This is a genomic window from Dactylosporangium sp. NPDC050688, from assembly GCF_040654515.1.
Lineage (GTDB): Bacteria > Actinomycetota > Actinomycetes > Mycobacteriales > Micromonosporaceae > Dactylosporangium.
In genome coordinates this window covers 94,556-151,360 of sequence record NZ_JBFAIC010000013.1, presented here as the reverse complement: position 1 = coordinate 151,360, position 56,805 = coordinate 94,556, and the positions used below count along the sequence as shown (strand labels likewise).

The 56,805-nt window shown below is 73.4% G+C and carries 51 protein-coding genes (1 of these 51 running past the window's edge); 21 read left to right on the top strand and 30 right to left on the bottom strand.

Features of this window, described 5'->3' with window-relative positions; translation table 11 throughout:
* Window positions 1-799, top strand: partial view of a benzoate/H(+) symporter BenE family transporter gene (locus AB0H83_RS15645; protein ID WP_360093287.1) — the 3' portion only. 662 nt of this gene lie to the left of the window's left edge; the window shows 799 of its 1,461 coding nt (coding positions 663-1,461); its start codon lies beyond the left edge, outside the window; its stop codon occupies window positions 797-799.
* A 196-nt stretch (window positions 800-995) separates the two neighbouring features.
* Here the strand turns inward: AB0H83_RS15645 and AB0H83_RS15640 are convergent, their stop codons facing one another.
* The 3 genes from AB0H83_RS15640 to AB0H83_RS15630 all read right to left on the bottom strand — a co-directional run bounded on the left by AB0H83_RS15640 (window position 996) and on the right by AB0H83_RS15630 (window position 2,623).
* Complete coding sequence (locus AB0H83_RS15640) at window positions 996-1,232, bottom strand: hypothetical protein (protein WP_360093130.1); 237 nt, start codon at window positions 1,230-1,232, stop codon at window positions 996-998.
* A gap of 285 nt (window positions 1,233-1,517) precedes the next feature.
* Window positions 1,518-2,312, bottom strand: coding sequence for a hypothetical protein (locus AB0H83_RS15635; RefSeq protein ID WP_360093127.1), 795 nt, complete (start codon window positions 2,310-2,312; stop codon window positions 1,518-1,520).
* Window positions 2,306-2,623: a PadR family transcriptional regulator gene (locus AB0H83_RS15630; RefSeq protein WP_360093124.1), complete on the bottom strand. Its 318-nt coding sequence runs from the start codon at window positions 2,621-2,623 to the stop codon at window positions 2,306-2,308. The genes AB0H83_RS15635 and AB0H83_RS15630 overlap by 7 nt, the downstream gene beginning before the upstream one ends.
* A gap of 106 nt (window positions 2,624-2,729) precedes the next feature.
* On the opposite strand from AB0H83_RS15630, the gene AB0H83_RS15625 reads away from it, so the two are divergent.
* The gene (locus AB0H83_RS15625; protein ID WP_360093121.1) at window positions 2,730-3,557 is read left to right on the top strand and encodes an alpha/beta hydrolase; all 828 of its coding nucleotides are present in this window, start codon (window positions 2,730-2,732) and stop codon (window positions 3,555-3,557) included.
* Between the two features lie 63 nt (window positions 3,558-3,620).
* Here AB0H83_RS15625 and AB0H83_RS15620 read toward each other — a convergent pair whose 3' ends face one another.
* Complete coding sequence (locus tag AB0H83_RS15620) at window positions 3,621-5,183, bottom strand: DHA2 family efflux MFS transporter permease subunit (protein WP_360093118.1); 1,563 nt, start codon at window positions 5,181-5,183, stop codon at window positions 3,621-3,623.
* 109 nt (window positions 5,184-5,292) lie between these two features.
* Window positions 5,293-6,357, bottom strand: a complete 1,065-nt coding sequence (locus AB0H83_RS15615) for a hypothetical protein (RefSeq protein WP_360093115.1) — start codon at window positions 6,355-6,357, stop codon at window positions 5,293-5,295.
* A 110-nt stretch (window positions 6,358-6,467) separates the two neighbouring features.
* Here AB0H83_RS15615 and AB0H83_RS15610 point away from each other — a divergent pair, with 110 nt between their 5' ends.
* Window positions 6,468-9,221, top strand: a complete 2,754-nt coding sequence (locus AB0H83_RS15610; protein WP_360093112.1) for a cellulose binding domain-containing protein — start codon at window positions 6,468-6,470, stop codon at window positions 9,219-9,221.
* A 1,244-nt stretch (window positions 9,222-10,465) separates the two neighbouring features.
* Here AB0H83_RS15610 and AB0H83_RS15605 read toward each other — a convergent pair.
* From AB0H83_RS15605 to AB0H83_RS15590, 4 genes are read right to left on the bottom strand one after another with little or no spacing between them, the layout of a single operon-like run.
* Window positions 10,466-11,026, bottom strand: coding sequence for a DUF4240 domain-containing protein (locus AB0H83_RS15605; RefSeq protein ID WP_360093284.1), 561 nt, complete (start codon window positions 11,024-11,026; stop codon window positions 10,466-10,468).
* Window positions 11,027-11,071: 45 nt separating this feature from the next.
* Window positions 11,072-13,402 carry an FtsX-like permease family protein gene (locus AB0H83_RS15600; RefSeq protein WP_360093281.1) on the bottom strand — a complete coding sequence of 777 codons (2,331 nt, stop codon included), beginning with the start codon at window positions 13,400-13,402 and terminating at the stop codon, window positions 11,072-11,074.
* A gap of 14 nt (window positions 13,403-13,416) precedes the next feature.
* Complete coding sequence (locus AB0H83_RS15595; protein WP_360093109.1) at window positions 13,417-14,097, bottom strand: ABC transporter ATP-binding protein; 681 nt, start codon at window positions 14,095-14,097, stop codon at window positions 13,417-13,419.
* Window positions 14,094-14,618, bottom strand: a complete 525-nt coding sequence (locus tag AB0H83_RS15590; RefSeq protein WP_360093106.1) for a PadR family transcriptional regulator — start codon at window positions 14,616-14,618, stop codon at window positions 14,094-14,096. The genes AB0H83_RS15595 and AB0H83_RS15590 overlap by 4 nt, the downstream gene beginning before the upstream one ends.
* Before the next feature lie 270 nt (window positions 14,619-14,888).
* Between AB0H83_RS15590 and AB0H83_RS15585 the strand changes: the two genes are divergently transcribed.
* Window positions 14,889-16,736: a glycoside hydrolase family 9 protein gene (locus tag AB0H83_RS15585; protein ID WP_360093103.1), complete on the top strand. Its 1,848-nt coding sequence runs from the start codon at window positions 14,889-14,891 to the stop codon at window positions 16,734-16,736.
* Between the two features lie 51 nt (window positions 16,737-16,787).
* On the opposite strand, the gene AB0H83_RS15580 is transcribed toward AB0H83_RS15585, so the two are convergent.
* Complete coding sequence (locus AB0H83_RS15580; RefSeq protein WP_360093100.1) at window positions 16,788-17,750, bottom strand: small ribosomal subunit Rsm22 family protein; 963 nt, start codon at window positions 17,748-17,750, stop codon at window positions 16,788-16,790.
* Window positions 17,751-17,790: 40 nt separating this feature from the next.
* Entirely contained in the window at window positions 17,791-18,717 is a 927-nt protein-coding gene (locus AB0H83_RS15575; RefSeq protein WP_360093097.1) for a DUF389 domain-containing protein, read from the bottom strand.
* Window positions 18,718-18,793: 76 nt separating this feature from the next.
* On the opposite strand from AB0H83_RS15575, the gene AB0H83_RS15570 reads away from it, so the two are divergent.
* The 6 genes from AB0H83_RS15570 (at window position 18,794) to AB0H83_RS15545 (ending at window position 27,522) form a co-directional block, all read left to right on the top strand.
* Window positions 18,794-20,212: a WGR domain-containing protein gene (locus AB0H83_RS15570; RefSeq protein WP_360093094.1), complete on the top strand. Its 1,419-nt coding sequence runs from the start codon at window positions 18,794-18,796 to the stop codon at window positions 20,210-20,212.
* 576 nt (window positions 20,213-20,788) lie between these two features.
* On the top strand, window positions 20,789-21,220 hold the full coding sequence (locus AB0H83_RS15565) for a hypothetical protein (RefSeq protein WP_360093091.1): 432 nt from the start codon (window positions 20,789-20,791) through the stop codon (window positions 21,218-21,220).
* Window positions 21,221-21,246: 26 nt separating this feature from the next.
* A complete protein-coding gene (locus AB0H83_RS15560) occupies window positions 21,247-21,705 on the top strand; it encodes a pyridoxamine 5'-phosphate oxidase family protein (protein ID WP_360093088.1) in 459 nt (152 codons plus the stop codon).
* 79 nt (window positions 21,706-21,784) lie between these two features.
* Window positions 21,785-22,225, top strand: coding sequence for a nitroreductase family deazaflavin-dependent oxidoreductase (locus AB0H83_RS15555; RefSeq protein ID WP_360093085.1), 441 nt, complete (start codon window positions 21,785-21,787; stop codon window positions 22,223-22,225).
* A gap of 161 nt (window positions 22,226-22,386) precedes the next feature.
* Window positions 22,387-26,412, top strand: a complete 4,026-nt coding sequence (locus AB0H83_RS15550) for a bifunctional nitrate reductase/sulfite reductase flavoprotein subunit alpha (RefSeq protein ID WP_360093082.1) — start codon at window positions 22,387-22,389, stop codon at window positions 26,410-26,412.
* A 57-nt stretch (window positions 26,413-26,469) separates the two neighbouring features.
* Window positions 26,470-27,522 carry a hypothetical protein gene (locus AB0H83_RS15545; RefSeq protein WP_360093079.1) on the top strand — a complete coding sequence of 351 codons (1,053 nt, stop codon included), beginning with the start codon at window positions 26,470-26,472 and terminating at the stop codon, window positions 27,520-27,522.
* Between the two features lie 6 nt (window positions 27,523-27,528).
* Here the strand turns inward: AB0H83_RS15545 and AB0H83_RS15540 are convergent, their stop codons facing one another.
* The 3 genes from AB0H83_RS15540 to AB0H83_RS15530 all read right to left on the bottom strand — a co-directional run bounded on the left by AB0H83_RS15540 (window position 27,529) and on the right by AB0H83_RS15530 (window position 29,833).
* Window positions 27,529-27,891: an EAL domain-containing protein gene (locus tag AB0H83_RS15540; protein ID WP_360093278.1), complete on the bottom strand. Its 363-nt coding sequence runs from the start codon at window positions 27,889-27,891 to the stop codon at window positions 27,529-27,531.
* A gap of 134 nt (window positions 27,892-28,025) precedes the next feature.
* The gene (locus AB0H83_RS15535; protein WP_360093076.1) at window positions 28,026-28,733 is read right to left on the bottom strand and encodes a phenylalanine--tRNA ligase beta subunit-related protein; all 708 of its coding nucleotides are present in this window, start codon (window positions 28,731-28,733) and stop codon (window positions 28,026-28,028) included.
* Window positions 28,734-28,825: 92 nt separating this feature from the next.
* Window positions 28,826-29,833 (bottom strand): hypothetical protein, encoded by a 1,008-nt coding sequence (locus tag AB0H83_RS15530; RefSeq protein WP_360093073.1) that lies wholly within the window; start codon window positions 29,831-29,833, stop codon window positions 28,826-28,828.
* Window positions 29,834-30,006: 173 nt separating this feature from the next.
* On the opposite strand from AB0H83_RS15530, the gene AB0H83_RS15525 reads away from it, so the two are divergent.
* Both AB0H83_RS15525 and AB0H83_RS15520 read left to right on the top strand, forming a co-directional pair.
* Entirely contained in the window at window positions 30,007-31,776 is a 1,770-nt protein-coding gene (locus AB0H83_RS15525) for a carbamoyltransferase C-terminal domain-containing protein (RefSeq protein ID WP_360093070.1), read from the top strand.
* Complete coding sequence (locus AB0H83_RS15520) at window positions 31,773-32,429, top strand: hypothetical protein (protein WP_360093067.1); 657 nt, start codon at window positions 31,773-31,775, stop codon at window positions 32,427-32,429. The genes AB0H83_RS15525 and AB0H83_RS15520 overlap by 4 nt, the downstream gene beginning before the upstream one ends.
* Here the strand turns inward: AB0H83_RS15520 and AB0H83_RS15515 are convergent.
* The 3 genes from AB0H83_RS15515 to AB0H83_RS15505 form a co-directional block, all read right to left on the bottom strand.
* Window positions 32,338-32,850 carry a hypothetical protein gene (locus tag AB0H83_RS15515; RefSeq protein ID WP_360093064.1) on the bottom strand — a complete coding sequence of 171 codons (513 nt, stop codon included), beginning with the start codon at window positions 32,848-32,850 and terminating at the stop codon, window positions 32,338-32,340. The two genes, AB0H83_RS15520 and AB0H83_RS15515, sit on opposite strands and share 92 nt — an antisense overlap.
* Window positions 32,851-32,859: 9 nt before the next feature.
* On the bottom strand, window positions 32,860-33,309 hold the full coding sequence (locus tag AB0H83_RS15510; protein ID WP_360093061.1) for a hypothetical protein: 450 nt from the start codon (window positions 33,307-33,309) through the stop codon (window positions 32,860-32,862).
* Between the two features lie 270 nt (window positions 33,310-33,579).
* Window positions 33,580-34,083, bottom strand: a complete 504-nt coding sequence (locus tag AB0H83_RS15505; RefSeq protein WP_360093058.1) for a GNAT family N-acetyltransferase — start codon at window positions 34,081-34,083, stop codon at window positions 33,580-33,582.
* Between the two features lie 67 nt (window positions 34,084-34,150).
* Between AB0H83_RS15505 and AB0H83_RS15500 the strand changes: the two genes are divergently transcribed.
* Window positions 34,151-34,525, top strand: coding sequence for a hypothetical protein (locus tag AB0H83_RS15500; RefSeq protein WP_360093055.1), 375 nt, complete (start codon window positions 34,151-34,153; stop codon window positions 34,523-34,525).
* 5 nt (window positions 34,526-34,530) lie between these two features.
* Complete coding sequence (locus tag AB0H83_RS15495; protein WP_360093052.1) at window positions 34,531-35,340, top strand: ROK family protein; 810 nt, start codon at window positions 34,531-34,533, stop codon at window positions 35,338-35,340.
* A gap of 36 nt (window positions 35,341-35,376) precedes the next feature.
* On the opposite strand, the gene AB0H83_RS15490 is transcribed toward AB0H83_RS15495, so the two are convergent.
* A complete protein-coding gene (locus AB0H83_RS15490) occupies window positions 35,377-36,099 on the bottom strand; it encodes a laminin G domain-containing protein (RefSeq protein WP_360093049.1) in 723 nt (240 codons plus the stop codon).
* 200 nt (window positions 36,100-36,299) lie between these two features.
* On the opposite strand from AB0H83_RS15490, the gene AB0H83_RS15485 reads away from it, so the two are divergent.
* The gene (locus tag AB0H83_RS15485) at window positions 36,300-36,980 is read left to right on the top strand and encodes a hypothetical protein (protein ID WP_360093046.1); all 681 of its coding nucleotides are present in this window, start codon (window positions 36,300-36,302) and stop codon (window positions 36,978-36,980) included.
* A gap of 42 nt (window positions 36,981-37,022) precedes the next feature.
* On the opposite strand, the gene AB0H83_RS15480 is transcribed toward AB0H83_RS15485, so the two are convergent.
* Together AB0H83_RS15480 and AB0H83_RS15475 are read right to left on the bottom strand one after the other, a co-directional pair.
* A complete protein-coding gene (locus AB0H83_RS15480) occupies window positions 37,023-38,351 on the bottom strand; it encodes a condensation domain-containing protein (RefSeq protein ID WP_360093043.1) in 1,329 nt (442 codons plus the stop codon).
* Window positions 38,352-38,598: 247 nt separating this feature from the next.
* Window positions 38,599-39,174 carry an SRPBCC family protein gene (locus AB0H83_RS15475; RefSeq protein WP_360093040.1) on the bottom strand — a complete coding sequence of 192 codons (576 nt, stop codon included), beginning with the start codon at window positions 39,172-39,174 and terminating at the stop codon, window positions 38,599-38,601.
* A gap of 51 nt (window positions 39,175-39,225) precedes the next feature.
* Between AB0H83_RS15475 and AB0H83_RS15470 the strand changes: the two genes are divergently transcribed.
* The gene (locus tag AB0H83_RS15470; protein ID WP_360093037.1) at window positions 39,226-39,798 is read left to right on the top strand and encodes a TetR/AcrR family transcriptional regulator; all 573 of its coding nucleotides are present in this window, start codon (window positions 39,226-39,228) and stop codon (window positions 39,796-39,798) included.
* Window positions 39,799-39,967: 169 nt separating this feature from the next.
* On the opposite strand, the gene AB0H83_RS15465 is transcribed toward AB0H83_RS15470, so the two are convergent.
* The 6 genes from AB0H83_RS15465 to AB0H83_RS15440 form a co-directional block, all read right to left on the bottom strand.
* Complete coding sequence (locus AB0H83_RS15465; protein WP_360093034.1) at window positions 39,968-40,558, bottom strand: dihydrofolate reductase family protein; 591 nt, start codon at window positions 40,556-40,558, stop codon at window positions 39,968-39,970.
* Window positions 40,559-40,673: 115 nt separating this feature from the next.
* Window positions 40,674-41,675 carry an LLM class flavin-dependent oxidoreductase gene (locus tag AB0H83_RS15460; protein WP_360093031.1) on the bottom strand — a complete coding sequence of 334 codons (1,002 nt, stop codon included), beginning with the start codon at window positions 41,673-41,675 and terminating at the stop codon, window positions 40,674-40,676.
* A gap of 171 nt (window positions 41,676-41,846) precedes the next feature.
* The gene (locus AB0H83_RS15455; protein ID WP_360093028.1) at window positions 41,847-42,716 is read right to left on the bottom strand and encodes a diacylglycerol kinase family protein; all 870 of its coding nucleotides are present in this window, start codon (window positions 42,714-42,716) and stop codon (window positions 41,847-41,849) included.
* A 317-nt stretch (window positions 42,717-43,033) separates the two neighbouring features.
* Window positions 43,034-43,774: an ABC transporter permease gene (locus tag AB0H83_RS15450; protein WP_360093025.1), complete on the bottom strand. Its 741-nt coding sequence runs from the start codon at window positions 43,772-43,774 to the stop codon at window positions 43,034-43,036.
* 1 nt (window position 43,775) lies between these two features.
* A complete protein-coding gene (locus tag AB0H83_RS15445) occupies window positions 43,776-45,353 on the bottom strand; it encodes an ABC transporter permease subunit (RefSeq protein ID WP_360093022.1) in 1,578 nt (525 codons plus the stop codon).
* Entirely contained in the window at window positions 45,350-46,279 is a 930-nt protein-coding gene (locus AB0H83_RS15440; protein WP_360093019.1) for an ATP-binding cassette domain-containing protein, read from the bottom strand. Before AB0H83_RS15440 ends, AB0H83_RS15445 begins: the two co-directional genes overlap by 4 nt.
* Before the next feature lie 86 nt (window positions 46,280-46,365).
* Between AB0H83_RS15440 and AB0H83_RS15435 the strand changes: the two genes are divergently transcribed.
* Window positions 46,366-47,028 (top strand): response regulator transcription factor, encoded by a 663-nt coding sequence (locus tag AB0H83_RS15435; protein WP_360093016.1) that lies wholly within the window; start codon window positions 46,366-46,368, stop codon window positions 47,026-47,028.
* On the top strand, window positions 47,025-48,122 hold the full coding sequence (locus AB0H83_RS15430; RefSeq protein WP_360093013.1) for a HAMP domain-containing sensor histidine kinase: 1,098 nt from the start codon (window positions 47,025-47,027) through the stop codon (window positions 48,120-48,122). Before AB0H83_RS15435 ends, AB0H83_RS15430 begins: the two co-directional genes overlap by 4 nt.
* A 449-nt stretch (window positions 48,123-48,571) precedes the next feature.
* Here the strand turns inward: AB0H83_RS15430 and AB0H83_RS15425 are convergent, their stop codons facing one another.
* Entirely contained in the window at window positions 48,572-49,360 is a 789-nt protein-coding gene (locus AB0H83_RS15425) for an endo alpha-1,4 polygalactosaminidase (RefSeq protein ID WP_360093010.1), read from the bottom strand.
* On the opposite strand from AB0H83_RS15425, the gene AB0H83_RS15420 reads away from it, so the two are divergent.
* Genes AB0H83_RS15420 through AB0H83_RS15410 form a run of 3 tightly spaced genes read left to right on the top strand, consistent with a single transcriptional unit; the run spans window position 49,359 to window position 51,605 of the window.
* Window positions 49,359-50,171, top strand: a complete 813-nt coding sequence (locus tag AB0H83_RS15420; protein ID WP_360093007.1) for a serine hydrolase — start codon at window positions 49,359-49,361, stop codon at window positions 50,169-50,171. The genes AB0H83_RS15425 and AB0H83_RS15420 overlap by 2 nt on opposite strands.
* Before the next feature lie 3 nt (window positions 50,172-50,174).
* Window positions 50,175-50,558: a MerR family transcriptional regulator gene (locus AB0H83_RS15415; protein WP_360093004.1), complete on the top strand. Its 384-nt coding sequence runs from the start codon at window positions 50,175-50,177 to the stop codon at window positions 50,556-50,558.
* A 48-nt stretch (window positions 50,559-50,606) separates the two neighbouring features.
* Window positions 50,607-51,605, top strand: coding sequence for an aldo/keto reductase (locus AB0H83_RS15410; protein ID WP_360093001.1), 999 nt, complete (start codon window positions 50,607-50,609; stop codon window positions 51,603-51,605).
* 10 nt (window positions 51,606-51,615) lie between these two features.
* Here AB0H83_RS15410 and AB0H83_RS15405 read toward each other — a convergent pair whose 3' ends face one another.
* From AB0H83_RS15405 to AB0H83_RS15395, 3 genes are all read right to left on the bottom strand, one after another.
* Window positions 51,616-52,104, bottom strand: coding sequence for a hypothetical protein (locus tag AB0H83_RS15405; RefSeq protein WP_360092998.1), 489 nt, complete (start codon window positions 52,102-52,104; stop codon window positions 51,616-51,618).
* A 533-nt stretch (window positions 52,105-52,637) separates the two neighbouring features.
* Window positions 52,638-54,023: an FAD-binding oxidoreductase gene (locus AB0H83_RS15400; RefSeq protein ID WP_360092995.1), complete on the bottom strand. Its 1,386-nt coding sequence runs from the start codon at window positions 54,021-54,023 to the stop codon at window positions 52,638-52,640.
* Between the two features lie 80 nt (window positions 54,024-54,103).
* The coding region (locus AB0H83_RS15395; RefSeq protein WP_360092992.1) for an AAA family ATPase at window positions 54,104-56,805 on the bottom strand (2,702 nt) is incomplete at its 5' end.

Sequence of the window (56,805 nt, the reverse complement as noted above, 5' to 3'; positions counted from 1 at the left end):
CATCGCCGTGCCGCTGTTCCTGGTGACCATGGCCGCGCAGAACGTCCCCGGCATGGCCGTCATGGCCACCTACGGCTACACCCCGCCTTTGCGCGGCGTCCTGGTCACCACCGGCGTGGCGAGCGCGCTGGCCGCCCCGTTCGGCGGTCACGCCCTGAACCTGGCGGCGATCACCGCGGCCCTCACCGCGGGCCCCGACGCCCACCCCGACCCGCGGCGGCGCTGGGTGGGCGCGACCGCCCTCGCCGCCGGACAGCTCGCGCTCGGCCTCGGCGCCGGGCTGGCCATGGCCCTCGTCCTGCTCTCCCCGCCGGTCCTCGTCATCGCCGTCGCGGGCCTGGCGCTGCTGTCCGCCCTGGGCACCTCCCTGGTGAGCGCCGTCACCGAGCCGGCGGGCCGGGAGGCCGCGGTGGTGACGTTCGTGGTGACGGCCTCGGGGACGACGATCCTGAACGTCGGCCCCGCGTTCTGGGGCCTGGTGGCCGGCGGCCTGACCGCGCTGCTGCTGCACCGCCGCCGCGGCGGTACGGCCTCGGCGGACAGTCCCACGCCGGCCACGGTGGCCACCGCCGGCGCTGCTGATGGCGGCGCTGCTGATGGCGGCGCTGCTGGCGCGGCGGTTTCTGGTCCGTCGCCTTCTGCGGCGGTTCCCGGCGCTTCGGGCGGCGCTTCCGCCGGCGCTTCGGGCGGCGCTTCCGGCTCGGTTTCTGTTGCGGCGCCGGGCGCGGCAGTCGCTGATAATGCCGCGGTGACCTCCGCCCCGATGTCCGCTGCGAATTCCGGCTCGGCGTCCGGTTGAGCTTCCGGTTGGGCGCGTCCGGCTGGGCGTTCGGCTGGGCGTTCGGCTGGCCTTTCGGCTCGGCGTCCGGCTGGGCGCGTCCGCCATGCTCTCCACTGCGGCTTCTCATGCGCCTTCGACCGGGGTGACCACCGCGCCGCCGGTGCGGTGGGTGCTGGCGCGGCGCTGGTTGCGTCGCCGCAGCCGGGCGGGCCGGTCAGTGGTGCTGCGGCAGCGCAGCGTGCCGGCAGCGTGTCGCCTCGGCGATCGCCTCGGCAAGCGCCTCGATGAACCCGTCGAGCCACGCAGCGCCGAGCTCGTCGCCGGCCTGGCGGACCGTCATCAGCAGCGGCGCAGCCCGGTCCAGGACCACGCCGTCGCTGAAGAGCATGAAGTGCAGGGCCAGCGCCGCCGACCTCGCGTTGCCGTCGGCGTACCGCTGGTGGAACGCCACGTCGGGATACACTCGCGCGGCCCGCGCCGGCCGCGCACCGCTGGGGCGTCGGCCGCGGCGAGCAGCCCCCGCGAGCAGCCCCGCAATGACGGTGACCAGGAGTAGCGCTCTGCCCGCCCTTCGCCCACGCCGGTCCGCTGCGCACCGTGGCCTCGTGACTGACACGGACCCGTGAGAGTTGCAGCTGGCTCCGATTCGGCACCTGTGGCCTCTCCGCTGGCAGCACGGCAGCACGGCGGCACCGTTGGCTGCGCGCGGCGGCAGGGGATCGCGCCGGGCGGGGAATCAGTCCAGGTACCACGCATGCATGGCGGCGCCGAGGGTGGTGTGGTGGGCGACCAGCACGGCGGCGGCAGCCAGGCCGACCACGACCAGCCACCCGCGTTGCCAGCGGCCGAGGGAGCGGCCCCACAGTCCGAGGCCGACGGCGACCGTGCCGAGCAGAGCGGCGCCGTAGCCGGGGTCGTACATCGGCAGGCCGACGACCGTGATGGCGAGCAGGGCGAGTGTGGCGAGGGCCAGCCCTGCCACGGCGAGCCAGATCCGGCGGCAGGCGGCGCCGACGGCGGCGCCCGCCAGGCCGACCGTGGCGGCGAGCAGCCAGCCGCCGGCGAGGGCGACATACGCGCCGAACGTCAGCGCCAGCATCAGCGGCAGCAGCACCCAGAAGAGCACGCCGCCGGGCCAGAGGCTCTTCGGGTCGACGACGCCGGTCCTGGCGATGCGGTCAGGGATGTCGAAGACGAAATAGGGCAGCGGCACGACCAGCAGCCAGGACAGCACCGGCCAGCCGAGACCCGCGAGCAGGATGCGGGCCGGCGCCGCCAGGGCGAGCGACGCCCGGACGGCGGCGGCCGGGCCGCGGGACAGGCCGGCCCGGCGGGCGGCGGCGCGCAGGGCCGGCAGGGTGCGGGCGGCGCCGAACAGATACCGCCACCGGCCGGTGGGCAGGGTCATGAGATCGGCGGTCCACTCGGCGCGCTGCCGGTCGCGGAACCCGCTGGGCAGCAGCACGGCGAGCACCGCGACGGCGAGCCGCAGACCGCGGGCGAGCGCGGTCGGGGCGGCGCCGGTCACCATGCCAGCCGCCCGGCATTCGGGCCTGGCTGGGGAGCGCGGCGCCGGGCGAGCGCGGACTGCGCGGCGGTGACGCCCTCGGCGGTCAGCAGGTAGTAGCGGCGGCGGGGGCGGCCGGCGGCGTGCACGTCGATCTCCTCCTCGCGGCTGGACAGCCAGCCGGCGCCCTCGAACGCGACGAGGATCGGATAGATCGTGCCGGGCTCCAGCCCGGCCTCCGTGGCGAGGTCAAGACCGTAGCGCTCGCGCCCCGGGTCGTCGAGCAACGCCCTGAGCACGAGCAGCCGCGGCGTCGTCATGCGCAGCGTACCCATGGCCGTACTCTACACAGCTACTCCTAGTTCTGCATAGGGTCGTTGTGTAGGGCCATTGTTGGCCGGTAAACTGCAAACAGCGTTCGCATTTACGAGGGAGGGTCTGATGCGGGTCGACAAGGTCACGTCCGGCGACGGCGCGGTCGTCACGGTGTATTCGACCGGTGCCGGGCCCGGCATCGTGATCCTGCACGGCGGGGGCGTCGGCGAGCGGGAGTACCGGCGGCTGGCGGACGCGCTGGCCGAGCGCTTCACGGTGCACCTGTACAACCGTCGCGGCCGGCCGGACTCGGCGCCGCTGACCGGCACGGAGACGGTGGAGACCGACCTCGCCGACCTCGGCGCGGTCCTGGCGCACACGGGTGCCCGCAGCGTGTTCGGGCACAGCGGCGGCGGGTTCGTCGCCCTGCGCGCCGGCCTCACCCTGCCGTTGGAGCGCGTCGCGGTGTACGACCCGGCCCTGTCCATCGACGGCCGCCCGTCCGGTGGGTACGTGGCCGAGTTCGAGCGGCTGGTGGGCGAGGGCGAGTATGCCCGGGCGATGACGGTGATGGCGCGGGCCACGTACCCGGACGACTTCGGCGCGAAACTGCCGTTCGGGATGGCGGTCGGCGTCACGGGACTGTTCCTGCGCACGCCGATCGGGCGCCGCTTCGTGGACCTGATGCCCACGATCCCGCCGGAGGTCCGCCGCATCTTCGAGCACGACGGTCCGGCCGGCGACTACGCCGGCATCACCGCCGAGCTGCTGCTGACCGCCGGCGCGCGCAGCCCGCGGTACTTCATGGACAACTGCCGGGCGGTCGCCGGCGTCACCCCGCGGGGGCGGGCCGTGCTCATCCCGCGGTCGTCGCACAACGCGGCGAACATCGCCCGGCCGGAGTTCGTCAGGCCGTTCGCCGAGTTCTTCGCCGGGTCCCTCAAGGCCGCGTGAGCGGCGAAAGCGAAGGCCGCCCCCGGGAAACCCGGGAGCGGCCTGTCGTCGTGCGCGCCGGTGTCAGTGCACGATCACCGGGGTCGCGGCGCCGGTCGGGGCGTCCTCGCCGGCCGGGGTCTTGTCCCTCTTGCGGGGCAGGAACGCGATCGGGATGAACGTCAGCAGGACCAGCGCGAAACCGACCCAGAAGGTCGAGGCGAACGAGTCCGCCACGAACTGCAGGCCCTTCTCGAACAGCGGCGGCGGCACCTGCGCCTTGATCTGGTCGGAGTGCTGCGCCGCGATCGCCAGGCCGGCCTCGGTGACCGGCGGGTTGGAGCCCGGCACCAGGTCCGACTTGTTGAGGTTGCTGGTCAGGATCACCGACATGACGGCGGCGCCGACGGAGCCGCCGATCTGCTGCAGGATGTTGACCAGCGTGGAGCCGCGGGCGACCTCGGCGTGGCTGAGCGTCTTCAGTGCCGACGTCATGATCGGCATCATCGTGCCGCCCATGCCGAGGCCCATGACGAACAGCGAGCCGCACAGCAGCCAGTAGGACGTGTCGGTGCTGACCTGCGTGAAGGTGAAGAAGCCGGCGGCGATGAGCGCCATCGCGAACGGCACGGTCCGCCCGACCGGCACCCTGTCGGCGAGCATGCCGGCGATCGGCATGGTCAGCATCGCGCCGATGCCCTGCGGGGCCATCAGCAGACCCGCGTCGAGCGTCGACTCGCCGCCCACCTGCAGGAAGTAGCTCGGGAAGAGCAGGCCGGCGCCCATGAAGGCGATGACGAACACGAACAGCGTGATCGTCGCGATCGTGAGCTTACGGTTGCGGAACAGCCGCAGGTCCAGCAGCGGGTGCTCCGGCTTGAACGAGTAGAGCACGAAGCCGATGACGAGCAGCCCGCCGATCAGCATCGGCAGCCATACCTTCGTCGTGCTGAACGTGCCGGTCTCCGGCAGCGACGACACGCCGAACAGGAACAGCGCCAGACCCGGCGACAGCATGAGCATGCCGAGGAAGTCGAAGGACTCCGACGGCTTCGGGTCGTCCTTCGGCAGCGCGAGCGCGGCATAGACCAGCGCGGCGGCACCGATCGGCAGGTTGATCAGGAAGATCCAGTGCCAGCTGTACTCGTCGATGAGCCAGCCGCCGAGGATCGGGCCGGTGATCGGGCCGAGCAGCATCGGGATGCCGAGGATCGCCATGAGCCGGCCGATGCGCTCCGGGCCGGCGGCCCGGGTCATCATCGTCATGCCCAGCGGCATCAGCATGCCGCCGCCGAGGCCCTGCACGACCCGCCAGCCGATGAGCTGGCCGATCGAGTCGGCGGTGGCGCACAGCCCGGAGCCGATCGTGAAGAGGGCGAGCGCGACCATGTACAGCCGCTTGGTACCGAACCGGTCAGCCGCCCAGCCGGTGAGGGGGATGACCGTTGCCAGTGCCAGGGTGTAACCGGTCATCGTCCAGGCCACGGTCGCGTACGACGCGTTGAACTCGGTCTGGAAGGTCGGCAGCGCCACGCTGACGACGGTGATGTCGAGAATCGACATGATCGCACCGAGGACCACGACCCCCGCGATCTTCAGTACCGCGGCGTCGATCTTGGTTGACGCCGCGGCCGTTGGACTCGTCACAAAACCCCCCTTGTTGAGGTGACCGGCGTGTGGGCGCCGGAAACCAGCCACTGCGGGCCGATCACCATTCGAGCACACGTTCTATATATGCCACCGGCAGGGTTAGGGCCTACGCCAGCCGCCGCAGGTCCAGCACGTGCCAGTCGGTCGGCTCGGGGTTACCGGTGGACCACCACACCAGGTGCGCCTTGGCCGTGACCACGCCGACCTCACCTGCCAGGACGATGGTCCGCCCGGTCGGCAGGTCGTAGGCGAGCAGCCGCAGCGACTCACCCTCCACGCCGGTCAGCAGCTCGAAACGGTCCAGCAGGCCGACGTCGACGCCGATGGCGTTGAGGTCGCCCGGCAGGCGCCGCCGGTCGCTGCCGTCGGCATGCATGACGTCGATCAGGTTACGCCCACTCGCGGTCTCCGCGATGGCTCGGCACCATTCCGGGGTGCACAACATCGTCTCCGCCGCGGTCGCCGGCACCGGGCGCCGCTGCCCGTCGGTGCGGTTCAGCAGCGCCGGCGCGCCCGGGTCGACGCTCATCAGCCAGGGCCAGGCGCTCCACCGGTACCGGCCCTCGATGACCTGGGTCGTCACGGCGCCGCCGCCGACCGCGACGGAGCGCAGCTCGGTCTTCGGCGCGTCGTCGGGGGTCGCCGCGACCCAGTGCAGCCGCCCCTCGGCGACGACGAGGTCGTACTGGGAGTCGAAGAACACGATGCCGCCCGTGTCGGCGGTCACCGCGACCGGTGGGCCGGCGGCGGGCGCGACCGGGGCCCGCCACAGCCGCGTCTCGTACGGCCCGGCTGCGGTCGCCGAGGACTCCGCCCAGTACAGGATGCCCTCGTCGAGGGTGACGCCCAGCCACTGCGGGAACCGCTCCTTCGGCACGCTGCGCAGCTCACGCGGCGCGCCGGCGCCCCGCAGCAGCAACCGCTCCGCCGTGCCGTCCGCCGAGGGCGCGGTGCCGACCGAGGTGCCGGTGTCCAGGTACAGCAGCGGGGTGTAGATCGTCCCGTCGGCCAGGCGCGCGGGCGTCACCCCGGGCTGCAGCGTCGCGGTCACCGTGCCGGCCCCGGACGGCGCGACCGCCGGCGGCGCGTCCCGGGACGCCGGCGAGAACAGCAGCCAGCCGCCGACGACGAGCGCGGCGGCGAGGGCGATCAGCGGTCGGGCCCGTCCCACGGAGCCCAACCTTACGGGCGGTGAGAGTTTCACGGCCGGCGGGGCCGTGACCTGGACCGGGACTCGGGCGTCGTTGACCCGGGACATCGAGCGCTCACACCATGCGCCCCATGCGAACCAAGCTGAGAGGGCTCGTCGCCGGGCTGGCGGGGGCGGTGACGGTCGTCGCCGTCGGCGTCGCCGTGCAGACCGCCACCAGCCCCGCGCAGGCCGCGGCCGCGGACCCGTACACGCTCAAGAACGTGCAGATCGAGGGCGGCGGCTTCGTGCCGGGCATCATCTTCAACCAGACGCAGCAGAACCTCGTCTACGCGCGGACCGACATCGGCGGGGCCTACCGCCTCGACCCCGCCACCAACCGGTGGATCCCGCTGCTGGACTGGGTCGGCCAGGACAACTGGGGTTACAACGGCGTGGTCAGCCTCGCCACCGACGCCGTGGACCCGAACAAGGTCTACGTGGCCGCCGGCATGTACACCAACAGCTGGGACCCCAACAACGGCGCGATCCTGCGCTCCTCCGACAAGGGTGCCACCTGGCAGGCCAGCCCGCTGCCGTTCAAGCTCGGCGGCAACATGCCCGGGCGCGGCATGGGCGAGCGGCTCGCGATCGACCCGAACAGGAACTCGATCCTGTACCTGGGCGCCCCGAGCGGCAACGGCCTGTGGCGCAGCACCGACTCCGGCGTCACCTGGGCGAAGGTCACCGCCTTCCCGAACCCGGGCAACTACGCGCAGGACCCGAACGACCCCAACGGCTACCTCACCGACAACCAGGGCGTCACCTGGGTGACGTTCGACAAGCGCAGCGGCACCGCCGGCAACGTCACGCAGACCATCTACGTCGGCGTCGCCGACAAGCAGAACACCGTCTACCGCACCACCAACGGCGGCACCACCTGGGAGCGCCTCGCCGGGCAGCCGACCGGGTATCTGGCGCACAAGGGTGTGCTGGACACCGCCGGCGGCAACCTGTACATCGCGACCAGCGACACCGGCGGCCCGTACGACGGCGGCAAGGGTGACGTGTGGAAGTACAACACCGCCACCGGCGCGTGGACGCAGATCAGCCCGGTGCCGTCCAGCAGCTCCGACGACTACTTCGGCTACAGCGGCCTCACCATCGACCGCCAGCACCCGAACACCATCATGGTCGCCACGCAGATCTCCTGGTGGCCGGACGTCATCTTCTTCCGCAGCACCGACGGCGGCGCCACGTGGACCCGCATCTGGGACTTCACCAGCTACCCGAACCGCAGCTTCCGGTACAAGATGGACGTCAGCCGCTCGCCGTGGCTGTCGCTGGGCGCCAACCCGCAGCCGCCGGAGGTCACCCCGAAGCTCGGCTGGATGACCGAGTCCATGGAGATCGACCCCTTCAACTCCAACCGGTTCATGTACGGCACCGGCGCCACAATCTACGGCAGCACCGACCTCACCACCTGGGACACCGGCGGCCAGATCACCATCAAGCCGATGGCCGCGGGCCTGGAGGAGACCGCGGTGCTGGACCTCATCAGCCCGCCGTCCGGCGCGCCGCTCATCTCCGGCCTCGGTGACATCGGCGGCTTCCGGCACACCAACCTCGACGCGGTGCCGCCGCTGATGTTCCAGTCGCCGTACTTCACCAGCACCACCAGCCTCGACTACGCCGAGCTCAACCCCAGTGTCATGGTCCGCGCCGGCAACTTCGCCGACAGCGACCGGCCCAACGACAGCCACGCCGCGTTCTCCACCGACGGCGGCGCGAACTGGTTCCAGGGCAGCGAGCCCGGCGGCATCAACGAGGGCGGCACGATCGCCGCCGCCGCCGACGGCGCCAGGTTCGTCTGGGCGCCGAAGAACAGCGCGGTCGTGTACACCGTCGGCTTCGGCAACACGTGGACGCAGGCGACCGGCATCCCGCAGAACGCCGTCGTCGAGTCCGACCGGGTCAACCCGAACACGTTCTACGGCTTCGCCAACGGCACCTTCTACCGCAGCACCAACGGCGGCGCCACCTTCACCGCTGCCGCCACGGGCCTGCCCACGACGGCGACCTTCAAGGCCGTGCCCGGCGTGACCGGCGAGATCTGGCTGGCGGGCGGCACGTCGGGGCTGTTCCGCTCCACCGACGGTGGCACCACCTTCACCAAGGTCGCCACGGTACAGGCAGCGAACGCCGTCGGCTTCGGCAAGGGCGCCCCCGGCCGGCCCAACGTCGCGGTGTTCGCCGTGGCACAGGTCGACGGCAAGAAGGGCGTCTACCGCTCCGACGACACCGCCGCCTCGTGGCTGCGGATCAACGACGACCAGCACCAGTACGGCAACATCGGCGACACCATCACCGGTGACCCGCGCATCTACGGCCGGGTCTACCTCGGCACCAACGGCCGCGGCATCATCTACGGCGACCGCACCGGCGCCCCGCCGACGTCGTACTCCGCGTCGCCGTCGGTGTCCACGTCGGTCTCGCCGTCGCGGTCCGTGTCCCCGTCGGTCTCGGTCTCACCGTCCCGCTCGGTGTCGCCGTCCGCATCCGCGTCCCAGTCCTCGTCGGCCGCGTGCACCGTCACGTACTCCATCGCCGGCCAGTGGGGCGGCGCCTTCCAGGGCGCGGTGAAGATCACCAACCGCTCGGCCACCCCGGTCAACGGCTGGAACCTCAAGTGGGCGTACGCCAACGGCCAGGTCATCGACCAGATCTGGGGCGGCGTCACCGCTCAGTCCGGCGCCAACGTCACCGTGACCAACGCCGACTACACCAAGACGATCGGCGCGAACGGCGGCAGCGTCGAATTCGGCTTCATCGCCTCCTGGAACAACACCACCAACGCCACACCGACCGCCTTCACCCTCAACGGCACGAGCTGCGCCGCCGGGTAAGGGCCCGTCCCGTCCGGCCGGGTGCACAGTGGCGGTGCACCCGGCCCGGCCGGCTGCTTGGCCGCGGTGGCGTCCGGCCGGTGCTGCTTAGTTGCGCCGCGCCCGTGCCGGGTGCTGCTTGATCGGAGCGCGTCCGGCTGGGTGCTGCTTGGTCGGGGTGCGTCCGGCTGGGTGCTGCGTGGTTGCGCCGCGCCCGGCCGGGTGCTGTGGAGTTGTGGTGCGTCCGGCCGGGTGCGCAGTCGCGGTGCATCCGGCCGGCCTGTGCCGGGGCCGGCCCGTCCCCGCCGCCGGCCCCGGCACCTGGGCGCCGCCGTCACCCCACCGGCGGCGGTGCTCGCCCGGCGCCGGCAGTCGTGAGCGGCGGCTGCCGGCGCCGGCCCGGCTCCGGCGCCTGGTGCGCCGGCGCAGCCTGCCGACGAGCGCACCACCGGCGGCGGCGCCGAGGGCAGCAGTGCTGCCAGCGGCGTTCTCGTCCAGCGGCACCGCCCCGGTCACCCCGGCCGCGGCGAAGTGCGCCGCGATCTCCTGCTCCCGGGACGGCCTGCGGCCACCCGCTCGTACGCCCCGGTCGCGCCCACTGCTGTCGGTGACGGTGGCCTCCTCTTTCGGCAGGGGCGAGCCTGGGGCGCTCGGATCAACCCGGTGGATTGCTGCAACCCGGTGGATCCCTGGGGTCCTGGGAACAGCCAGACACCGGGTAGTGGAGGTCCGGCCGCGGCCAAGTGCACCGGCCGAGATCCACTGGCGGTCTGGTCGGGTGTGAGGTGATGTGAGGGCGGGAAGCGAGGCGGCGGAGGCGGCTGTCCGGCTTCGACTACGAGGTGTCCAGCCAGCGCCCGGTCCTGCGGCGGGAACCGTTGCCGACGGTCAGGGCTGTGACCGTCGCCCGCCAGCACGGCTGCGAACGGCGCCTCTCTTGCGCCGACGACGGCAGCCGTTGCTCGCGGTCGCGCCTGCGCCCGGTGCTCGGCTGCGCCCGCGCTCGCCAATACGGCTGCGACCGGCGCCTGGTGATGCCCGCGCTCGGGGCCGCACGGTTGCCCGCCTCGCGGTCGTCGCAGGGCCGCGACCGGCGCCCGATCCGACGATGGCGGCCGTTGCTCGCGGTCGTGCCTGCGCCCGGCGCTCGCCAATACGGCTGCGACCAGCACTCGCTCCCGCGGGCGGCGACCGTGGCCCCCGCCCGCGCCCGCACCGGCGTGCCCGCCTGGCGGCGGCCGTCCGGGGCGGGATCGCGCCGTCGGTCAGACCGGCTGGAACAGGGCTGCCAAGCGTGGCAGGCGGCGGTGCGTCTCCTCGTCGTCCTCCACGTCCCATCGCTCGCCCCGCGCCGGCGACGGGCGCTCCGCCGGGCCCGCGAACGCCGCGTCGTAGCCGTCCGGTGAGCCGGTGCGGTGCGTGTAAGCGGTCCGAGGTGCGTACAGCATTTCCTCGCAACCCAGCCAGCCCTTGCCGGTGGTGGCCATGCGACGCACCACCGGCAGGTCGGCGAGGGAGTCAGGGTCGGCGACGGCGCGGTCGAACGCGGTGCGGCCCTGCAGCATCAGGCCCGCGCGGAAGTCCATGAACCCGTCGTCGCCGCAGCCGCCCTCGATGAGATAGGCGGCGGCCCACAGCGGCGCGAGATACGCCGTGTCGAACACCGTCGAGAACACCCGGCTGAACGCGATGATCTGCTCGGGCGCCAGGGCCACGAGCCGGTCCAGGACCGCACCCGGCAACGGGTCGTCGGCCGGGTCACGGTCGTCGGCGCGCTCGCCGCATGCCGAGCGCGCCGACTCAATCAGCTCCCACCACTGCTCCATCCGCACACCCGAGACCGTAACCCCGGGGTACGACAAAAAAATCAGCTACTCGAAGCGCAGCCCGTCAGGGCGCATCAGCCGCCAGAGGGCCGGCAGGCTGGCGGCGGTGACGAGCAGGACGACCCCGCCGGCGATGCCGCACACGATGCCGATGCCGGCCAGGTCGGCCTGGAACGGCACGTCCACGGTGGCCAGCAGCAGCCCGCCGAGGCCGAGGCCGAGCGCCGTGGCGAGGACCAGGCCGAGGACGACCGGCACGAGCGTCTGCCACAGGACCGACCAGCCCATCGTGGACCGGCGGGTGCCGAAGGCGACCAGCGCGGCCAGCGTGCGCCGCCGCTCGCGCAGCTGCTCGATCGTGCCGACGAGCAGGCTCAGGCCGACCAGCAGCAGCGTGACGGTCGCCCCGGCGAACAGGCCGCGGCGGATGCCGGCGAACGTGTTGTCCACGGCGCGCGAGCGCAGGACCGTGACGTCCATCGTCGGGTTGACCGCCATGCCGGCGTTGCGCAGCCGTTCCTCCGCGTCCGGGTCGCCGGGGGCGAGGCCGACGTACGACACGAACGCCGGCTCGGCCCGCGGCGGCGGCGCGACGGACGGCGTGACGAGCAGCCCGATGTCGGACCGGCTGTAGGGGCCGGGGCGGGCCTTGGCCGTGCGGGCACCCGCCGGGACCGTCCACGCGTGCTCGAACTCCTCGCCCGTGGTGACCTCCTGGCCGGCCAGCTCGGGCCGCTCCAGCAGGAACGCGTCGCCGTCGGCGCAGCTGTCCAGCGCGGCGAGCTCTCGCAGCACGGCGCAGTCCGCGACGGCGATCTGGACGTAGACATCCTCGCCCTGGTGCAGCATTTCCCGCCGGTACGTGTGGACCGACGTCGCTCCGGCGGCCTTGAGGCGTGCGTCGAGCCCGGCGGTGTCGGGGACCGCGGACAGTGAGGACATGGTGACGGTCGTGACCGCCTGTACGCGGCTCATGTCCTGGCCGGTGTCCTCGGTGTACTCGGCCTCGGCGGCGGCGAACAGCATCTGCAGCGCGATCGTGCCGGCCGCGGCGACCGCGATCGCGCCCACGGCACGTACGGAACTGCCGCCGGACAGCTGCAGGCGGCGGACCGCCATCTGCCACGACAGCCCGCCCGCGGCGCCGAGCCGGCCGACGAGCCGGTCGAAGATCCACGGCAGCAGCAGCGCGACGCCGAGCAGGACCAGCGACACACCGCCGATGGCCTGCCACGGGTTGAAGTCGCCGCGCCGGCCGGCGAGCGGCACGAGCAGCGCGGCCCCGGCGACCGGGGTGAGCAGCCGCCACCACAGGCGCCGCCGGGTGCGGGCCGCGGCGCGGCGCACGACGCCGAGCGGCTCGACGACGACCCGGCGCAGCGCGACGAGGCTCATTGCCAGGGCGGCCAGCGGCACCGACACGACCAGCAGGGCGAGCAGCGGCAGCGAGGGGCGCACGTCGGAGCTGTACACACTCAGCCGCGCGACCTCGAACAGCTCGACGAACTGCCGCCCGACGAGGAAGAACACGGCGCCGACGAGCAGCCCGAGGACGGCGCTGAGCACGGCCTCACCGGCGGCGATGCGGCGCGTCATGCCGCCGTCGGCGCCGACGAGCCGGACCGCGGCGAGCCGCCGGTCGCGCTGCTCGCCGCCGAAGCGGGTCGCGGCGGCCACGAACATCGCCACCGGCATGAGCAGCACGACGAAGATGACCACGACGAGCATGAGCAGGAACGGGTCGAGCGGCTCGTGGACGCTGCGGCTGCCGTAGCCGTCGATCCGCTGTACCTGTGGCTGGCCGAACACGAGGTCGTCGCGGACCGTGTAGTAGACCAGCTCGGTCGGGCCCGCGAGGCCGGCCTTGCCGATCGTGCCGGAGACCGTGCCCGGCATGCGGTCGCGCAGCAGGGCGCCGCCGGGGGAGTCGAGCAGGTCCCGCAGCGCGGGGGAGACCAGCATGGTGCCGCGCGGCGGCAGGGCCTGCACGCCCGGGGGCAGGACCGGGTGGGCGCCGTCGGGCCGCACCAGCCGTCCGCGGATGCCTTCGCCACGGTACGACGTGGTGATGTTCAGCGTGAGCACGGTCGTGTCACCGGGCGTGATGTCCTCGCTGCCGTACCGGTCGTCGTCGCGGGCGTCGATACGGCTGGCGCGCGCGTCGAGCATCGACGGCACGGAGACCGACAGCAGCAGCACGGCGACGCCGAGGCCGACGCCGACCGCGGTCAGCGCGGTGCGCAGCAGCCCCTCGCGGCCGCCGGTGAGGGCGAGGCGGGCGCCGAGGGCGACCTCCGACGCCCAGCGCCGCAGCCGCCCGGCACGTGCCGGCCCGGGCGCGTGCCGGCCGGCGCCCCCCACCGAGACCCCCGTCATGTCCGTCACGCCGGTCATGCGTGCCGCGCCAGGTCGAGGGCCTTGCCGTCGCGGACGACGATCTCGCGGTCGGCGTACGCGGCGACCCGTGGCTCGTGCGTCACCAGGACGACGGCGGCGCCGCTGTCGCGGGCGGCCTCGGTGAACAGGCGCATGACCCGCTCGCCGTTGAGGGAGTCCAGAGCCCCGGTCGGCTCGTCGGCGAAGACCACCCGAGCCCCGGTGACCAGGGCCCGGGCCACGGCGACCCGCTGCCCCTGCCCGCCGGAGACCTCGCCGGGCCGCTTGCCGGCGACGTCGGTGATCTCCAGGCGCTCCAGCCACTCGGCGGCGCGCCGCTGGGCGTCCTTGCGCGGGTGCCCGTCCAGGCGCAGCGGCAGCGCCACGTTCTCCAGGCAGGTGAGCTCGGGCACCAGCTGGCCGAACTGGAACACGAACCCGAACTCGCCGCGCCGCAGCGCGCTGCGCTGCCCGTCGGACATCGCGGACAGCTCCTGGTCGCGGTAGCGGACCTGGCCGCCGTCGGGGCGCACGATGCCGGCGAGGCAGTGCAGCAGCGTCGACTTGCCGGAGCCGGAGGGCCCCATCACGGCGACGATCTCGCCGGCGTCGATCGCCACCGAGGCGCCGGACAGTGCCTGCGTGGACCCGAACGACTTGGTCAGCTCGTCGGCGACCAGCAGCCCGCCCGTCACGGCCGCACCTTCCTGGCCAGGTCGTCGAGGCGGGCCGCGGTGAGCTCCAGCCAGCGCAGGTCGGCCTCCAGGTGGAACAGCGCGTGGTCGCAGATGAGCTGGTCGGCGAGGTCGCCGGCATTCTTGCGCCGGGTCAGCTCGCGCATCAGGCGCAGGTGCTCGGCGCGCTGGGTGTCCAGCAGCTCCGCCGCGGGCCGGCCGGTCAGCAGCGCCAGGACCACCTTCGTGTAGAGGGTGTTCTGCAGGTACGGCTCGGGCTTCTCCGGCTGCCGGAGCCACTGCTCGACGTCGGCGACGCCGGCCGGGGTGATCGCGTAGCGCTTGCGGTCGGGGCCGTCGCCCGGCTCGACGCCGTCGACGGTGACCAGGCCGTGCTTCAGCAGCCGGGACAGGGTCGAGTAGACCTGCCCGTAGGCCAGTGGGCGGTCGGTGCCGAACCGCTCGTCGTAGGCCCGCTTCAGGTCGTAACCGTGGCGGGGCTGGGACTCGAGGAGCCCCAGAAACGCTTGACCGATGGACATGACGGCGACTCTACACCATGTGTATACCAAGTGTGTATACACGCCTTGTAGAGGCCCTGAGCTGCGGCTCAGCATTTCGTGTCATGCGTTTGTACGAGCAAATGTGCCAACCGGCATTCCCGATTGTGACCGCCGTCACAGGAGAAAGCTTTTGTCCTTTTCTCCGCAGATGTCGCTCGGTAGGTTCGCCCGGACACGCCGCTGATCACCCTATTTCTCCCCCGAGGGTGACGGCGGCGAGCACTGCAACCAGACCGAGAAGGAGAGCCGGTGCGCCTGCCGAACCTGTCCAACAAGGCCAAACTCGCTGCCGTCGCGGCGATCGTGGCGGTCCCCGCCGTCGCCCTGCCGATCGCGTTCGCCAGCAGGGACGGCGGCCTGCCTGGCGTCGGATCGCGCGGCGACGGCGCGGCTTACGCGTTCCCCGCCACGCCCGACCAGATCCCCGACACTCCGGTGCGGGTCAACCAGGTCGGCTACCTGCCCGACGGCCCCAAGCGGGCCACCGTGATCAGTGACTCGAGCACCCCGCTGCCGTGGCAGCTGAAGGACAAGGCCGGCAAGGTCGTCGCCTCGGGCGAGACCACGCCGCACGGCATGGACGACAGCTCCGGCCAGAACACCCACACGGTCGACTTCAGCGCGTACAAAGGTACCGGCAACACGTACACGCTCGAGGTCGACGGCAAGGCCAGCCTGCCCTTCGACCTCGACCCGAAGGCGTACCGGCAGCTCGCGATCGACGCGATGTCGTTCTACTACCCGCAGCGCAGCGGCGTAGCCATCGACGACAGCATCGCCCCCGGCTACGGCCGCGCGGCCGGGCACACCGCCGAGACCCACAACGGCGGCGACACCAAGGTCCCGTGCGCGCCCGGCACCTGCGACTACACGCTGGACGTCACCGGCGGCTGGTACGACGCCGGCGACCACGGCAAGTACGTCGTCAACGGCGGCATCTCCGTCGCCCAGCTCATGAGCCTCCACGAGCGCTCCGCGAAGGCCTCGCAGGCACGCACCCTGCGCCTGCCGGAGGCCGGCGGGAAGACCCCCGACGTGCTCGACGAGGCCCGCTGGGAGCTCGACTTCCTCATGAAGATGCAGGTCCCGGCCGGGCAGAAGCTCGCCGGCATGGCGCACCACAAGGTCCAGGACGTCGCCTGGACCGGGCTGCCGACCGACCCGGCCGCCGACACGCAGCAGCGGGTGCTCAAGCCGCCGTCGACCGCCGCGACCCTCAACCTGGCCGCCGCGGCCGCGCAGGGCGCGCGGGTGTTCGAGGCCTACGACAAGGCGTACGCCGCGAAGCTGCTGAACGCGGCCCGCACGGCGTTCGCGGCGGCGCAGGCCAACCCGAAGGTGTACGCCCCGGACTCCGACTCCACCGGCGGCGGCGCGTACGGCGACACCGACGTCGACGACGAGTTCTACTGGGCGGCGGCCGAGCTGTACATCACGACCGGCGAGAAGAAGTTCGGCGACTTCGTCACGGCCTCGCCGGTGCACAAGTCCGACGTCTTCGCCAACGCCTTCGACTGGCGCGCCGTCGGCGCTCTGGGCCGGCTCGACCTGGCCACCATCGACAACAAGCTGCCGGACCGTGAGCGGGTCCGCGCGAGCGTCATCGCGGGCGCCGACAAGCACCTCGCCACGCTGAACTCACAGGCGTACGGCCAGGCGTACGCGCCCAACGGCGGCTACGACTGGGCATCCAACAGCCAGATGCTCAACAACCTCGCCGTCGTCGGCACCGCGTTCGACCTGACCGGCGAGGCCAAGTACCGCGACGGCGTGCTGTCCGGCATGGACTACATCTTCGGCCGCAACGCGCTCAACCAGTCCTACGTGACCGGCTACGGCGAGAAGGCGTCGAAGAACCAGCACAGCCGCTGGTACGCCAACCAGCTCGACCCGAAGCTGCCCAACCCGCCGCGCGGCACCCTGGCCGGCGGCCCCAACTCGCAGCTGCAGGACGAGGTCGCCTCGGCGGCGCTGAAGGGCTGCAAGCCGCAGCTGTGCTACATCGACGACATCAAGTCGTGGTCGACGAACGAGCTCACCATCAACTGGAACGCGTCGCTGTCCTGGGTCGCCTCCTTCGCGGCGGACCAGACCTGATCTGACCCCGCAGTCACCATGGGCCCGGCCGCTGATCTCCAGCGGCCGGGCCTACTGCGCTGCCGGCGGCGGCGCTGACGGTGGCCAGGGGTCGCCCCACTCGGCGTCCCTGGCGGCCTTGTACACCGGACCCTCCCGCTTCGACACCAGGGTCGGTCCGACGCGCGTGTCCGGGTTGCACACCTGCAAGGTGACGAGCCCCTTACGGAACGCGGGGTGCCGCACGACCCGGCCCGGCGTGGTGTTGTCCCCCTTCGTCAGCGCGACGTAGGAGAACTTCTCGTCCTCATAGCCGAGCTCGGCGCCCTTGAGCCGGCGGTGCAGGGCGGAGCGGTTCACCCGGGCGGAGAAGTGGCACCAGTCCTTGCCCGTCATGCCGCAGGCCAGCTGGTGCGGGCACGGCGCCGCGACGGTCCAGCCGGCCGCGATGAGGCGGTCGCGGGCGTCGAGGATCCGCCGGTACCCCGGGGGCGTGCCCGGCTCGACGAGGACCACCAGCTGCCGGGCCGCGGCACCGGCCTGGTCGACGAGGGCGTGCTGGTCGTCGTCGGTGAGCTCGCCCAGGACGTACGACACCAGTACCATGTCCACAGTGGACAACGGCTCGCCCAGCCGCCACTGCTGCCAGGTTGCCCGGGGCAGCATCCGCGCGCCGAGCTTCAGCGCCTCCGGCACCTGGTCCAGCACCGTCAGCGACTCCAGGCTGGGGAAGGCCTCGAGGGCGGCCCAGGTGGCCGCGCCGGAGCCGCCGCCGACGTCGAGCAGGCTCTGCGGTCGCAGGCCCGGCTGGCCCGGGCCGGGCCGCAGCTGCCCGAGGACCGCGGCGACGGCGGCGTGGGTGGCCGGCATGCGGTAGGCCGCGTAGGCGGTCGCGTCCACCATGGTGCGCAGCAGCGGCTCGTCGGCGGGGCGGCCGCTGCGGTAGTCGGCGATGAGGCGCTGCACCGACTCGGTGAGGCGTTTCGGTGGGACCGCTTCGAGGAGGCGGTCGAGGGCCTCGCGCAGCTCGGTCACGACTGTGCCTTCCGGTCCGTCATCGCTGCCTTCCGGTCCGTCATCGCTGTGCCTTCCTGTTCCAGAACCAGCGTTGGGTGAGGAGGGTGAGCACGCCGGCCGTGATGATCGCGGCCAGGTTCAGCAGCAGCTGGCCGGCGGAGCCGAGCGCCTCGTCCGTCACCCCGTACGCGACGGCGACCGCGATATTGGCCGCGGCCGGCACCGTCGTCACCGAGATGAGCACCCCGATCAGCGGCCCGGCCTTCGCCGACGTCAGCGACAGCATGCCGGCGATCCCGGCGAGGAACCCGACCACCCACGACAGCGCGTCGGGCCGCCAGATGAAGTCCGTCATCGGCCGGTCCCGCAGCAGCATGTCCTTCTCCACCAGGCCCGCGAGGTCCAGCAGGTACGTCGTGCCGACCGTCGCGACGATCGCTGTCAGAAACCCGACCACGAGCGCGGTCGACGCCCGCCTGATGAACCCGGGACGGCGCCTGATGATGCCGACGCACAGCGCCGCGAGGGGGCCGAACTCCGGGCCGACCACCATCGCGCCGACGATCAGGATCGGCTGGTCGAGCAGCACACCGATGCCGGCGATGATGGTGGCGACGGCGAACATCAGCAGGTAGGTGCCGGACAGCTCGGTCTCGTCGCCGGTCTTCTGCTCGATCTCGTCCCAGACGACGGCGTCGCTGGCCAGGCCCGGCGCCGCGTCGGCGGCCGCGGTCGCGACGTTGGACAGCGCCACGTCGACGTGGTCGATCGCGATCGAGCCGACCTCGTGGATCCGCTGCTTCCGCAGCGCGGCCAGCACCTGGCTGCCGGCCTCCCGTACGACGTCGCAGAGCACGAGATCGCCGTCGGGCTGGCGGGCCGCGCCGGGCAGGACGACCAGGTTCGTCGCGCCGGGGGCGGCCTCGATGATCCGGACGACCTCGTCGGTCCGGTCGGGTGGGGAGATGACCCGCAGATGCAGCACCCTTCAATTTTTGTCGGTGGTCGTCGCTACGCTGTCGGCGCCCCTCGTTGCTTCCGTTTCCGAAAGGCCGTGACCGATGCCCCAGACGACCTATCTCGAGCTGTCCGAGGACAGCGGCAGCGCCCACAAGTTCTACGAGGTGACCGTCGACGGCGCCGAGATGTCGATCCGCTACGGCCGCATCGGCGACCCCGGCACCACCAAGACGACGTCGTACCCCGACCATGCCAAGGCAACCGCGGAGGCGGCGAAGAAGATCGGCGAGAAGGTCCGCAAGGGCTACGCGCCGGCCGTCGCGGGCCAGCGGGCCAAGCGTTCCGTGTCCCGCCGCGTCATCGTCAGCGCCCGCTCCACCGCCAAGACCGCCCCGCTGCTGTGGCGCTACAAGTCCGGCTCGTCCGCGTTCGGCATCTTCGTCGACGACCGTGTCTGCATGGTCGGCAACGAGGCCGGCGTCGTCACCACCCTCTCCCACGACGCCGAGGTGCAGCGGCAGTTCCAGCTCCCCGACGGCGTGAAGTGCATCGTCGCCGACGACGACTGGCTCTATGCGGGCTGCGACGACGGCAACGTCTACGACCTGTCCGGCAAGGTCCCGCGCCTGGCGTATTCCATCGCCCCCGACATCGACATCTACTGGCTCGACATCCACGACGGCGTCCTCGGCGTCGCCGACGCCAAGGGCGGCATCTGCAGCATCGACCACGAGGACGACTTCCTGTGGCGCCAGCAGGGCAAGGGCGTCAGCGGCTGGATGGTCCGCTGCGACGACAACGCTGTGCACCACGGCCACAGCAAGGGCGTCACCAGCTATGACTGGCGCACCGGCAAGGAGCTGTGGCACCAGCCGACCCGCGGCGCCGTCCTGTTCGGCTGGCAGGAGCGCGACACCCTGTATGCCGGCATGTCCTCCAACTCGGTCCTCGAGTTCCACAAGGACGGCCGCGCCGGCGTCACGTTCCGCTGCGACAACACCATCTATTCCTGCGCCGCCGCCCCCGACGGCCGCTATGTCTTCGCCGGCGACTCCAGCTCGTCGGTCTACTGCTTCGCCGCCGACGGCCGCCGCCTCTGGAAGCTCGGCACCGGCTGCGGCAGCGCCTACTCGATGCAGTATCACAACGAGCGGCTCTACATCGTCACCACCGACGGCTCGCTGGCCTGCATCGACGCGAGCGAGGAGGCCGTGCGCAACGCCGAGCAGGGCGTCGTGCCCGAGTATGTCGACGTGAAGGCGCCCCGCATGGAGGCCGTCGCCCCGTCCACCAACGTCGAGGTCGCCACCGACCCCTCCGGCGGCGTCATCGTCGAGTGCTTCGAGGAGGGCGGCCGCCTGCGCATCCGGGTCGTCTCGCCCGGGTACCACCAGGACTGGCAGGTCCAGTTCCCCAAGGGCATCCGGGAGCCGCACGCCCGCTACGTCGTCCCGGAGATCCGCGAGGCCAGCCGCGGCGGCTTCTACCGCGCCCACGGCGACATCCGCCGCCTCGTCTGACCCTCCCGCCTGCTCCCATCCACCGCGCGTCCCGCTCGGGCGTCCTGCTCGGGCCCTGCGTGCTGGTCGGCGCGGCGGGCCGCCGCTCGCCGTCGGCGGCACCGCTTGGACGCGGGCGTGCTGGTCGGGCGTGCTGGTCGGCGCGGCGGGTCGCCGCTCGCCGTCGGCGGCACCGCTTGGACGCGGGCGTGCTGGTCGGGCGTGCTGGTCGGGCGTGCTGGTCGGGCGTTGCGTGCTGGTCGAGTCGGCTTCGGGATTGCTGCCTAGGCCGACCGCGGCGGGCACGTGGCGCGATGCCGTGCGCCTGCGGTCGCGCCATCACGCCACGGCCACGGCCACGGCATGCTTCCCCCACGGCGTTGCTGTTGCCTGCCCGGCTGCTTCGGCGTGCCCGGGCGGCAGGTCGTGCGAGCCGGCGCCGCAATGCCCGTGGATGTGGCGACTCCCGGCGCTGCCCGGGCGTCGGTGTGGTGCCTGGTGCGCCGGGCCCACTGTGCGGCGGTTCCCCGGCAGGGTGGGCGTCGCCCGGTCCGGACCCCGGCGGTGGCCGTGTGGGCGGTGGTGCATGATCGTGCGGTGGCAGAAGTTGAGCTGCTCATCGAAGTCGGGGTTGAGGCGGAGGGCGGGCAGGTCAGGCTGTCCGTGACCGGAGCGGGCGCCGGGGTGACCGGCCGGGGCTACGGGCCGCGTGATGCAGTGTCCGGCGCGGGCGAGACCGCGGTGTCCGGCGCGGGTGATAGCGCGGTGTCCGGCGCGAGCGAAATTCTCGTGGCGGTGCGGGACGGTGGCCCGGTGACGGTCCGGGTGTACGACGGCCGCCCCGACCTGCACGGCTGGGCGCTGGTGGACACGGCGCGGCTGGTGGTCGGGACCGACGGGGTCGACGTCGGCACGGTCGTGAGCGCCGTCGAGCACTGGGTGCCGGTGCAGGAGGGGACGGTCACGGTGGAGGTGTGGGTGCGTGGTCCAGACGAGCCGGGTGAGGTGACGTTCGTGCTGTCGCGGTGACGGCGGCGCGGTCATACGCTGCGAGCATGGTCGCTTTCGAGGACGTCGCGCGGGCGGTGCTGGACGAGAACCGGTACGTGGTGCTGGGCACCGCTGACGGCGAAGGGCGGCCGTGGGTGTCGCCGGTGTTCTACACGCTGAGCGGATACCGGGAGGTGGTCTGGATGTCGTCGCCGGAGGCCCGGCACTCGCGGAACCTGGCCGAGCGGCCCGATGTGAGCCTCGTCGTGTACGACTCGAGCCTGCCGGTCGGCGAGCCCGCGGCCGTCTACATGTCGGGGGTCGCGGCCGAGGTCACCGGGTCGGCCGTCGCCGAGATCGCGGCTGCCTACGGCGAGGCGGCGCTGCCGAAGGGCGGGCGCCGGGTCAGGATCGAGGAGGTGACCGGCGACGGCATCTACCGGATGTACCGCGCCACGATCCGTGAGCACTGGATCCTCGACCCGGACAGCCGCCCCGACGGTCGCGCCCCGATCACGCTGTAGGCGGGCGCCCTCGCTGCGGCGTGACGGGCGAGCCCATCAGCAGCCGAGCTGACGGCGGCCCGCCGTACTGTCGACACCTATGACGACCGACGAACCGATCGTGGACAGTGCCACTGGATGGGTGGCTGAGCACATCCGCACCTACGTCGACAGCGGCGGCACCAAAGGGCACCTTTACCACGGACTGCCGACGTTGCTGCTCACCGTCCGGGGGCGCAGATCGGGCGTGCTGCGGCGCACCGCGCTGATCTACGGGCGGTCCGGTGACGACCTCGTCGTCGTGGCGTCCAACGGCGGGTCGGACGGGCATCCCGCGTGGTATCTCAACCTCCGCGACACGCCCGACGTGGACGTGCAGGTCGGCACCGAGCGGTTCGCGGCCAGGGCCAGGACGGCGACCCCGCAGGAGAAGCCGGCGCTGTGGCAGGCCATGGTGCAGATCTTCGCCCGGTACGAGCAGTACCAGGCCGCCGCCGCCCGGGACATCCCGGTGGTGCTGCTGGAGCGCCGCGCGGAGTAGTCACCCGCAGGCGGGCGCGCCTTCACACCCGGACCGCTGTCGATGTGGGGCATGCGTAACGACGTGGCGATGATCGGCGTGACGCGGGCGAAACCCGCGGTTCCTATGCTCGCCGCAGCGTCACGGTCGACGCGTCGGTGCCGGCCGGGCGGAAGGAAGTGATGGTGACAGCACTGGACACGCAGGTCAGGACGGTGTGTTCGTACTGCGGCGTCGGCTGCGGGATCGTGCTGGACATCGGCCGGGGGCCTGACGGCCGGTCGCGGGTGCTGAAGGCGGCCGGTGACAAGGAGCATCCGGCCAACCGCGGGCGGTTGTGCACGAAGGGCGCGACGAGCGCCGACATGCTGGCCGCGCCGGGGCGGCTCGGCACCGCGAAGGTGCGCCGGGAGCGGGGCGCCGCACCGCAGGACGCCGACCTCGACGCGACGATCAGCGAGACGGCGCGGCGGCTGCGGGCGATCGTCGACGAGCACGGGCCGGACGCGGTCGCGCTGTACGTGTCGGGGCAGATGACCCTCGAGGCGCAGTACCTGGCGAACAAGCTGGCGAAGGGCTTCATCGGCACCAACCAGATCGAGTCGAACTCGCGGCTGTGCATGGCCAGCGCGGGCAGCGGCTACAAGCTGTCGCTCGGCTCCGACGGGCCGCCCGGCTCGTACGACGACCTCGACCACGCCGACGTGTTCCTGGTCATCGGCGCGAACATGGCCGACTGCCACCCGATCCTCTTCCTGCGGATGCTCGACCGGATCAGGGCCGGCGCGAAGCTCATCGTGGTCGACCCGCGGCGCACCGCGACCGCCGAGAAGGCCGACCTGTTCCTGCAGGTCAATCCGGGCACCGATCTGGCGCTGCTCAACGGGCTGCTGCACCTGCTGGTGCGGGCCGGCCACGTCGACGAGCAGTTCATCGCCGAGCACACCGAGGGCTGGGCCGCGATGCCCGAGTTCATCGAGGACTACACCCCGGCCCGTGTATCCGAAATAACCGGCATTTCGGAAAACGACCTGACGCGGGCGGCGGCGCTCATCGGTACCGCGGACAACTGGGTCAGCTGCTGGACGATGGGGCTCAACCAGTCCACGCACGGCACGTGGAACACCAATGCCCTGGTCAACCTCCACCTTGCCACCGGCGCCATCTGCCGCACCGGCAGCGGCCCGCTGTCGCTGACCGGCCAGCCCAACGCGATGGGCGGCCGGGAGATGGGCTACATGGGCCCCGGCCTGCCCGGGCAGCGCTCGGTGCTCGTCGAGCAGGACCGGGCGTTCGTCGAGGACCGGTGGGGGCTGCCCCGCGGCACGCTGCGCACCGAGGTCGGCACCGGCACCGTCGACATGTTCCAGCGGATGGCCGACGGGCAGATCAAGGCCTGCTGGGTCATCTGCACCAACCCCGTCGCGTCGGTGGGCAACCGGCGCACCGTCATCGAGGGCCTGGAGGCCGCCGAGCTCGTCATCACGCAGGACGTGTACGGCGACACCGAGACCAACGCGTACGCCGACGTGATCCTGCCCGCGGCGATCTGGGGCGAGGCCGACGGCATCATGATCAATTCCGAGCGGTCGCTGACGCTCGTGCACCGGGCCGTGCCGCCGCCCGGCGACGCGCTGCCGGACTGGCAGCTCATCGCCCGCGTCGCCACCGAGATGGGCTACGGCGCCGCGTTCGACTACGCCGGCGCCGAGGAGATCTTCGAGGAGCTGCGCGCGTTCTGGAACCCGGCCACCGGCTACGACCTGCGCGGCGTCAGCTACGACCGGCTCCGCGAGGGGCCGGTGCAGTGGCCGGCCGGGCCCGGCGCGGCGGCGCGCAACCCGATCCGGTACCGCAACGACGGCGTCAGCCAGCGCCTCCTGGAAGGCCCGGACGGCACCCGGCCCCGGCTGGCGTTCGCGACGCCGAGCGGGCGGGCCGTCTTCCACGCCCGGCCGCACCTGCCGGCGGCGGAGCTGCCGGATGACGACTATCCGTTCCTGCTCAACACCGGCCGGCTGCAGCACCAGTGGCACACGCTGACGAAGACCGGCCGGGTCGGCAAGCTCAACAAGCTCAACCCGGGGCCGTTCGTCGAGGTGAACCCGGCCGACGCCGCCCGCCTCGGCATCGGCGACGGCGACCGGGTCGAGGTCGCCTCCCGGCGCGGCCGGGCGGTGCTGCCCGCGGTCGTGACGGACCGGGTCATGCCGGGTGGGTGCTTCGCGCCGTTCCACTGGAACGACCTGTTCGGCGAGTACCTCAGCGTCAACGCGGTCACCAACGACGCCGTCGACCCGGTGTCGTTCCAGCCCGAGCTGAAGGTCTGCGCCGTCTCGCTCACCCGCGTCGCGGACGTGCCGGACCGCTCCGACCTGCGCGAGATGCTGGGGCTGCCGGCCGCGCCGCCGCAGCTCACCGGCGACGAGAAACGCTACCTCGCCGGGTTCCTCGACGCGCTCACCGCCGCCCCGCCGGACCACACCACCGTGCCGGTCCTGCCGGCGTCGGCGCCGATCAGCCCCGAGCGGGCGTTGTGGGTCAACGGCCTGCTCGCCGGGCGGTATTCGCGGGTACCGGCGAGCGCACCGGCCGTCGTGGCCGCCGAGGAGGGCACGGGCCCGGCCATCCAGGTCCTGTGGGCGTCGCAGACCGGCAACGCCGAGGACTTCGCCGGGGTCGTCGGACGCCGCCTGGCCGAGGCGGGCTGGCAGCCGGTGGTGCGCAGCATGGCCGACGTGGGCGTCGACACCCTCAACGGCCCGGCCGACCTGCTCATCATCACCAGCACGTTCGGCGACGGCGACGCACCCGACAACGGCGCCGCGTTCTGGCAGTCGCTCGACGCGCCCGACACGCCCCGCCTCGACGAGCGCCGGTACGCGGTGCTCGCTTTCGGCGACTCCAACTACGACGACTTCTGCGGCCACGGCCGGCGCCTCGACGCCCGCCTCAGCGAACTGGGGGCGACCCGGCTCACCGCCCGCGTCGACTGCGAGCCGGACTACCAGCCGGCCGCCCACGCCTGGCTCGACCAGGTCATCGCGGCGCTGCGCGCGGTGCCCGGGCAGCGGGCCAGGCCGCCGGCGCCGACCCGCAACCAGCCGGTGACCGCCCGCCTGGCCGGCAACCGGCTGCTGAGCCTGCCCGGCTCGGCGAAGGAGGTCCGGCAGTTCACGTTCGAGGCAGGCGGCGGGGTCCTGCCGTACGAGGCCGGCGACTCCCTCGGCGTGTGGCCCGTCAACTGCCCCGACCTGGTCAGCGAGTGGCTGAAGGTGACCGGGCTGCGCGCCGACGACCCGGTCGAGCTGGCCCAGCACGGCACGCTGCCGCTGTCCGAGGCGCTGCACCGGCGGCTGGAGATCGCCAAGATCAGCCCGGACCTGCTGCGGTTCGTCGCCGAGCGCAACGGTGACCCGCAGCTCAAGACCCTGCTGCGCCCCGACAACCAGGGCGAGCTGGCGAAGTGGACGTGGGGACGGCAGGCGATCGACGTCGTCGCCGAGTGGCCGGTCGACGCCACCGCCCAGGAGTGGGCCGGGGTGCTCAAGCGGCTCCAGCCGCGGCAGTACTCGATCTCCTCCACGCCGCTGCTGGACCCGGACCGGGTCAGCCTCACCGTGTCCGTGCTGCGCTTCGCCAACAGCCGCGGGCAGATCCGCAAGGGCGTCGCGTCCACGTTCCTGGCCGACCTGCCCGCCGGCGGCGAGGTCCCGGTGTTCGTCCAGCGGGCCCCGCACTTCCGCCCGCCCGGGGACCCTGCCACCGCCATGATCATGGTCGGCCCGGGTACCGGCGTCGCGCCGTTCCTGGGCTTCCTGCACGAGCGGCAGGCGCGCGGGGCCCGCGGCGCGAACTGGCTGTTCTTCGGCGAGCAGCGCCGCGACACCGACTTCTACTACCAGGAGGAGCTCCGCGCGCTGCGCGAGGCCGGCACGCTGCACCGCCTCGACCTCGCCTTCTCCCGTGACCAGCGCAACAAGGTGTACGTGCAGGACCGCATGCGCGAGCACGGCGCCCAGCTGTGGTCGTGGCTGCAGGACGGCGCGCACTTCTACGTCTGCGGTGACGCGAGCCGCATGGCCAAGGACGTCGACCGCGCCCTGCGCGAGATCGCCGTCGCCCACGGTCACCTCGCCCCGGACGCCGCCGAGGCGTACGTGAAGCAGCTCAGCGCGGACAAGCGCTACGTCCGCGACGTCTACTGACGCCGCTAAGGTGATGCGTCGTCGAGCTGAGATGTGACGCGGGACGTAAGGGGAGCGATGCGCGGGGTGTACGGGGCGGTTGCCGTGGCGGCGGTGTGCGGGCTGCTCACGGGGTGTGGCGGCCCGGTCGCGACGCCGGCGCCGGCGTCGGCAAGCGTCGCGGCGACCGTGGCGCCGGAGCTGGCCGTGGTGGCGGGCGGCGGGATCGCGGTGCCGGCGGCGAAGCAGCTGCCGGCGGGCGCGGCGATCGCCGGCCCGGACTACGCGGTGCGGCTGGCCGAGGTCGGCACCGCCGACCACCTCGAACCGGTGGTCGTCACCCAGTTCGGCAAGATGCAGTCGGCGACCGGGGTGCCGCGCGAGGCGACCGGCAGCATCCCCGCCGGCGCCGGCAACGAGTTCCTGTTCGTGCGGCTGGCCGCGGTGCCGGGCGTGCAGCGCGAGCCGTCCCCGGAGGTGAAGGCCAGGCTGCGGGTCGCCGACAAGACCCGCACCGTCGAGGGGATCGTGGCGCCCGGTTCGGTCCTCGTCGCGCTCGTCCCGGCCGGCGCGCCGGTGACCCTCGTCGTCGCCGACGCGGGCCTGGACCAGAGCGTCGACGTGCGCACCGGCACCGTCGGGCCCGGCGCCGTGAAGGCGTACCTGAAGCCGCGCCCGTACGGCGAGGTGTCGTACCAGCTCGTCGGGCAGATCAGCGGCGAGCCGAACCGGACCTACGTCGACCTGACCGTCTCCGCGGCCCTGGAACCCTACGACCACCGCAAGCAGGGCACGTGGGCCCCGGCCGGGCGCACGTGGCTGCGCGTGTGGGTGAAGATGAAGATCACCGCCGTCGGTACCCTCGGCGGCACCGTCGACATGCGGCAGAGCCTGCAGCTGTCGGCCGGCGGCAGGGCCGTCACCGTCGAGGCGTCCAACGCGCCGGTCGAGCGCGAGTCGGTGCCGGTCACCGACTACAGCGTCAGCGACGAGGTGCGGATGGAGGTGGCGGAGGGCTCCGTGCCGGCGCTCACCTTCCGCTTCGAGCCCAAGGGCGCCCTGACCCGCGACGGCAAGCCGGCCACGCTGCGGCTGGAGTCCAGCCCGCAGCAGCGGATCACGCTGAAGTAGCCGCGCTCAGCGCACGAGCCCGGACGGCTGCGCGGGCACCGGCGGGCCCGTCATCCACTCGGTGAGCTGCGCGGCCGGGACGGGCCGGGCGAAGTGGTAGCCCTGCGCGGTGCGGTACCCCAGCGACCGTAGCTGCTCGGCCTGTTCCGGTGTCTCGACGCCCTCGGCGACCGCGTGCAGGCGCAGGGCCTGGGCGAGCTGGATGACGGCGGCGGCGACCGGCGCGCGCTGCGAGGCGGGCGCCTGGGTGAACGAGCGGTCCAGCTTGACCTCGTCGACCGGGCGGTCGTGCCGCAGGCGCAGGGTGGAGCTGCCGGTGCCGAAGTCGTCGAGGGAGATGCGCAGGCCCAGCCCGCGCAGCCGGTCCAGGGTGGCGACGGCGGGGCCGAGGTCCAGCGCGAGGGACTCGGCCAGCAGAATGCTGCCATGAGGCTTTGCCGCGTGACGTGCCCGGCGCGCCGTGCCGGGGGCGGGACCGGGCGCGAAACCGGGCCGGGCCGGTGCTACACCGGGGTGACGGCCGCGGCCGGCGGGCCCTGCGCCCCTGCCGCCGGCAGGCCTTCGAGGAGGGTCGCGGCGGGCCAGGTCGCGCGCAGGGCGCCGGCGAGGTCGGTGAGCAGCGCGGTCACCTCGGCGGCGGCGCCCTCGTGCAGGGCCTCCGTGACGATGAACGCCCGGCGGGTCCCGGCGCTGATCGCCGACCAGCCGCTCTGCCGGTTGGTCCAGCGCCGCGCGTGCGCCCGGCCGGCGTCGTCGACGAACACGACCTCGCCCGGTTCGGGGTGCTCCAGCTCGCCGGTGAAGGTGTCGTACCGTTCGGTGCCCGCGGCCCGCCGCACCTCCAGGTCGCCGCTGATCCGGTCGAGGTCCAGCGCCGCCACCGGGATCGCGTACGCGGCCGACACGGCGTTGCACAGGTCGACGAGCGGGTGCAGCGACGGCAGGTCGCCCTCCCGGCGCAGGCGGCGCAGCAGCGACTCCGAGGCGCAGCGGTACTGGGTGGGCTTGAGCCCCATCGCCGCGAACGCCCGCCGCCACGCCTGGATCTGCGGTAGCTGCCCCTCGGCGGTGCCGGCCAGCCGGGCGCGGGCCCGGTCCAGCCACGGCGACGGGTCGGCGGGCGCGCCGGCGGTCACCCCGTCGAGGCGCAGCGTGCCGGCGACGAGCGTGGGGAAGTCCGCGCGGAGCCGCGGATGATGACGGAACTGCACGCGCTCCAGCCTCACCCGGGCCGCCGGCCGGCGGGAAGGACCACTTGCCGCCTTTCCGGCCGGACCAAGGACGAGGTGCGCCCGGGCCGGCGTCAGAGCCGGCGCAGCACGCTCCACTGGGGTTCGGGGACGAAACCGAGCGCCTCCTTCGGGCCCTGCGCGCCCTTGCCGCCGACGATCAGCGGCCGCTGCTGCTCGATGCCCCAGCGGATGAGGCGGGCCAGGTGGTCGAACCACAGGCCGCTGCGCCGGTCGGTGCCCAGCGGCCGGGCGCCCCACGGGCCGAGCACCGGCGCGACCGGATGGTCGAAGGTGACGGTCGCGGCGATCAGCGAGCCGTCGGGGGCGCGGTAGCTCAGCGCCAGCACGTCGGGCAGCCCGAGCACGGTGGAGAACAGGTCCCGCGGCCAGTACCGCAGCGGCGGCCAGCGCACCTTGTGGTTGCGCCGGGCCGACTCGATGCTCAGCCGGAAGAACGCGTCGGGGTCCAGCCCGGCGGTGGCGGCCGGGCCGAAGCTGACGGTGACGGACGGGTCGGCGTCGATGTTGCGCACCAGCCGCTGCTGGTCGACCCGGCGGGACTTGCGCAGCGTGCGCAGGTAGGCGTCGTAGTCGGCGAACGTGTTGCGCAGCAGCAGCGCCGGCACCCCGGCCCGGACAAGGGTGACGCCGCGCAGCAGTTCGGGCAGCTCGCCGCGGTAGATGTGGCGGTACATGACCGCCTGCAGCCGCCGCCCGTAGGCCTGCCGCAGCGCGGTCTCGAGGGCCCGGACCGCGGCGCCGAACAGCTCCGGCGGCGGCCCGCCCGACGGGTGCAGGGTGCCGGGCAGCCCGCCGGTGAGCGCGATGCCGGGGAACGCGCCGATGACCATGCTGTCCACGTCGGCGACGGCGAGGCCGAGCCCGCGCAGCCGGCGCAGCCGCAGCGAGCCGAGCCCGACGACCTTGCCGCCGTCGCGGAACGCGCCGGCGAGCACCGGGCCGCGCCGGGTGGCGGCGAGCGCGCGCATGACCGGCCAGTCCCGCACCTGGTGCAGCTCCGCGTCGCGGACCGCGGACGCCCACCACGACGGAGCGGCGGAGGCGGCCGGGTCGCTCAACTCGAACGTGAGATCAGCTTCAATACAGCTGATCTTCCGCCATGATCTGCCGCCGGTCAACAATCCTGCCGTAAGCCTTCCTTTAGTAAGAATCAACGTCAATACTTTTGCAGGTTGTCGGGCGACGGGACGATCTTCAGTCGACGGGATGGGAATCAATGTATGTTCTCGGTTTGAGTCAGCACCACGACTCCGCGGCCGCACTCCTGCACAACGGGCAGATCGTCGCGTTCTGCGAGGAGGAGCGGTTCAGCAGGGTCAAGCACGACGGCAGGTTCCCCGGCCTGGCGGTGCAGTGGTGCCTGCGCAGCGCCGGTATCACGCTCGCCGACGTCGATCACGTTGCGTACTTCTTCCAGGGCCGGAAGCTGCTGTGGCACGCCGCCAAGCATTTCCTGCGGTACTTCCCGGCGACCCTGGGTGTGCTGCGCAACGACGCCGGCGACTACGGTGACAAGGCCCGCAGCTTCCGCGCCACCGCGACGGGCCGGCAGACCTCGACCAGCGCCGACGACCACCACATGGGCGGCACCCTGCTGGTGCTGTACCGCCGGGCGTCACAGCTGGAAGGGCTGCTGCGCGCGGCCACCGGCCACGAAGGGCCGACCAAGATGAAGATCCACCTGGTCGACCACCACCACGCGCATGCCGCCAGCGCCCTGCACATCTCGCCGTGGGACGACGCGGCGATCATCGCCTGGGACGGCATCGGCAGCGACGGCACCAGCACCCTGCTCGCCACCGCGGAGGGTGACCGCATCCACGACCTGCGCCGGGTCAAGTTCCCGCACTCCCTCGGCGCCATGTACGCCGACGTCACCGGCTGGCTCGGGTTCCACCCGACCCGCGACGAGGGCAAGATCATGGGGCTCGCCGCGTACGGGCGGCCGACGTTCGTCGAGCAGTTCCGTGAGCTCGTACACCTGGACAGCGACGGACGCTACGCGCTGAACCTGAGCTGGTTCAACCACCACGCCACCGGCAAGCACCAGGTCTCCGACAAGTTCCGGGCCACGTTCGGCCCGCCCCGGCCCAAGACCCGCGACGCCGTGCCGCAGCACTACGCCGACGTCGCCTACGCCCTGCAGAACACCCTGGAGGAGGCGGGCCTGCACGTCGCGAGCTGGCTGCACGCCAAGACCGGCAACCCGCGGCTGCTCACCGCCGGCGGCGTCGCGCTCAACAGCGTCATGAACGGCAAGATCCTGCTGCAGACCGGGTTCCAGGAGTTCTTCGCCCAGCCGGCCGCCGCCGACGACGGCTCCGCGCTCGGCGCCGCGACCGTCGTGTCGACCGGCCTCGGCCTGCCCCGCCCGAGCGGCGAGTACATCTTCCTCGGCCCGTCCTACACCGAGTCCGACATGGAGAAGGCGCTGACGGAGGCCGGCCTGCAGTACGAGCGCCGCGACCCGATCACGAAGACCGCCGCCGCGGCGATCGCCGACGGCAAGATCATCGGCTGGTTCCAGGGCCGCAACGAGGTCGGCCCCCGCGCGCTGGGCAACCGGTCGATCCTCGCCGACCCGCGCGGCGCCGACACCAAGGACCGGCTCAACGAGAAGGTCAAGCATCGCGAGCCGTTCCGCCCGTTCGCGCCGTCCTGCCTGGTCGAGCACGCTGGTGAGTACTTCGCCAGCGACTACCCGAGCCCCGTCATGCTGCTCGTCTTCGACGTGCTGGAGCACCAGCGGGCGGCCGTGCCGGCGATTACCCACGAGGACGGCACCGCCCGCGTACAGACCGTGTCGCGCGCCGACAACCCGCTGTACTACGAGCTCATCAGCGAGTTCCACGCCCTCACCGGCGTGCCGATGGTGGTGAACACGTCGTTCAACGACAACGAGGAGCCCATCGTGTGCACCCCGCAGGACGCGGTGCGCTGCTACCTCAAGACCGACATGGACGCCCTGGCGCTGGGCCCGTTCTGGACGGCAAAGGCGTGATCCGTCGCTGGTGGTGGCTGGCCGCCGGGATCGCCGGCGCCGCGATGACGGTGCTCATCATGGGCGTCCTGCCACCGGACCGCACCATCGACAACCCGGCGGAGTTCCTGCTGCGGATCAGCCCGGTGCTCTTCGCGGTGCTCGCGATCGGCGGTTTCCCGCAGCGGGCCGCGCCGGGCCTGGTCCTGCTCGCGGCCGTCGTCGTCGGGTACATGGGCGTGCTGGACACCCTCTACGTGCTGCGGGTCGTCGCGCTCGCCGACGGCGGCGAGTTCGCCCCGTTCTACCAGATGGCCATCTTCGTCAACGCGTTCACCATCCTGGCCATCCTGTTCGGCTACCGGCTCGGCGGCGCGACGACGCAGCGGGTGCTGCGGCTCGGGTTCGCCTCGGCGCTGGTGCTGGTGTCCGGCCTCAACGACCTCACGTTCTACTACCTCAACGACTGGCCCGACGGCCGGCCGGCCCGGCTGGACTGGGCATCGCACATCACGGTCTTCGTCGGCGGCACGGCCACCCCCACGGTCGCGATCGTCTTCTGCGCCGTGCACCTGCTGCTGGCTACGGCCGTGCTGCTGGTGCCGACGTCCACACTTCGGCGTCGGCGAGAAACCCCGCAGCCGTCCCCGGCACCGTCCGTCCCGCAACCATGAGGGTGCCCTCGGCGCACTTCGCGTACACCGTGGACAGGTTGAGATCCTGACCCTGGAAGGCGTCCACGGTGATCAGGCGGTGCCCCGACGGCCCGCGCAACGCCACCTCGACCCCGCCGCCGGCGACCGTGCAACCGGCGGCGAGGTCGAGCTCGAACGTGACCGGCGCCTCGGTCACCGCCGGCTCCGGCCACGGCAGGCCCTCGACCTCGGGGAAGTGCCGGGTGAACGTCCCGGCCAGCCAGCGGCCCAGCACCGGCGTCGCCGTGACGACCGCGGTGCGCCCCTCGTGCCACAGCACGATCGCCCGGCCGGCCCCGTGCGGCGACCAGTCGACCCGCCACAGCGACACGAACGCGACCGTCGCCCCGTCACGCTGCACCGTCAGCCCCGGGTTCGCCCCCACCAGCAACACCGACATCCGTCGATCCTAGTCCCGCGCGCCGAGCAGCCGGTCGGCGAGGGCGGGCAGGTCGGCGGCGGTGCCGTGGTGGTGGTCCCACAGGGTGCGGCAGCGCACCGTCGTGCTCACGTGGTGCCCGACGGTGAACACGGCCTCCGCGCGGAGGTTGCCGTCGCGGCGCAGCCGGACCGCGAGGCCCGCGCGGCCGTCGCCGAGGCGGGCGACGGTGCCCGGGCGCAGGGCCCGCAGGTCGGCGGCGAACGCGGCCAGGTCCGTCCACCGTACGAACAGCGTGTCCGAGCAGGGGCGTTCCTGGCCGTCCAGCGCCGGCAGCAGCGTGTCGCGGGGCACGTCGAGGGTGCAGTGCGCGTACACCGGGTCGCCGCCGGGCAGGTCCTGCCAGCTGCGGCCGCTGCCGGCGGCGATGCGCAGCCCGATGCCGTGCACCGGGTCGAAGAACATGACGCGGGTGCTCACGCCGTCACCTCCGCTGCGCTCCGGCGCCGCCGTGAGCCAAGACTGCGCCTATGGTTCGCGGCTCCTCCGCTGCGCTGCGGCCCGCTCACGCCGTCACCTCCGCTGCGCTCCGGCGCCGTCGTGAGCCGAGACTGTGCCTATGGTTCGCGGCTCCTCCGCTGCGCTGCGGCCCGCTCACGCCGTCACCTCCGCTGCGCTCCGGCGCCGTCGTGAGCCAAGACTGTGCCTATGGTTCGCGGCTCCTCCGCTGCGCTGCGGACCGCTGATGGCTCACGGCAGGTGCTTGACGAACGTGAACGCGTCCAGGCCTGGGCCGTCGTAGTCGCGGTGCAGGGGCAGCCCGTCGACCTCGGTGTCGCCCGGCTGCAGGGTGAAGCCGAGGCCGGTGTGGAACGCCACCGACCGGCGGTTGGCGAGACCGGTGATCGCGTGGACCTCGCGGACGCCGCGGGCCGCCATGTCGGTGCAGAAGCGCTGGTACAGCGCGGCGCCGACCCCGGAGCGCCGCAGTTGCGGGGCCACCCCGACGACGTGGATGTAGCCGACGGCGGGGCGGGACTGCGACACGAACCCGACGAGGAACGCGCCGAGCGTGCCGCCGGGCAGGTCCAGCACGTAGCTGGTGTCGGTGAAGTGCTGAAAGAACAGCCGGGGCAGCAGCATCGACCGGTACTGTTCGCCGGCCTCGCCGCCCAGCCCGTCCCACCAGTCGACGAGCACCGCCGTGACCCGGGGATGGTCGTCCTCGACCGGATGCCGCACGTTCTCGATCATCGTCACATTGTTGTCCCACCCGCCAGAGGCTGACGCGGCGGCCCCGCGTCGGCTACGGTGCAGCCGCATGGGGGACCTGTTTCTGATGGCGCCGCGGCTGGCCTACTCCGTGCCGGGGGTCGTCACGCTCGTCGTCGGCGTGGTGCTGCTGTGCGTGCGCCGGCGGCAGCTCGCACCCCGTGCCTGGTCGCTGGGCGTGGCCGGCCTGGGGGTGCTGCTGGCCGGCGCGCTCGCCGACGTCGTCGGCCTGGTGCTGCTGGAGTGGCTCATCCACGGCGGCGGGCTCGAGCGCACCACGGTCGTGTTCGCGGGGGCGAGCCTGCTGTTCATGGTCCTGGACGTGCTGGGCACGGCGCTGCTCATCGCCGGGCTGCTCTCGACCGCCCGCCCGGCGGACCCGTGGGACCAGCCGCCTCCCGGCCCGCGCCCCGAGCTCGGCTGAGCGCCGTGGCGGTCGTGGCCGTCGACATCGGCGGGACGCACACCAGGGTCGACCTCGGCGACGGGACGGTCGTCCGCTTCCGCACCGACCCCGGCTACGACCGGCAGCTCGCCCTGCTCCGCGACGCCGTTCCCGGGACCCCGGCGGCCGTCGGGGTGTCGTTCGGCGGCCGGGTCACCGCGACCGGTGAGGTGCGGGTCGCGCTGCACCTGCGCGGGTACGAAGGCCGCCCGCTGGCCCACGACCTCGAGTCCACATTGGACGCTCCGGTGCGGGTGGCCCACGACGCGACCTGCGGCCTGCTCGGCGAGCACGCGCTGGGCAGCCTGCGCGGCACCGACCGGTGCGGCTACGTCACCCTGTCGACGGGTGTCGGCGCGGCGCTGCGGCTCGGCGCCGGCGGGCACTTCGTCGCGGTCACCACCGAGGCCGGCCACCAGCTCGTCGCCGGCAACGACCTGCGCTGCGACTGTGGGCAGACCGGCTGCCTGGAGACGCTGCTCGGCGGTGCGGCGCTGGGCCGGCGGCTCGGCCGGCCCCTCGATGACGTCGACGATCCGGGTTTCTGGCGGGAGTACGCCCGGCACCTCGCCGACGGCCTGGCCAACTTCGCGCTGGCCGCGGGGCTGGACGCGGTCGCCGTCGGCGGTGCCATCGCGTCGCGCCGGGCCGAGCTGTGGCCGCCGCTGCGCGCCGCCCTCGCAGAACGCCTGACGTACCAGGCGGTGCGGGTACACCCGGCGGCACTGCACGACGCGCCGCTGGCCGGTGCCCGGGTGCTCGTGGACAACCCGCCGGGCGGCGTCCTGCACTGAACTCCTCCCGCACGGGTCCGCTGCCGCCGGCTGGGGTCAGCCGGCCTCGATCTCGACCCAGTCGAGGTCGCCGGCGTAGTAGTCGCAGCCGACGGCGCGCTGGTCGCAGTCGGTCTTGCCACCGATGGACAGCGGCCAGCGGTTGGCGATCGGGCCGGTCCAGCCGCCGCGGCGGGCCACGGTGCGGCCGTCGACGGCGAGGCTCACCCCGGAGCCGGTCCGCTCGCAGCGCACGACGTGCCACCAGCCGTCGTTGATCCGCCGGGTGGCCTGCACGATGATGGTGCCGTTGGCGCCGCGGAACAGGCACTGCACGATCCCGTTGGGGATCTGGAGCTTGAAGTTGCCGCCCGAGGCGGCCGCCTGGCCCTTCTGGATGATGTTGCCGAAGTGGTACGTCGTGCGCAGCCTGATCGTGACGGCATAGTTCCGGCTGCCGGGGTCCAGCGCGGAGGTGTCCCCGACGGTCACCAGGTGCCGCGGGTGCGCCGGCGGCCGGTCGGGCTGCAGGCGGGTGAACCGGTAGCCGGTCGCGCCGTTGACGCCGACATCGGTGATGACCTCGTTGCCGATGGCGCCGTGCAGCCCGTTGCCGCTGCTGTCGATCATCGTGCGGGCGCCGGAGCTCTCGTTCATCGAATAGATCGCCACCGGGTGGTAGCCGTTGGCGGCGCTCGCGGCGGTCGCCGAGCCGCCCGCCAGGACGGCCGCCGCCACCGCCACCGTCAGGACCCGCCGACCAGGCGTCGAAGCGACCATGCATACCCCCGAATACGTCAAGATTCGCAATCCGGGAGCTGATCTCATACCGGACAAAACTGATGGTAAACCCCGAAACGGTCCGCATGGGCGAGATCGCCGCCGCCACGCGGGATGCCGCGGCGGCGGGTGTCCGGAAATCGTCCGGGGATCGACGGGCGTGGCTGCCTTCGCGGGTACCGCCGTGCGATCGTGGGCCGATGCTGCTGCGTGCACCGCTCTTCGTCCTGGTCTACGGCCTGTGGCTGGCCGCCGTGGCCGGGTGCGGGCTGCTCGACGTCACCGGCCACACCACGCTGGCGTACCTGCTGGCGGTCGCCGTGCTCGTGGTCGCCGGCCTCGCGGTCGCCGGCCGCCGGGTTACCGCCCCCGCGGTTGCCGGCCGCGGGGTTGCCGGCCGCGGGGACGCCGGTCCCGCCGCGGGCCGCGCCGGGGGGTTGGGGGCCGCGCCGCTGCCCGCGGCCCGCCGGGCACCGGTGCTCGTGGCCGTGCTGGGCGGGATCGCGTTCGGGGCGGCCGCCTGCACCGCCGAGGTCTACCTCGGCCTCGCCGGCCGCGACGCCGCCGGCGTGGTCGTGGCCACCGGCTGCGTCCAGGTCGCGGAGCACGGCGGCGGCTGCGGCCCCGTCTGCGAGGTCGCCCTGGCCCAGGACCGGCGGTCGCTGGGCTGGATGCCGTGCGACGACCGGGTGCGGGCCGGCGACCCGGCCGCGGTGCGCATCGACCCGGTGGGCTTCGCCGCCGCGATCCGCGCGCAGGACGCGTTCTCCCGGCCCGTCGCCCTGGCCGCCGGCTGGGCCGGCGCCGCCGGTGCCGGGCTCGCCGGTCTGCTGCTGTGCAACGCCGTCTGGCTCGGCCCCGCCCGCGACGCCCGCCGCTGACGCGGTCGGCTCAGGCCCCGTCCGGTGCAGGCCCTGTCCGGCTCAGACGCCGGTCGGTGCGCTCGGGTCCAGGGCGGCCTCCACGGCGGCGGCCTCCATGCCGCGCAGCAGGGCCTCGCCGTCGGCCGGTGACACCACGTGCGTGTCCATGAAGATGATCGCCTGCACCGCGTCCGGGACGTCGTCGATGTGCACGATCAGCGGCTCGAACGGCACGTCCTGCCGGGTCGTCCACCGGAACGTGCTGCGCGCCGCCGCGGCCCGCAGCTCCTGCGGCGACGGCGCCGGCTCGCCGGTCGCCTTGCCGGTGTCGGAGCGCCGGTCGTTGAAGTAGCAGGGCAGCTCCAGGTCCGCGCCGCGCTCCTGCACGATCCGGTCGACCAGGTCCTCCAGCTCCACGGGGTGGTAGTACGCGTGCTTGTACGTGGTCATCGCCCCGCGCCGGGCCCGGTCCAGCACCTCGGCGAACGAGGCGCCGGCGACGTCGAGCTGGCACAGGCCGTACTGGGCGAGCATGCACACGACGCGGTCCAGCCCGGGGCGGAACCGGTTGTTGACCATCGGCCGCAGCACCACGGGGTTGATCCTGGTGACCCGGGCCAGCGCCACGGCGAACACCGCCAGCAGCGCCGGCGCCGGCGGCACACCGGTCTGCTCGGTCACCGCCTGCAGGGCCGGGCCGAGCGCGAACGACTTGAACTCGCCCCGCCAGTGCCGCGGCTCGGGCTTGTCGACCGTGTCGGGGAAGCGCCGCGCCGGCATGCCGCGCAGGATCCCGTCCCAGTGCCGCAGTGCGAGCATGTTCTGCCGCTGCCCGGCCGGCGACGCCTGCCAGCGCGCCTGTTCGAGGGGTTGCAGCTCGGGGATCGGGGTGCTCACCCGGGTGTCGAGGTCCTCCAGGAGCACCTGGGTGCCGAGGCCGTCCGCGACGAGGTGGCACATGACGACGACCAGGTGGGTGAGCGCGCCGCCGGAGCGCACGGCGGCCATCCTGATCGGCCAGTCCTCGGTGAAGTCGTACGCGGTGTCCTGCAGCCGCAGCCGTACCGCCTCCGCCACGGCCGCCGGGTCTTCCTCGCCCGCGTCGACGATCTCCAGGGTGGTCTCCCCGGACGCCGCCACGACCTGGCTCGGGCGTCCGTCGGCGGCGAACCGCAGCCGGGTCCGGGTCGTCGGGTAGCGGCTCATCATGTACCGCAGCTGCTCCGCGACGTCCTCGACGGTCGTGCCCGGCGCGAGCGGCCCCCAGGCGCCGTTGGGCAGCCACGACTTCTGGCGCACCATGGCCTGCCAGATGTCCTGCTGCCCCCAAGACAGGTCACCTTCGCCGGCGCCCTCGCCGGCGAACCCGACCACAACCCGATCAGCCACTGCACCCTCCTCCAGCGGCGCTGATCGTAGCCGATGATGTTGATGGATCTGTTACGGCCGCGCAGCCTCCGGGAGGTCACAGTGGAGTTCCGGCTCAACGGGATCGGGCGGAACGCGGCACCCGGCTGTTCCTGAGCCGTTGCGGACAGGTCCGCGCCCGGTGAGCAGTCGATCATCTACTTCCGGCCTGCTCGCCATCATGGCGCAGACTCCAGCGGGCTGAGCCTTCCTTCCCGGGGCCCGGCGCTCAGGTCGCGTGGCGGTCGTGTGGGACGGCGGACGCTCGGGCCGGGCCGCCGGTGCCGGTGGTGTCGCGGGCCGGGCCGCCGGCGGTTCCTTTGCGGGAGCGGTTCGCGACCGCCCGGCGCATCAGGCGGACCCACCATGACCACCGGGCCGGGCGGCGCACGGTGCCGGTCGCGGCCCGCTCGGCGTTGTCCAGGAGGTCCTGCAGGAGGGCCTCGTGCAGCCACCGTACCGCCAGTGGCCACCACAACCGCATCCCGCCGGTGAGCCGGCCGTCGATGACGTGCACGAGCGCGGTGCCCCGGCCGGCCGGCTCCAGCCGCAGCTCGTGCTCGCCGACCACGCCGATCGCGGGGTCGAACCGGCAGCGCAGCAGGCGGCCCGGCACGTGCTCGACGACGGTGTACCGGATCATGCCGTGGCCGCCGGTGGCGCCGGGGCCGAGCGGGCGGTCGAACCGCATCGGCGGCCACGCCGGCGCGGGCCACAGCGGGCCGTCGGGGGCGGCGACCCGGTCCAGCAGGGCGCCCAGCCGGTCCATGGGCGCGTCGATCGTGCGGCGTTGGACGTTGCGCATGACCACCTCCGTACGGTGCCGTATGGCGCCACCGTACGCTACCGTATGGAAATGGCACAACGGCGGCTCAGCGCGGAGGACTGGACGGCGGCGGCGCTCGCCGCGATCGCCGACGGCGGGCTCGCCGCGGTCGCGGTCGAACCCCTCGCGGCCCGGCTCGGCGCCACCAAGGGCAGCTTCTACTGGCACTTCACCAACCGTGACGCGCTCGTCGAGGCGACCATGCAGCTGTGGGAGCGGGCCTGCACCGACGCGATCATCGACCTGGTCGAGGCGGCCGGCGACCCACCGGAGAAACTGTCGCTGCTGTTCACCACGGTGCTCGGGCACGCGCGCTCCGGCCGCCTGGAGATGAACGTCCTGGCCGTGGCCGAGCACCCGCTCGTCGCGCCGGTCGTGCACCGGGTCACCCGCCGCCGCCTCGACTACGTCGAGCAGCTGTTCACCGAGGCCGGGTTCGCGCCGGGGGAGGCCGGACGGCGGGCGCTGCTGGCGTACACCGCCTATGTCGGGCAGACACAGCTCGCCGCGCGGCTGCCGGGGCTGCTGCCCGCCGGCGCCGGCGGCCGGGGTGCCTACCTGGACAGCGTGCTGTCGGTGCTGCTGTCCCCCGCCGCCCGGTGACTGAGCGCTTCTGGATGCACCGCCCCGAATACATGCGGGGGACACGCGGGTCCCCGTCGGCGCCGTGCGCACGTGCCGACGGCTGCCGGGCCGACTCGTGGCTGGTGCGCTCCCGGATGCGGGCGGTGTCGCGCGCCCGCGACACCGCCCGCAAGCACGTCACCTGACCTCAGCGGTCGCCGGTGACGTCGTAGGACAGCATGACCACGCCGGTGCTCGTCGGGGTGCAGTCGACCAGCCGCAGTCGCTGCGGCGCCGGAGCGCCGCGGAACAGCCGCTTGCCGGTGCCGAGCAGCAGCGGGTGCAGGAACAGCCGGTAGCCGTCGACCAGGTCCTCGGCGATGAGGTCCTGCACGAGGACCCCGCTGCCGAGCACCGCGATCGTGCCGTCGCCGTCGCTCTTGAGTTTTCGCACCGCCGCCCCGAGCGGGGCGTCCAGGACCCGCGCGTTGTTCCAGGTCAGCTCGGTGAGCGTGCCGGTCGCCACGTACTTCACGGTCGCGTTCAGGTGCGCGGCCATCGGGTTCGTGTCCGGCTGCGCGGGCCAGAAGCCGAGCATCTTCTCGTACGTGCGCCGGCCGAACAGGTACGCCGTCGTCGAGGCGAGCCCTTCCGCCGCGGCGGCCGCCTGGCGCTCGTCGAAGTACGGCGCGCTCCATCCGCCGTGCTCGAACCCGCCGTCGCGGTCCTCGTCCGGCGACCCCAACCCCTGCATGACCCCGTCGAGGGTCAGGAACTCGATGACGGTCAGCTTGCGCATCCTCGTCCACCTTCCGTTGCCCGGGGCCGGCACCGCGCCGGCCCTCCACCGGCTACACGAAGTGCGGGCCGCCGGATCGACATCCGGCCGTCACGAGTTTCTTTGCCAGCTGCCGTCACGAGTTTCGCCGCCAGCCGAGCGCCGGGCCGAGCACGGTGGCGATGTCGGTGAGGATCTGCACGTAGTCGTCGTGCTCGAAGCTGAACGGCAGCGCGAACGCGACCTCCCGCACCTCCTGGTGCCCGGCGTGTGCCTGCAGCTGCTCCGCGATCCGCTCCGACGGCCCGACCAGATCCGGGGCGAACATCATGCGGGCCGGGCCCTGCGGGCTCGCCGTGCGCGGGGTGCGCCGCCGCGCGTACTCCTCGTACTTGCGGCGCTGCTCCGGCGACGCGGAGTCCGTCGGGATGACCACGAGCCCCTGCGACACCCTGGCCCGCTCGCCGTCGGGGTGGTGGGCGCGGAACGTGCGGATGTGCGAACGCTGGATCTCGGCGAAGTCCTCCGACTCCTCGGCCTTGACGACACTGCTGGTCAGGAAGTTCATCCCGTGCTCGCCGGACCAGCGGGCCGAGGAGAGGCTGCCCCCGCCGTACCACATCCGGCTGCCGAGACCGGGGGAGTGCGGCTGCACCCGGTCGGAGAACACCTCGAACCCCTCGACCCCGGCATCGGCGACCGGCACGCCCCGCACCAGATCGAGCAGCCGCCGGACCCGCTCGTAGCTGAAGTCCTCGGCGTCGGCGGTGTCCGGGTACAGCGCCTGCCTGACCCGGTCGAAGTGCATCGGCGGCCCGACGCTGACCCCGGGGTTGAGCCGGCCGCCGGACAGCACGTCGACGGTGGCGAGGTCCTCGGCGAGGCGCAGCGGATTCTCCCAGCCGAGCGGGATGACGGCGGTGCCGAGCTCGATCCGGCTGGTCCGCTGGCTCGCCGCCGCCAGCACGGCCACCGGCGAGGAGATGCCGAACTGCAGGTGCCGGTGCCGCACCCAGGCGCTGTCGAACCCGAGGCGCTCACCGAGCTGGATCACCTCCAGCGTCGACTCGTGACCGCGGCGGGGATCAGCCTCGTCGAACAGCCCGATGGTCAGGAAACCCAGCTTCTGCAACGCCACGCGATCCATTATCCAGCAGTTCCCGGTCCGCCCGGCGGGATCGGCGGTCGATGCTGGCGAACGCGACCCTCGTTACCAGCACCGCCGAGCCCTTGACGGTGAACTGCCAGCCGGACGGCTTGGCGGGGACTGCTGGCTGGCTTGGCGGGGAACTGTCGGCCGGCCGGCTTGTCAGGGGACGGCGACGGTGACGGCGGACCGGACGGCCTTGGCCTTGAGCTTGCGGACTGGTTTGCGGGCGCCGCCGTCCAGCTCGAGCAGGACCGGCTCGGCGAAGCGGACCTTGATCTTCCGGCCGCTGGTCACCTCGACGAACGGGGACGTGTCGGTGCGGCCGAACGCCATCCGCCCAAGCGTGCGGGCCCACTGCAGCGCGCCCCGGGCGGTCGACACGCCGACCTCGAGCCGCCCGTCGAACGGACTGGCATCGTCGAAGGCCTCGATCCCCCCGGAGATCGTGCCGATGTTGCCCAGCAGGACGCACGTCGCCGGCCCCGAGAACCACTCTTGCCCGTCGACGCGGACCGTGGCCTTGACCGGGTCGTCGCCGACGTGCCGGACCGCGGTCCCGAAGTACGCGAGCTTCCCGGCCCGGCGCTTCATCCCCTTGTCCGCATCATCGATCATCGCGGCGTCGAACCCGACGCCCGCCATGACGGCGAAGTGCTCACCGTCCACCTTGCCCAGGTCGAACCGGCGCCGCGTCCCCTCCAGCCCGATACACACGGCCTCGCCGATGTCCTGCGGAATGCCGAGCGACGAGGCGAACAGGTTCGCGGTGCCCGCCGGGATGATCGCGAGGGCGACGTCCGACCCGGCGACGGTGTCGACACACCGCTGCACCATGCCGTCGCCACCCCAGACGAAGACGAGCTCAGCGCCCGCCTCGACGGCCTTGCGCAGCTGCTTGGGCGCCTTGCGGCTCTTCGGCACCTCACGCCAGTCGGGGTCCTCGACACCCGCGCGGGCCAGGACCCGTCGCAGCTCGTCGAGCCCCCCACCGATCGTCTTCCCAGCGTGGGCGATCACAGCGACATGCACCTCGCCCGGGTACCCATCAGCGTCGACCGCTAAGCGTCGACCGCGTGCGACGCTCGGCACCTGCGCCTTCACCCGCGCACCCGCCGCCAGCGCACCCGCGGCGCACCTCCCGCCGGCGCACCCGCGCGCCAACGGCGCGCCCGCCGCCGGCGCACCCGCGCGCCAACGGCGCGCCCGCCGCTGGCGCACCGCACCTACCCCGCGACAGCACCCCTCGACAGGGCACCCCCGACAGCGCAGTCGCGCACCCGCCCGCAGGCGCACCCGCCCGCCGGCCCGACTCTTGCACGCCGTGCAAGCCGCCCGCCGACCGGTTGTCAGGCGTCCCTGGCGGCCAGTGCGGCGGTGCCGACGAGTAACGCGCCGAGCGCCCAGGCGGCGGTCACGCCCAGTCCCGCCCATGGGCCGATGGGTAACCGGTCCAGGCCGGTGGTGGCCTGGACGGCGAGCCCTGCCGTCATCGGGCCCGCCTGCAGCAGGTGCCGCTCCCAGTCGGGGTCGGGGGCCGCGGCGGCGAGGATCGGGAACAGGTACAGCAGCGCGAGCACCACCCCGATCGCGGCGGCCGCGTTGCGTACCAGCGTGGCGACGCCGAGCGCGAGCAGGCCGATCAACATCAGGTAGAGCACCGACCCGCCGGTCGCCCGCAGCACCGTGCGCAGCGCCGCCTCGGCCGGCAGGATCCGCCGGCCCGCGAGGGCCGACACCGCCACCGCCACAGTCGCGGCGGGGGTGACCACGGCGGTGACGACGGCCGCCTTCGCCGCCAGGACGCCCCAGCGACGCGGCATCGCGGCCAGGGTGCCGTGGATCATGCCGGTGCCGTACTCCCCGCCGACGGCGAGAACGGCGAGGATCGCCACGACCGCCTGGCCGAGCTGGACGCCGGTGAGGCCGGCCTTGGTCGGGTCGCCGCCGCAATGCGCCCCGGGGCACGGGATGTTGACGGCGACGACCAGGCCGACCGCCACCGTGGCCAGCACGATGCCGAGCGGCAGCCACAGCGTCTCGGGCGCGGTGCGCAGCTTCGTCCATTCGGCGCGCAGGTATCGGCTCACGTCACACGTCCTTGCGGTGGAAGCGGTACCCAGCGAACGCCAGCCCGGCGGCGGCCCAGGCGAGCAGGACCGCGAACCCGGCCCACGGCTCGAGTGGGAAGAACCCGTTGGCGGGCGTGTACACGCCGTCGACCTGCGGATATCGCAGGGTGCTCTGCTGCACGGCGAACGCGGCCGCCGGCGTGACCCGCAGCAGCCACGCCCCGGCGGCGACGGGCAGGACGGTCATCGACAGCAGGTACGGCAGGACCGTCGCGACGATCGCGAGCGTCACCGCCACCGTGCCGCGCCGCAGCAGGACCCCGAACGCGAGGGCGAGGACGGCGGCCACGGCCAGCAGCGCGCCGGTCCCCACGATGACCCGCAGCTGCGTCGCGGCGGAGGCGGGGTGCACGTAGATGCCGTTGCCGCGCAGGATGTCCGGCCCGAACGTCACCACCACCGCGGCCGCGGCCAGGCCGGTGACGAATGTGACCGCCCCGAGCACCGACGCCTTCGCGGCCAGTGCGGTCAGCCGGCGCGGTGCGGCGGCGAGCGACGTGCGGATCAGGCCGCGCCGGTATTCACCGGTCATGACCATCGCGCCGATCACGACCACGAGGACGAGCCCGGCGAACGTGCCGATGAGCGTCTGGCTGATCGTCGTGCCGAGCCCGGCCGCCCCCGCCACCGCCGGGGCGATGTCGCCCGAGCCGGTGACGGTGAACCCGCTCTCGGTCTGCTCGGCGCCGTTCGGCCGGCCGTCGGCCGGTCCCCGCTCGCCGCCCCCGCCGCTCTGCCCACCGGGGTCAGGGCCACCGGGGCCGCCCGGCCCGCCCGGGCCACCAGTACCGCCGGGGTCGCCGATCGTGTCGACGGTCCAGCCGCCCGGCTGCCAGGCGCCGCCCGTGGTGAGCTGGTCGAACTCGGCGGTGGCGCGCGACGGGCCGCCGGACGCGGAGGCGGCGCCGGTCGCCTCGCTGAACTGCGGCGACGTGACGAACAGGCCGACCTCCGCGGTCGCCGGCAGGCCGGTGAGCCGGACCGTGCCGATCCCCGTCCAGCTGGTGCCGTCGGCGGACTCCAGGGCGGTGACGCGGTCCCCGGCCCTGGTCAGCCGCAGCCACCGTGGGACCCCGGCGGTGGCGGCGCTGCCGGCGCGGTCGTGCACGTAGTCGTGCTGCAGGCGCACGCCGTGCCCGCCGGTGAGCATGACCGCCGCATACGTGGAGCCGCGCCGGGTGCCGTCCTTGACGATCAGGCCGGCCTTCGCCCACGGCACCACCCCCTCACGCTCCCCGCCCGTGCCGGAGAAGTCGGGCCGGGCGCCGGTCATCGCCGCGACCCGCACCGTGATCGTGCCGTCGCCGGTCAGTGGCCGGTGCACGAACGTGAACGTGTCGCTGACCTCCTGCCCCTCGGGGCCGACCGGCAACACGCACTCGGAGCCCGTGCCGCGCGTGCCGCAGGTGCCCTCCATGCCTGGGAACAGCCCGAGCGCGACGATGACGGCAGCGGCCGCGACCAGGCCGACCGTCCACCCGCGGACAGTCCGGAATTTCGTCCATTCCGCGTGTACGAGCCGCGCAAAGCCCCTCATCGCGTCACCTGCGGGCCCGCCGTGGCGCGGAACTCGACGGCGTCGCGGGTCAGCTCCAGATACGCCTCCTCCAGGGTGGCGCGGTGGGTCGAGATCTCGGCGAACGGCACCCCGCCGCCGGTCAGCGCCGACACGACCGCCTCGGCCGGCAGGCCGGTGACGGTGAGCGTCCCCTCGTCAGTGCGGACGGCGGTGGCGCCGGCGGTGGCCAGTACACCTGCCGCGACGTCAACGAAGGGAGCGCCGAGGCGCACGGTGACCCGGCCCGCGGCGGCCGCCTGCAGCAGCGCGGCGATGCTGGTGTCGGCGATGACCCGGCCGCGGCCCGCGACCACGACGTGGTCGGCGGTGTCCTGCAGCTCGCTCATGAGGTGGCTGGACACGAGCACCGCCCGGCCCTCGGCGGCGAGCCCGCGCAGGTGCTGGCGCATCCACACGATGCCTTCGGGGTCCATGCCGTTGAACGGCTCGTCGAGCATGAGCGCCGGCGGGTCGCCGAGCAGCGCGGCGGCGATGCCGAGCCGCTGGCGCATGCCGAGGGAGAAGCCGCCGGCGGCGCGGCGGGCCACGGCCTGCAGGCCGGCCCGCTCCAGCACCTCGTCGACGCGGCGGGCGGGCAGCCCCTGGGAGTGCGCGATCCACAGCAGGTGGTTGCGGGCGGTGCGCCCCGGCTGCAGCGCGCCCGCGTCCAGCAGCGAACCCAGGTGGCACAGCGGGCGGCTCAGGCTGCGGTAGGGCCGGCCGCCGACGAGGGCGGTGCCGGCGTCGGGCGCGTCGAGGCCCAGGATCACGCGCATCGTGGTGGACTTGCCGGCGCCGTTGGGGCCGACGAAGCCGGTGACCTGGCCGGGCTCGACGTTGAACGTCATCCCGTCGAGGGCGGTGTGCGACCCGAATCGTTTGCGGAGCCCGTTGACGACAATCATGCGTCCCGTTGTACTGGCGGAGCGGTGACAGCACGGTGACAGCCGCTGACACCTCGTTGACACCTGAGACCTGGCATGGTGGTGGCATGCGGGTGCTGGTGATCGAAGACTTCGAGGTCCTGGCCAGGACGGTCGGCACGGGGCTGCGCCGGGAGGGCATGGCGGTCGACGTCGTCCTCGACGGCGTGGAGGCCCTCGACCGGCTCGCCGTGAACCGGTATGACGTAGTCATCCTGGACCGCGACCTGCCCGGCGTGCACGGCGACGAGGTGTGCCGGCGGATCGTCGCGGCGCGCTCCAGCAGCAGGGTGCTGATGCTGACCGCGGCGAGCACCGTCAAGCAGCGCGTCGACGGTCTCGGCCTCGGCGCTGACGACTATCTGCCGAAGCCGTTCGACTTCGAGGAGCTGGTTGCCCGGGTGCGGGCCCTGGCGCGGCGCCCTGCGTTGTGCCTGCCCACGGTGTACGAGCTGGGCGACCTCACCCTCGACCCGGCACGCCGGGTCGCGACCAGGGCGGGGCGCCGCCTGGAGCTCAGCCCGAAGGAGTTCGGCGTCCTGGAGTGCCTGCTCGCCGCCGACGGCCGCCCGGTCTCCGCGGAGGACCTGCTGGAGCGGGTGTGGGACGAGGCCGCCGACCCGTTCACGACCGTGGTGAAGACGACGATCCGGCGGCTGCGCGGCAAGCTCGGCGCGCCCGAGCTCATCCACACGGTCCGTGAGGCCGGCTACCGCATCGGCCAGCCGTGAGCACCGCTCCCCGCCGGCGCGGCCTGCAGGTGCGGCTCACGGTGCTGTACGCCGTGCCGTTCATTCTCGCCGTGGTCTCCGGTATCGCCCTGTTCTCCTACGGCTCGGCCGCCACCGCCCCGGCCCAGGAGCCCTTCGACGCGCCCTCGATGCCGGGCCCGACGCTCGCCGACGACCGGATGACGCGCATCACCGTGGTGACGATCATGCTGTCCAGCTGCATCGCTGTCGTCGGCGGCTGGATCACCGCCGGGCGGGTGCTGCGCCCTCTGCGGGCCATCATCGCCACCGCCCAGGACATCTCGGCGAACAGCCTGGACCGGCGGCTCGGGCGGCTCGGGCGGACCGGGGAGGACGACGAGTTCACCGACCTCGCCGAGACCCTCGACAGTGTCTTCGAGCGGCTCGAGGCCGCGTTCGCCTCGCAGCGGCGGTTCGTGGCCAACGCCTCCCATGAGCTGCGCACGCCGCTGGCGGCGGAGCGGGCGCTGCTGCAGGTCGCCCTCGCCGACCCCGACGCCACCGTCGACACGTTACGCGAGGCGTGCCAGGAGGTCCTCGCCCTCGGCGCCGCCCAGGAGCGCCTCGTCGACGCGTTACTCACCCTCGCCAGCGGCGAGCAGGGCGTCGAGCGGGACGAGCCGGTCGACCTGCCCGCGATCGCCACCGCCGCGCTGCGCCGCCGCTCGGCCGAGGCGGCGGTCCGCGGGGTCAGCGTCGGCACCACCCTCGGACCGGCGATCGCCGCCGGTGACCCGCGGCTGGCCGAGAGCCTGGTGACCAACCTGGTCGACAACGCCGTGCGGCACAACGTCGACGGCGGCTGGGTCGAGGTGTCGACCGCGACGGTGCCGGGCGCGGTCCGGCTCATCGTGCGCAACGCAGGCCCGGTCGTCCCGGATGACGAGGTGGGGCGGTTGCTGCAGCCGTTCCAGCGACTGGAGGGGCAACGCGTCGGCCGTCGCACCGATGGCCACGGCCTCGGTCTGGCGATCGTGCAGGCGATCGCCACCGCCCACGGCGCCGCACTGCGCGTCCTGCCCCGCCCCGGTGGCGGTCTCGACATCACCGTCGACTTCCGGCGCCTCAAATGAGGACGCTTTCCCCAGCGCGGCCACTCGCGGCGCGTCGTTTCTGCGGCGCGGCTGGCTGCGAGGCGGTCGATCGCTGGTTCGTTGACGGTTGTTCCGCTGACGGTTGGTTCGTTGATGGCAGTGCGGAGCAAGCGGGTGGACGGAGGTGCGGTTGACGGCCTTTCGCTGACGAGGCTGTGGTGGAGGTTGGACCGGGCGGCGGGATGGATCGTCGGTGCCTTGGTCGTCGGCGCGGCGGTCGCCGATTTCGCGGTCGCCGGTGTCGTGGTGGTGCGGCACCGCGCCGCCTGGTTCCCGGGGAGCCCGCCGGAGGTCCGGGCGGGTCGCTCGCGGCTGGGGCGCGGCGCCGCCCCGACGGTACACTGTGGATGGTCGGCACGCGGCGTTCAGCTTCGCCGCCGCGCCTCGCGGCCGCGGCGGCGTCGGGAAGCTCAGGCCGGGAGGGACGGTCAGCAGGCGGCGCGGAAGGCGTCCAGGCGCAGGTTCTTGCGGATCGAGCTGAAGCGCAGGCTCGCCGCCGTCGGGCACAGGGACGCCTTGTACTCGACGTGGAACACCGGCTTGCCGGCCGCGACGAACGGGCTGAGCAGCGTGCACTCCTTCCATTGCACGCACGACTCGTTGACGGCGAAGTCAAAGGACGGTTGCAGCTTGGTGATCTGTTCCAGGTCGTTCTTCAGCCCGACGGTCAGGCCGAGGGAGTGGGCCAGGTCCGCGACCCGGCGGTTGAACAGCAGCTGGTCCGCGGCGGTCAGCGGGAAGCCCGACGGGTTGGCGTAGCCGTCCATGTTGTCCGGGTCGACGGCGTCGAAGCCCTTGGCCTTGCAGACCGCGAAGCGGGCGGCGAGGATCGGCTGCAGCGTGTCCCACTGTCGCACGTCCAGCCATCGTTCGCCCGGCCAGCCGTCGAGCGCCTTGCCGAGCACCGCGGCCGGGAAGCGGGCGGCGTCGGTGCGCCAGTTCTCCCACGAGCCGGCGTCCACGTAGCACAGCACCTTGCGGCCGGCTGCGTGCAGCTTCGTCACCTGGGCCTTCGTCGCGTCGGCGCCGTCGATGTCGTACACGTCGGCGGGCACGGACAGGTCCAGTGCGCCGGTGAACTGCATCTGCCACGTCGCGCCCACGGCCGGCTTCCACCAGGTGGCCGGGGCGGTGGCGGCGGCCGCCGGTACCGTGGACACCGCGACGGCAAACAGGGCCGCCAGGGCCACGAACAGCGTGCGGGGGGTGTGTCGCATGCCTCGCCATCGGCCGGTCGTGCACTGGCCTGATCTGACGGTCCGGCGGAATGCGCCGCCCGGCCGGGGGACAGACACGGCCGTCACCTGGTCCGTCTGCGTCCGCGACGCGGGCGGCGGGATGCTGCACGCGCACCAGCCTGACTTGGTGCTGTCCACGGCGAGCGTCGGCAAGCTGCTGTTGCTGCTCGAGGTCGCCCGCAGCGTGCCGCCGGACCTGCCGTGTGACCGGCGCGACGTCGATCCGGTCGCCGACTCGGGGTTGTGGCAGCACCTGTGCACCGACGTGCTTCCCGCCCGTGACCTCGCCGTCCTGGTCGCCTCGGTGAGCGACAACCTGGCCACCAACGTGCTGCTGCGCCACGCCGGGCTCGACCGGGTCGCGGCGCTCGCCGGGTCGCTGGGCCTGACCGCGACGGCGCTGCACGACGTGGTCCGCGACGTGCGCACCGCCGCGCACCCGCCGCGGCTGTCGTCCGGCAGCGCCGCCGAGCTGTCGCTGCTGCTGCACCGGCTGCCCGACCTCGACGGCGGGCCGCAGGTGCTGCAGTGGTTGGGCACGTCGACGGACCTGTCGATGGTGGCGTCGGCGTTCGGCCTCGACCCGTTGTCGCACGCCGGGCTCACGGTGCGCAACAAGACCGGCACCGACGAGGGGGTTCGCGCGGACGTCGGCGTGGTCACCGGCCCGGCCGGGTCGGTTAGTTACGCCGTCCTTGCCAACTGGTCGCCGGTTGCTGCCACGGTCGGTGAGGTGCTGGCGACCATGCGTACGGTGGGCGATGCGATCCGCGGGATCGTGGGAAACTGAAGCATGCCGTACTCGCCGCGGGAGACCGTCCAGAAGACCGGGTTCAGCCTCGACACGCTGCGCTACTACGAGCGCATCGGCCTGCTCGACGGCATCGACCGCACCGCCGGCGGGCAGCGGCTGTTCACCGACGAGGACCTCGCGTGGCTGGATGTGCTGCGCTGCCTGCGCGACACCGGCATGCCGATCGCCAGGATGCGCCGGTATGCCGAGCTTGCCCGCGACGGCGACGGCACCTTCGCCGAGCGCGCCGAGCTGCTCGAGGAGCACGACCGCGACATCGAACGCAAGATCGCCGAACTGCGGGAGGAGCAGGCGAAAATCAAGGAGAAGATCGGCTGGTACCGGGGGGAGCTGGCCCGCATGCAGCAGACCTCTTCGGCGTGAGGGTCAAGGGTTGACCTGGTGCGCGCTCCAGGTCCTAGCGTCGCCCGTATGAGAACAGTTCCACTCGGCCGCACCGGCGAGCAGGTCAGCGCGCTCGCCCTCGGCTGCATGTTGATGGGCACCAGCACCGACGAGGACACCTCGACGCTGATTCTGGAGCGGTACCTCGACGCCGGCGGCACGTTCCTCGACACCGCCGACTGTTACGCCTGGTGGCCCGACCCGCCGGCGGGGGTGCCGCCGTTCACCGGTGGGGAGAGCGAGTCGCTGCTCGGGCGGTGGTTCGCCAAGAGCGGCCGGCGCGACGAGGTGTTCCTCGCGACCAAGGGCAGCGCCTGGATCGCCGACCCCGCCGCGGTGCGCGACGGCCGGCGCAGCGCCGCGTCGCAGTACGCGGGAGCCGGCGCCGGCACGCTCCGCCACGCCCTCGACGCGAGCCTGCGCAGGCTCGGCGTGGAACACGTCGACCTGTACTACGTCCACGTCGACGACCTCGCGACCCCGCTGGAGGAGACCCTCGAGGCCCTCGCCGGGCTGGTCGCCGCCGGCAAGACGCGGCACCTCGGGTGGTCCAACGTGTCGACGGCCCGCCTGGAGCGCATCGCCGCGCTGTGCGCGCAGCACGGCTGGCCCGCGCCTGTCGCCGTGCAGCAGGAGCATTCGTACCTGCGGCCGGCGGCCCCCAAGGTGTCCATTGTGGACGACGAGCAGCTGGCGTACGTGCGGGCGCATCCTGAGCTGACGCTCGTGGCGTACTCGCCGATCCTCAAGGGGATCTACGACGACCCGGCGAAGCGCGGGACGCATCACGTGATGGAGGCGTACCGGGGCGGCGGCACCGACGCCCGCCTCGCGACCGTGACCCGGGTCGCGGCCGAGCTCGGTGTGACCGGCAACCAGCTGGTCCTCGCCTGGCTGCTGCACCAGCGGGACCCGGCGCGGGTCACGCTCATCGGTCCGCGGACCGCGGCGCACTACGACGCCGCGGTCGCCGCGCTCGGCATCAGCCTGGACGCCGCGATCCTCGACGCGCTCGCGGCCGCCTGAGGGTCCCGTGTCAGAGGGCGATCGGCCGGTACGCGAGCGCCGCCTCCACGATCTGCTCGGCGTCGGCGTCGGCGTCGGCATTGGCAACGGAGTCGGCGAGGTAGGGCGGCGGGTAGAAGATGAGCTCGGCGGCGCCGGGCATGACGACGTTCGCCTCGAACAGGGAGACGTAGAAGCCGGCGTGCCGGTCGGCGGCGAGGATGCGCCGCACGATCTCGACGAGTTCGTCGCGGGTGACGCTGCTCGCCTCCGGGGCCCGCCGGATCGGTGGTGCCGCGGCCGCGGCGGCGAGCTCGTCGAGCTCGGGGCCGCCGCAGTGGTCCCGCAGGTCGCCGGCGGTGTACTCGTGCCCGGTGTCGTCGTTGAGCGCGGCGATCTCCGCGGCGGCCCGCGGGTCGCCCCGGTCGAGGAGGTCCCGGATCGCGGCGATGCGCGCCTGCACCGCCGCCAGCCGCTCCGCCGCGACGGCGGGCGGCAGCAGTTCGGCCCTCAGCTCCACGAGCCGATCCTGCCACGCTGCCGCCGCCCGCGTCCGCCTCGGCAGCGTCCGCCTCGGCAGCGTCCGCCTCGGCAGCGTCCGCCTCGGCAGCGTCCGCCTCGGCAGCGTCCGCCTCGGCAGCGTCCGCCTCGGCAGCGTCGGCATCACCAGGCGGGGGCTGGTGATGGGCGCTCCCGGTCGTGCGGGAAGTGCCGGCCGGCGCTCGGCACGGCGTCTCCTGGACCGGGATCACCAGTGGATGGTGCCGGTGGCCGACGCGGCCGTTCCCCAGGAGGCGCCGGCCGCCGGACGTGGACGGTCGGGATCGAAGGACCGGCCGCCGCAGTCGGGCCGCGAGCGTCGTGAGCGTCGTGGGCCCCCGTCGGCCGCCGCCCCCGTCGGCCGCCGCCCCCGTCGGCCGCCGCAGGCGGGCCGTGAGCGCAGTGAACCGCCCCAGTCGGCCACCGGCCCAGCCGCCACCGGCCGCCGTCCCGGCCGGCCGCCGCAGTCGGGCCGTCAGCCCAGCGAACCGCCCCCGCGAGCCTGCCCGCCCGTCAGCCCACGATCGCCTGGTTGGTGGAGAACACGTTCGTCGGGTCGTACGAGCGCTTGATCCGCAGCAGCCGGTCGCGGTCCGCCGGGTTCCAGTTGGCCTGCAAGGCCTCGGGGCCGGCGCCGCCGGAGAAGTTCAGCAGGCCGCCCGGGACCGTCGCGTCGGCGGAGGCGAGCACCGCGTCCGTGACCGCGTCGACCACCGGCGCCAGGCCGGGCAGGTCGAGGCCGATGACGAACAGCGAGTACGCGGCGTTGCGGCCGGGGACCGCGTTCGGCACCACCGGGGGACGGCAGAGAGCGCCGCCCATGTGGCGCAGCTCGACCATGACGAGCGGCACGTCGACCTGCGGGCCGGCGGCGGCGAGCAGGCCGTCGACGGTGGCGGCGGTCAGGTCGCCGAGCAGGATGCCGCGCTCGCGGGTGGGGGTGGGGTCGACCGGGTCCTGGTGGATGGCGTCGACGGCCTGGTAGGGCATCTCGCCGACACCGCCGAGGAGGGTGGGGGCGGCGGTGAGCATGGGCTCCAGGAGGCGCTGGGCGTCGGTGGCGTCGCCGAGGTACGCGACCCGCAGGTGCACCACGAACGCACCGCGCAGCGGCTCGGGCAGCTGCGGCAGCGGGGGCAGGCGCAGCAGGGCGAGGGACGTGTTCATCCGCTCCGGCAGGGTCGGGGCCCAGGTGCGGTACGCGTGCAGGACCTCGGCGGCGTGGGTGGCGGGGAAGTAGATGCCGCCGCCGGTGAGGGCCGGCACGTCGAAGAGGTCGAACTCGATCGCGGTGACCACGCCGAAGTTGCCCTTGCCGCCGCGGACCGCCCAGAACAGGTCGCTCTCGTGGCCGGCGTCGATGGTGCGGGCCACGCCGTCGGCGGTGACGATCTCGATCGAGCGGACGTGGTCGGCGGCGAAGCCGAAGGTGCGCCCGAGCGGGCTGAGGCCGCCGCCGAGGGTGTACCCGACGACGCCGACCTGCGAGGAGGAGCCGTTGAGCGGGGCGAGGCCGTGCGGCGCGGTCGCCTCGATGACCTGCGACCAGCGGACCCCGGCGGCGGCGCGGGCGGTCCGGGCGGCCGGGTCGACGGTGAGGTCCTGCATGCGGCGGGTGGTGATGAGCACGCAGTCGACGGCGGAGCGGACCGCGCCGTGGCCGGTGGCCTGGACGGCGACCGGGAGCCCGTGCCGGCCGGCCCAGGCGATCGCGGCGGCGACGTCGGCGGTGCTGGTCGCGCCGACGGCGACCAGGGGTCTGTGCGGGTTCGCCACGTTCCAGACGGCGATTTCCTCGGCGAAGCCCTCGTCGGCGGGCAGCAGCACCGGGCCCTGGACGGCGGCGGCGAGGTCGGCGACGCCGGCCGCGTCCAGCGCCGGGGTGGTGGACAACGTCATGGTGGTCCCTTCGGGTGGGGGCGCCCACCGGGTCGGGGCGCCGTCGGGACCTACGGTGTCCGGTGCCGCTTGGTGACCGGTTAAGGACCGCTTGGCTGCGACTTGAGTGCTGCCAGTGCCGTGACCTGCGCCACGCTGGCGGCCTCGAGGTGGGCCGCGCCGGCGCTCCGGTTGAGTGCTGCCAGTGCCGTGACCTGGGCCACGCTGGCGGCCTCGAGGTGCGCCGCGCCGGCGCTCCGGTGGGCGCGCAGGGCCAGCTCCGCGTGCGCGGCGGCGTCCTCGACGCGGCCCAGGCGTCCGGCGAGCGCGGCGAGGGCGTAGCGCATCGAGCCCCAGGAGGCGCAGCCGGTACCGACGGTGGACCACTGGTCGGCGAAGGGCAGGATCTCCTCGTAGAGCTCAGCGGGGTCCGGCGTGCCGAGGCGCGCGGCCACCAGGGCCCACTGGAACGCGACGAAGCTCCAGCACCACAGCATCTCCCGGTCGGTGCCCCACTGCTCGACGAGGCGCCGGGCGAGGTCCTCGTCGCCGGACTCGCAGGCGGCCAGGACCGCGGTGGGGCGCAGCAGCTCCAGGTTCGGCTCGTCGGCGCGGCGCACCAGCTCGTCGAGCAGCTCACCGGGGCGTTGCTGGAAACGCCGGCTCGTGTACAGCAGCGCCAGCCGGAGCCACTGGGTGCCCCAGAGACTGGTGTGTGCCTGCAGTGCGAACGCCTCACCGACGAGCCGCTCGCCGTCGTCCCACCGGCCGTCGAGCATCGCCCGTCCGGCCCGGGCGAAGGTGACCTGCGCGGCGAGGACCCCGGTGCGCAGCTCGTCGCCGAGGCGCACGGCCCGGGCGAGGTCGGCGTCGAACCCGGCGAGGTCCCCGGCGGTCATCGCGCTGAGCATCCGGTGCAGCCGCCCGGTCAGCTCGACGGTGCGCGGCAGCCCGTCGACGGCGAGCAGCTCGTCCACGGCGGCCCGGCGGTGGGGTTCGCGGTGCGGCACCCAGGCGGCGTTCCAGAAGTTGTTGAGGGTACGGGTGAGCACCTCCGGCTCGCCGGTGCGCCGCGCCAGCGCGATGGCCTCCTCGGCGTGCGCCTCGCCGAGGGCGCGGTCCGGGCTGTGGTACAGCTCGACGGCGAGCGTGCCGAGCAGCAGTGCCCGCCGGCGCGGGTCGCCGTCGCCGAGGCGGGCCAGCTGGTCGCGCAGGATGCCGATCATCTGCTCGTCGACGACCATGTACGGCCGCCACGTCCACAGCGTCACCCCGCCGAACAGGGTCGCCGCGTCCATCATGAGCCCGTCGTCGCCGAGCTGCCGGGCGAGGATGAGCGCCTCGTCGAGGACCGCCCGCGTGCCGTCGAGGTCGCCGCCGGCGCGCCGGGCCACGCCGAGCTGGACGAGCAGCCGGCAGCGGTCGGCGGCGGCGCCGGGCCGGGTCGGGTCGAGTGCGCCGAGGGCGGCTTCGAGGTACGTGGCGGCCTCGTCGTACGCCAGCTGCGCCATCGCCAGGTCGGCGGCCCGGCGGGCGTGGTGCACGGCCCGCTCCGCGCCGCCGAGCCGGGCGGCCATGGTGAAGTGGTGCACCAGCCGCCCCAGCAGCGCCGGGTCGTCGGGCCCGTCGAACGCCTCCAGGGCCTCACCGACGCGCAGGTGCAGCCGGGAGCGCTGCAGCCGGGTGAGGGAGCCGTACAGGGTGTCGCGGACGATCGCGTGGGAGAAGCGGTAGTCCCAGCCGCCGGGCACCTCCGTGAGCAGCCCGGCCACGACCGCGGGCTCCAGGGCGGCCATCACCTGCTCGTTGTGCGCGTCGGTGCTCGCCTCCAGCAGCAGCAGCTCCACGTCGCGGCCGATGACCGCGGCCGTGCGCAGCATCGCCTGGGTGGCCTCGGGCAGCCGGGACACCCGCCGGCCGATGACGTCGCGGACGCCCTCGGGCACGTCGAGGTCGGCGACCGCCCGCGCGGTGCCCCAGCCGCCGGGGTGCTCGCCGGCGAGCAGCCGCAGCAGCTCCTTGAGGTAGAACGGGTTGCCGCCGGTGCGTTCCAGCAGCGCGGCGACCACGTCGTCGGGCGCGGAGCCGTCAATGTATGCGGCGATGTACGCGGCGACGTCACCGGCGGTGAACGAGCTGAGCCGGATCCGTTCGGCGCCGCGCTCGTTGGCCAGCAGCGCCAGGGTCTCCCGCAGCGCCGGGTCGCCGTCGCCGAGGTCCGGGCGCAGCGTGCCGAGCAGCAGGATCGGCAGCTGGTGCAGCGCCGGGGCGAGGTGCGCCAGCAGCTGCAGCGACGAGGCGTCGGCGACGTGCAGGTCGTCGACGACCAGCAGCAGCGGCTGCCCGGCGGCGCACTCGCGCAGCGTGTCCGTCACCGCCTCGTGCAGGTGGAACAGCGCGGTGCCGGGCTCCTCGGCGCGCCAGCCGGTCTCGCCGCGGCCGGCGAGCACGTCGAGCAGGTGCCGGCGGGCCGGGGTGTCCGGCAGGGCCCGCAGGATCTGCGCCCACGGCCAGAACGCGGGGGTCGCGCTCGCCTCGACGCACCGGCTCCAGGCGACCCGCAGCCCGTGACCGGCGGCGAGCGTGGCGGCCCGCTCGGCGAGGAGGGTCTTGCCGAGGCCCGCCTCCCCGACGACCAGCAGCACCCCGCCGCGGCCGGCGCGGGCGGCGGCGAGCCGTTCGGTGAGGTGGCGCTCCTCCCGCGCCCGGCCGACCAGCGGGACCACGCCGCCGTCGAACCCGCCGTCGAACCCGCCGCCGGACCGGGGTGCCAGGACCGGGCCCAGCGCGGCGGCAGGGCCGG

Excerpts from the sequence above, each read along its gene's own strand:
- AB0H83_RS15605 (WP_360093284.1), bottom strand. The coding sequence starts at position 11,026 with ATGGAGCAGTGGTGGGAGCTGATTGAGTCGGCGCGCTCGGCATGCGGC.
- AB0H83_RS15440 (WP_360093019.1), bottom strand. The coding sequence starts at position 46,279 with ATGATTGTCGTCAACGGGCTCCGCAAACGATTCGGGTCGCACACCGCC.
- AB0H83_RS15570 (WP_360093094.1), top strand. The coding sequence starts at position 18,794 with ATGCCCCAGACGACCTATCTCGAGCTGTCCGAGGACAGCGGCAGCGCC.
- AB0H83_RS15555 (WP_360093085.1), top strand. The coding sequence starts at position 21,785 with ATGACGACCGACGAACCGATCGTGGACAGTGCCACTGGATGGGTGGCT.
- AB0H83_RS15505 (WP_360093058.1), bottom strand. The coding sequence starts at position 34,083 with ATGATCGAGAACGTGCGGCATCCGGTCGAGGACGACCATCCCCGGGTC.
- AB0H83_RS15635 (WP_360093127.1), bottom strand. The coding sequence starts at position 2,312 with ATGGTGACCGGCGCCGCCCCGACCGCGCTCGCCCGCGGTCTGCGGCTC.
- AB0H83_RS15400 (WP_360092995.1), bottom strand. The coding sequence starts at position 54,023 with ATGACGTTGTCCACCACCCCGGCGCTGGACGCGGCCGGCGTCGCCGAC.
- AB0H83_RS15410 (WP_360093001.1), top strand. The coding sequence starts at position 50,607 with ATGAGAACAGTTCCACTCGGCCGCACCGGCGAGCAGGTCAGCGCGCTC.
- AB0H83_RS15465 (WP_360093034.1), bottom strand. The coding sequence starts at position 40,558 with ATGCGCAAGCTGACCGTCATCGAGTTCCTGACCCTCGACGGGGTCATG.
- AB0H83_RS15630 (WP_360093124.1), bottom strand. The coding sequence starts at position 2,623 with ATGGGTACGCTGCGCATGACGACGCCGCGGCTGCTCGTGCTCAGGGCG.
- AB0H83_RS15425 (WP_360093010.1), bottom strand. The coding sequence starts at position 49,360 with ATGCGACACACCCCCCGCACGCTGTTCGTGGCCCTGGCGGCCCTGTTT.
- AB0H83_RS15420 (WP_360093007.1), top strand. The coding sequence starts at position 49,359 with ATGCCTCGCCATCGGCCGGTCGTGCACTGGCCTGATCTGACGGTCCGG.
- AB0H83_RS15610 (WP_360093112.1), top strand. The coding sequence starts at position 6,468 with ATGCGAACCAAGCTGAGAGGGCTCGTCGCCGGGCTGGCGGGGGCGGTG.
- AB0H83_RS15550 (WP_360093082.1), top strand. The coding sequence starts at position 22,387 with ATGGTGACAGCACTGGACACGCAGGTCAGGACGGTGTGTTCGTACTGC.
- AB0H83_RS15415 (WP_360093004.1), top strand. The coding sequence starts at position 50,175 with ATGCCGTACTCGCCGCGGGAGACCGTCCAGAAGACCGGGTTCAGCCTC.
- AB0H83_RS15470 (WP_360093037.1), top strand. The coding sequence starts at position 39,226 with ATGGCACAACGGCGGCTCAGCGCGGAGGACTGGACGGCGGCGGCGCTC.
- AB0H83_RS15490 (WP_360093049.1), bottom strand. The coding sequence starts at position 36,099 with ATGGTCGCTTCGACGCCTGGTCGGCGGGTCCTGACGGTGGCGGTGGCG.
- AB0H83_RS15545 (WP_360093079.1), top strand. The coding sequence starts at position 26,470 with ATGCGCGGGGTGTACGGGGCGGTTGCCGTGGCGGCGGTGTGCGGGCTG.
- AB0H83_RS15435 (WP_360093016.1), top strand. The coding sequence starts at position 46,366 with ATGCGGGTGCTGGTGATCGAAGACTTCGAGGTCCTGGCCAGGACGGTC.
- AB0H83_RS15445 (WP_360093022.1), bottom strand. The coding sequence starts at position 45,353 with ATGAGGGGCTTTGCGCGGCTCGTACACGCGGAATGGACGAAATTCCGG.
- AB0H83_RS15500 (WP_360093055.1), top strand. The coding sequence starts at position 34,151 with ATGGGGGACCTGTTTCTGATGGCGCCGCGGCTGGCCTACTCCGTGCCG.
- AB0H83_RS15560 (WP_360093088.1), top strand. The coding sequence starts at position 21,247 with ATGGTCGCTTTCGAGGACGTCGCGCGGGCGGTGCTGGACGAGAACCGG.
- AB0H83_RS15485 (WP_360093046.1), top strand. The coding sequence starts at position 36,300 with ATGCTGCTGCGTGCACCGCTCTTCGTCCTGGTCTACGGCCTGTGGCTG.
- AB0H83_RS15590 (WP_360093106.1), bottom strand. The coding sequence starts at position 14,618 with ATGTCCATCGGTCAAGCGTTTCTGGGGCTCCTCGAGTCCCAGCCCCGC.
- AB0H83_RS15625 (WP_360093121.1), top strand. The coding sequence starts at position 2,730 with ATGCGGGTCGACAAGGTCACGTCCGGCGACGGCGCGGTCGTCACGGTG.
- AB0H83_RS15515 (WP_360093064.1), bottom strand. The coding sequence starts at position 32,850 with ATGTCGGTGTTGCTGGTGGGGGCGAACCCGGGGCTGACGGTGCAGCGT.
- AB0H83_RS15475 (WP_360093040.1), bottom strand. The coding sequence starts at position 39,174 with ATGCGCAACGTCCAACGCCGCACGATCGACGCGCCCATGGACCGGCTG.
- AB0H83_RS15600 (WP_360093281.1), bottom strand. The coding sequence starts at position 13,402 with ATGACGGGGGTCTCGGTGGGGGGCGCCGGCCGGCACGCGCCCGGGCCG.